A 57,671-nucleotide genomic window follows, 5' to 3' on the forward strand; every position below is an offset into this window, starting at 1 on the left:
GATAGTTGGCCTGGCCGGTGCGGGCCGCCTGCAACAGTGAGGCCACGATCCGGCCGGCCTCGGCAGCCCGGTACAGCCCGTTGGCCCGCGCTTCATGGGTGGCTCTGAGCAGTTCGGAACGCAGCACCGCGCCGGCACCGGCGACGCCGGCCGTCAGGATCGCCACGCCAGCCTGCCACAGCCCGCGAGCGGCGTCGCGCTGGCGGGAGGTGAGCTGCGGCGCCACGTCGGAACCGGTAGCCGGCACCGGGCCCGGATCGGACAGCGGGACGGTGGCCACCGTGGTTGGTTCCGCCAGCGGCGAAGCACCGTCGGTCGACGGCGGCGTTTCCGGGGTGGTGCCACCGGGACCCGTACGGTCGTCCACCGGAGCCAGGGAGAGCACGGCAGCACGGTGCAGACAGGCCGGGGCCAACAGACAACTACAGGTGGCCCCGGCGGAGTTCGTCACCGTACCGCCGGTCACCAGCAGCGTGACGGTGGTCGCGTCATCCACCCGTACCGTGAAGCCGTCCGATGTCGCCGTGACCGGCCATTCACCGGCCCGCTCCACCATCGCGTCCAGTTTCTTACGCAGCCGGTTGGGCAGCAGGTCGACGGCCTCGGCGACGAGCAGCGGTGCCACCGGAGGCAGGGCGGCGGTCATCGGTTGCTCACCTGGTCCGCGACCCAGCGGGCCAGCTCGAGCGGGCTCAGCGCGGCGACCGGCATCCCGGCGGCCACCAGTTGGCCGGCGACCCCGACGGAGTACCGGGGGCGACCGTCGTCGTCCAGGCTGGCGCAGCCCAGCAGCGTGCACCCGGACTCGACCAGGGCCCGCACCTCGTTGAGTAGACCGCTCACCGGATAGCCTTCCTCGAAGTCGCTGACCACCGCCACCAGCGTGCGGCTCGGGACCGTCACCAGCGACCGGGCGTGGCGTAGGCCGGCCGCGATGTGGGTGCCACCGCCGACCCGGACCTCCAGGAGCAGTCCGAGCGGATCGTGCACCCGGTCGGTCAGGTCCACCACCTCGGTGGAGAACGCCACGAAGTGGGTGGTGAGCGCGGGCACCCCGGCGAGTACGGCTCCGGTCAGGGCCGACCAGATCACCGATGCCTCCATCGAGCCGGACACGTCCACCACCAGGATCAGACGCCAGTCGACGCTACGTCGGGCCCGGGTGGCGAAGACCGGTCGTTCCGGCACCACGACCACCCGCCCGTCGCTGTCGCGGTGGATGTGCGACAGGTTGGCCCGCAGGGTGCGGGGCAGATCGAGCGGCCCGCCCGGACGATACGTCGGGCGGGGGTTGGTCAGCCCGGTCAACGCCGGCCGCAGCCGGGTGGCCAGTGCCCTGGTCAGTTCCGTCACGATCCGTGCCACCAGGGGTCGCAGCCGGGCCAGGGCGGTCTCCGACAGGCCGCCGGCGAGGGAGAGCACGTTGCGGAGCAGTTCCACCGAGGGGCGGACCGCATCCGGGTCCAGTTGGATCGCCGCCTCGAGCCGGCCAGCCTCCACCGCGCGGGCCAGCACCTCCTCCCGTACCCCGGGCCCGAAGAGCGCGTTGAGTTCCTCGGCCCACTCCCGTACGCCGGGGTAGGGCGCTTCCCGTCCGGCCCGGCCCACCCGCTCCGCCTGGGCTCCCTCACCCCGGCCAGCGCCGTAGAGTTCGTCCAACGCGGTGGCATAGCGGGCGGCGGTTCCGGTCAGGCACTCCGGCTGGCGTCCGAGCACGAGCCGCCAGCGGTCCGCCGGGCGCAGCTCGCGGACGCGGTCCGTGGTCCCCGCAGACACCGGTACGGGCGCATCGCCCGTCTTCTCGGCGGAGGGCGTCCCGCCCGGAGAGGCAATGGCCGAAGCCGTCGGCTCGACCGTAGTCGACGAGTCACTGTCGGCTACTGTCGGTTCGGTGCCTGTGGCCGTGCCGTCGATCACCCCGTCGAGACCGAACGCGGACAGTGCCCGGCGGCCGGCCCGATCGGCCAGCAGACGGGACAGCAGCAGGTCGGGATCATCGACCGTGCCGATCTCCGTCGGTGCGTCGCCGTCGTTCAGCCGTGCGTCGACGATCGTCAGCAGCCGTTCCCGAGCGGCCGGGCTGGCCGTGTGGAAACCGCCCCGCAGCGCCGGCAGTCGGGTAAGGAAGTCCTGGTCGGACAGGCTCTCGACCCGATCGAGCAGAGCGTCGAGGGCGGGGCCACCCGCATGCAGCAGTGGTTCGGCAGCGGCCAGCAGCCCGGTCAGGTACTCCTGAAGGTGCCGCCGACGTTCCGGATCGGTCGCGTTGTCCAGGCGGGAGGCGATCCGGGCGGCCAGGGTCGCCGGCTCCCAGCGGTCGAGCAGCACCTGGGCCGCGCCGGCAGCAGCCGAGATCAGCGGCGTGCCCTCGCTGGTGAGCCGGTCCAGGGCAGCGCCCAGCCGAAGACCTATCCGGGTCGTCTCGGCCCGCCGGGCCAGAACGGCGAGGGCCTCGGCATCGGCGACCTCGGTCGCCCCGGTCAGGCCGTCGAGCTGACGTACGGCCGACGACTCCAACAACTCCGCAACCGCACCCGCCCGGACGACCGGATGGGCTTCCGTGTCGGCCGACTCAGCGGGTGCCGTCCTTCCGTCCGACGGCACGGTGTCGAGTGAATCAGTGTCGGGTGAACCGTTGTCAGGTGAACCGTTGTCGGGCGCGGGGAGACCGGGAATGTGGCCGCTGCGCAGCCGGTCCAGAAGCCCGAGCGCGGTGACCGTCTCGGCCAGAGTGCCGCTGGCCGGCACCACCGTCGCAAGCTCGGCCAGCCGCTCGGCGGCCAGGGTTTCCAGCCCGCACTCGGCGGCCGTGGCCAGGCCCTTGATCACCTCACCGGCGGTCGGCCCGCCGTCGGCTGACGAACGTCGACGACGCTCCCGTAGCACCCCCTCGGTGGCCTGCGGCAGGGTCACCCCGTGCAGGCCGACGATGTCCAGCATGGCGTCGGTCTCCGGCGACCAACGCAACCGCCAGCGGGAGGTCAACGCGTCCACCCCGCCGACCCCCTCGGTGGCGACGTACTCGCCGTACCCCACCTCACAGGCGGCCAGCTGGTGCAACGCGGTCTCGCGCCGCCGGTCCAGTTCGGAGCGCAGTGGATCGAGGCGTACCTCCCGGGCGGGCTGCCCTGGTCCCGGTAGCCGCAGGTCAGCAACCAGGTGTGCCACCGCCGGGCCGAGTCCGGAGCGCGGCGTTCCCGGGGCGAGGGCACCGCGTCGGTCACCCACCAGGATGCGTTCCATCGCCCGGGCCACCATCCGGCCCCGACCCAGTACCTCCCCGTGGGCGAGGACGGTCTGCAACGCTTCGACCAGCTCGCCCCGGCCAGGGGCGGGCAGCCCGCGCAGCCGGGCCAGGTCGGTGGCCAGCCGGGTCGCCTCCCGGGCCTCCGCCGGTCCGGCCGGGTGACCGGCGGACCGCACCTCCGCGCAGATCCGTACGACGGACTCCAGCGCCGCCGACTCCACGCGGGTGGGGTCGCCGTCGGCCGTGAACACCGCCTGCTGCCACTGTGGGTCCCGGATGCCGGCGGGATAACCGGAGCGGGCATCGAGCAGCGCGAAGCCGTACGGGACCAGGGAGGTGGCCACCTCGTCGCCAGTGCCGACCGGAGCCGGCGAGGGCTCGTCGGCCACGGACAGCAGCGCGGGAGCGTGGAACGCGCCGACCACCGCCGCCACCCGCCGATCGCCCGCCTCACGGAGCCGGAGCCGCATCCACGCCTCGCGCCGCAGGTCACGGGGCTCAACCCCGCCATCCTCCTCGGCATCGCGGCGCAGCGCCCAGCCGACGAGCAACGCCGCCCGGCGTACCGCCTCAGGATCGGAGCCGGGGGCCCGGGCCTCGACCATCCGGTCCCACATGTCCTCATTGGACCGACCGGTCCCGGCCGCCCGCAGGGCCCCGCCGAACGACACGGCGGCGGGGCCACGTCCGACACCGGACGGCCCGGGAGCAGCGGCCGACCAACCCGGGGCGGCCAACGGCATGTCGCAGGGCACCACCGGTACACCTGCGCGGGCCGCCCAACGTACGGCAGCCAGCTCCGGTGAGAAGTCGGCGAACGGATAGAAGGCCGGGCCGTTCCCACCCGGTAACACACCGGCCAGGGCGACGGGTGCCACGGTCGCCGGGTCGGCCAGCCAGGGGAGCCAGCGGTCGAACTCCGCCGGCAGCTCCAGCAGCAGCACCTCGGGCGCGAACTCGTCGAGCAGGCGCGGCAGCACTGCGGCCAGCGCGGGGGAGTGGTGCCGTACCCCGATCAGGTACGGCACCCGCCTGCTGGCCAACTCCTCGACTGCGCGGCTCGGATCCGCGAGGTCAGCCGGTGAGGACATCGCGCAACTCCCAGAGGCGTCGCCACGTCCGTGCGCCGTCCTCCGCCCGCCGACGTACCGAACTGTCCCAGTAGCCGAGCAGCTTCGCCCCGTCAGCCGGATCGTCCTTGCGTACCACTCCAAGCAGGTGACCCGGCACGAGCGAGAGCACGTCCCGGTCACCCGGGAAGTAGGTGGCGGCCAGACCGAGGGAGGTGGCCACCGCCACCGCCTCCGCAGTGCTCATCACCGTTGACGGACGCTCGACGTCCCAGCCCTCCACCGACCGTCCCTCGCGCAGGTCACGAAACGCGGTGACCAGCACCTCCAGCACCGCGTCGTCCACCTCGAACGGCCGTTGCACCCGGGCCAGGGCGGCATTGGCCTGCCGTTTCACCAACGCGGTCTCGGCGTCGATGTCGGGGATCGGCCCGACCGTCTCGAAGTTGAACCGCCGTTTGAGGGCGGCCGACATCTCCGACACCCCACGGTCCCGCAGGTTCGCGGTAGCGATCACGGTGAAGCCCGGCGCGGCGGGTACGGTCGCATCCGGTGTCCCGGCCAGCTCCGGTACGGCTATCCGCCGGTCGGACAGGATCGACACCAGCGCGTCCTGCACCTCCGGCAGACAGCGGGTGATCTCCTCGACCCGGGCAACCGCCCCGGTGCGCATCGCGGTCAGCACCGGCGACGGCACCAGGGCTGCCGGACCAGGGCCCTGGGCCAGCAGCATGGCGTAGTTCCAGCCGTACTTGAGCTGGTCCTCGGTGGTGCCGGCGGTGCCCTGCACGACCAGTTCACTGGTACCGCAGACCGCGGCCGACAGCAGCTCGGAGAGCATCGACTTGGCGGTACCGGGCTCGCCGACGAGCAGGAGCCCCCGCTCGCCGGCGAGAGTGACCACACACCGCTCGACCAGGGCCCGTTCGCCGACGAACTTGCCGGGGATCACCCGCCGGTCGGGCAGCCCGTCCTGACGGGCCGCCTTGGGCAGGCGGAGTTCCTGGCCGTCGCTACCGGTGATGAAGGTGACCACCGCGCGGGGCGTGAGCCGCCAACCGGGTGGCCGTGGGCCGTCGTCGTACGCGGCGAGGAAGGCCAGTTCCTCGGCGTAGGCGTGTTCGGCCGGGTCGACCTGCCGACGGGGGGCGGGTACGGCCGCCGGGGTGGTGGCCTGATGGGTGGTGCTCATCGGCGCCTCTCTGTGACGAGTTCATCGAACCGGGGTGCGTCACCGTTGCGGACCCGGTCCCAGGCCATGACGAACAGCCGTGGTGCCGGGGCGATCGGCAGGACGATGTCGAGGGCGGTGCCGCCGTCGGCATCGAGGGTAAGCAGCGGGATCTTCCAGCGTTCCACCGGCAGGTGCGGGCTCTTCAGCGCCAACCACCCGCCGGGAAGGAACAGCGACCGGCCGGCCCGGCTGCGTTTCGCCTCGACCACCAGGTCGGTGGCGGCCAGTGCCGCCCGGGCGGCCTTGAGCCGGGCGGGTTTCCACCCGGTCCAGCCGGCCACGTTGCGGTCGGTGGGATTGGGCAGGGCCAGCAGTTGCAGGTAGAGGGTGGCAGCGTCGGCGGTCAGGCCGTGTGTCGTGGCGACCTCCGTGACCAGTTCCGGCACCGACCGGGACGGGTCGTGCGGTGCTTCGACGGCCCCTTCCGTCGTCGGGTCGGCGTCCAGCATGGTGTCGATCCGGTTGCCGAGTACGAGCCGCAGTGCTTCGACGGTTCTGGGGTTGGCGCTGCTCAGCCGGGAGGTCACGACGCCGAGAAGCGGATCCTCGGCCCCGGTCAACGCCGCCGGCCGCAGGTCGACCACTCGCCAACCCGTGTCCGGCGGGAAGAACAGCGGGCCGACGGTGATGCTGCCGGACGGGTCGGTCACCGCCGTGACACCGAGCAGGGCGGCCAATTTCTCGATCTTGCCCTGATCGAGGTACCCGACCCGGAGCCTCAGCTCGGGGTCGGCCAGTCGCTGCCGGAGCAGTGAGACCGCCTTCGGTAGTCCGGCCCGGAGTGCGTGGTTGGCCGGGAGGTGGTAGGCCAGCCATGGCACCGCCCGGGCGATTGCGATCATCATGGATTCCGCCCCGACGCCGTCCTCGTCGGCACGCTGCGTGTGGTTGAGCCACCGGCACGTCTCCGGGGCGGCGATCCCGTGCAGGAACTCGGAGCTGCCCATCGGCGCGGCTGCGCCGGCCCGGTCCAGGGCGACGATCAGCTCGTCGGCGACCGGTGTGCGGTGGCCGTACCGTTCGATCCAGTGGGCGCGCAGCTGGTCCAGGCACGGGCCATCGGTCCACAGCGTCTGGACTTCGGCCGGCAGCAGCATGCCGAGGAACCTCCGCCGTGCCGCGCGGGAGTGCTGTCCCCACGTCTGCCGGGCCGTGTTCAGCTCGGTCGACGTGATTCCCAGCTCAGCCAGCGGGGTGGAGTCCGGCCCGGCATCCTCGTCGGAGGTCGACTGACCGGTGGGTAGACCGGAGATCAGGTGCACTGCCTCGGCACGGCTCATCCCGACCTCGACGGAGAGCTTCCCGACCAGCTCGGGACGCCATGGGACGGGCCCGTTCGTGCGGATCGCACTGACGAAGGCCGCCAGCAGCTCGGGTGACACCGTGCCGAGTTCCAGTACGGTCTCGCCCGTGATCCGAGCGTGGGGTACCGGACCGAACACGCCATCCGGGGCGTAGTCCAGGGCGTAGACCTCGTTGTCGCGGACGTCCACGCGCAGGATGAACAGGCGACGCTGCCCGACCTCGACCACGTCTCCGCGCTGGACGGTGGGTACGGCGTCCGCGATGAGTGTGAGCCGTCTCGCCCGGGCCCCCGGGGTGAACAGGCCACTGTCGACACAGATGTCGAGCAGCTCCAGCAGCGCGTCCCGGTGGACGCGGGTGAGCTGCGGAGATGCGGCCCGGTAGAGCACCGCCGGCAGCATGCCGAGCAGATCGAGCCAGTCCCGGTCCACCCTGTCGAGCACCTCGTCGCTCTCCGGTGTCTCGGTCGGGTGGGATGGATCCTCCGGGGCCAGGATCGAGGTGCGCAGCCGCCAACCCCGGTCCGCCGTCGACGAATCGGGTGCGCAGCTGACTGCCCTGCCGAGGAGGAGGAAGAGCCGCGCCGCGCTGTCCCGCCGGTTCCAGCAGCTGTTCAGCAGGTCACCGACCGCAGCATTGATCAATTCGTCGGCGACCAGTTGCGGTCCCTGCTCGACCGTCGCTGGCACGACCACGGCCTGACCGTCGAGTGCCGAGGCGAAGGACCGCAGCCGGCGAGCGTGTCCGGCCGCCAGCCGCACCACTCCGGCGACCCCCGCGATCAGGGCCGGGTCGGTGAGCTGCGGCAGCGTCCGGGCGACCAGTTCCCGGACGTCGGACTCCTCGGCCAGGCCGTCGGTCGGTCCGGTCAGTTCGGTCGCTTCCGTCAGCAACTCGTCGGCCTGAGCATCGGTGAGGGCGCGCAGCGCTGTCGAGCCCGGCAGGTCACGCGGACGCAGGTAGTGCCAGAAGCTCACGGGCGGAACCAGGCTGGTACCCGCCGCGAACGGGCCGGTGTGCACCCCGACGTCGTACTTCCCGGTCGCCAGGCCGTCCGGTGTGATGACCGTGGCTTCGGAGCTGCGCCACTGCGAGCGCCAGATCACCCCGTGGTCCAGGTCGGAGCCAGGGAAGCGGATCGCCCCGACCAGATTCCGGTGGGAGCCGTCCTTCCGGCTCAGCCGGAATGCCCGGCCGTCCACCGACTGGCCGTACTCGACGTCCTGTGGGGTGACCCGCAACCGCCAGCCGACCAGCCTGTCCCGGATGCCCAGCGGGCTGTCCGCCAGCCCGTCCGGCGCGGTCCGCAGGCTGCTGGCCTCGTTCGCCAGCCAGCTGCCGTCGACCGCACCGTCCTCGAAGAACGACGGCAGGCTCGCCCGCCCCCGCTCACCGGTGGCCGGGTCGTACTCGTGCCAGACCTGACGGTCGTCGACCCTGGTGAGCACCCAGTACGACCGCCCGTCGGTGACGACCCGTCCCACGTGCTGCTCGGAGTGGTCACCGACCAGGAACGGCCGCCCACCGGAGGTCCGTCCACCACCGGGTAGTGCCAGCGACTGGCCGGGGTTCTGGAAGGCACCGTCACCCAGTTGGAACGGGTCGTCCGGGTTGCCGCTCCAGTAGGCCCAGGAATCGGATCCCCAGCCGTAGCCGACCAGCAGTTGGTCGTCGACGTAACGCAGCCGCAGGTTCCAGTAGTACTGCAGATACTTGGCCGGCACCCGCAACAGGTGCTCCATGACGATGCCGTCGTGCCCGACGACCAGGACCAGCCGGCCACGCTGGACGATCAGGTACGGCCACTGTGGGATGAGGTGGGTGCTGTCCTCGTCCTTCGCCGAAGCGATCTCGTCGAGGCGCGCGGCGGCCTGCTCCAGTGCCGGCCAGCCGTACTCGTCGAGTAGACCGGCGCGCAGCGTACGACCGAGCAGCGGAGTCAGGCTGTGGTCGGCGATGCGCCGGGCCGCGTCCGGGTTCACCGCGAACGTCTCCGGGTAGCTCACCGGCGCCAGCCGGCCCAACTGGTGGTGGATCTCGGGCAGTCCCGCCCCGGTTACCCGGTCGGCGAGCCGGGACCACCAGCCCCGCAGGGCCTCGGTCAGACCGGGTACGGCGGTGACGTCCCGCAGGAGCTGCGCATCGGGCTGCTGGCCGTACCGCGACCTGGAGGCCAGCACCTCCTCGACGGCGTCGCCCAGCCGTGTGGCGAAGCGGGGATCCGCGGCGAGTGCCAGGAGGTCACGTCGGCCCGGGATCTGGTCCTTCAACCAGGACCCGACCGGCAGGTTGATGCTGCCGTGCTCGGGAAGCGCGACCTGGACACCCCGGGCCAGACAGAGGTCGACCAGGTCCAGGTCGAGGTCGTGTCTGGTCAGGGTCAGCGGAGCGCCGTCGGCGACCAGGCGGTCCACCATCTGCTCAACCAACGCCAGCAGCGCCGGTAGGCGGGGCTCGTCCCGTCGGTAGCGGCGGGCCCGCTGGTTGGCGAACCGACTGAGCCAGCCGGCGGGCCCGTCCGGGGAGGCGGTCTCCTCGGCAACCGTGTCGGCCGGTGCGTAGAGCGCCTCGGTGGCCCCAGCCTCGGTCAGGACGGTCAGCCAGGCCTCTGACGAGCAGTTCTCGGGCAGCATCCCGAGCAGCCGGCCCCGCAGCTGGGGTTGGCGACGGGCGAGCCCGGCCAGCGGCGCGCGGTAGGCGGTCCAGAACGACTCCGGTGCCAGCAGCAGGGCCGGTGCGGCGACGATGTCCGCGATCAGTCGCTCGTCGGCCTCGGTCTGGTCGAGCTTGGCCTTCTTGGCCAGCCGACGCAGGTCGGTGGGCATCGCCGCGTACGGCGGCAGCCCGCCCAGGGTCCGTTCCACGCAGAGGCGGCGGAACCGTTCGTAGGCGACGTCAGGTGCACACCGGGTGGCCAGGTCCCGGGCATGTGCGCTGAGCGCCTTGGCGCTGAGCGCCCCGGCCAGGGCGAACTCCAGGAACACCGCGTGCTGGCGTTCCGGGTCCACGTCGAGCCCGTAGACCTGTTCGGCCTCGCGGGCCTTGCCGAACATCATCGCCGCGTAGCTGCTGCTGTCGGCAGCCAGGAAGGCTCGCCCCGCCTGCTCGTAGTAGGTGGGGAGGAAGTGCGGAACCGCCCTGGCCAGTTGCTCGCCCAGTGCGTCGAAGCCTTCCTTCGCCGGTCCGATGCGGGACTTCGCCTTCCGGGCGAGCCGTTCCATCTCCTTGACCAGGGCCAGCGCGTGGTGACCGTTGGCCGGGTCGTTGACCAGTGCCCAGGCGGGGAAGCCCAGTGCCTGCTGCCGGACCTGGCCGACCTCGACCACCCGCTCGGGGCGGGCGAAACCCAGGAAGTCCATGGTCAGGTCGTCGGCTTCACCGAGTGCCCGGGGCACCAGCCGGACCACGGTCCGTTCACCCAGTACCGGATGCCGGTAGGCCCGGGCGGTCAGGACGTCCACGGTGTCGTCGTCGCCGGACGAAACGTGGGTGGGCAGTACGGCTCCCGCGTCGAGCAGGGCGTTCGCCAGATCGGTCGTCATGCCGTCCACAGTCTGCTGGCTCACTTTTCCTCCTCGTTCGTCGGTACGACCCGCCCGGCGTAGAGCACAGCCGCCATACGCATGCCCTCGGACCACGCCACCGGACCCACCTGGGCCAGGGGCAGCGTCCGCCCCTCCGGGTTGGTGAAGACCAGGTCTCCGGTTTCGGTCTCGTAGCTGGGATCGTCGGCACCGACCCAGTAGCGTGCCTCGATCTGCTGGCCGGCCTCGAAGATCCGGCAGACGGCGTAGCCACCGCGTACCGGATAACCGAGCGAGGTGGCCCGGCCCAGCAGGTGGCGCAGCTGCTCGAACTTGCCGTCGGAGTACTCGCTGATGTTGGTGCGCTCCGGGGGCAGGTCGGCCGGGCGGACCCAGGTCTCCCGGAACAGCTGCCCGACGGACTGGCGTACGTCGAGGTCCGCCGCGAACTCGCGGAGGTCGTCGAGGTCGGCCAGGAGTACGGGGTGCGGGATGAGCACACGGTCGGCGGTCAGCCGGACACTTTCGCCATCGAGGTTGACCACACCGATGCCGTCCGGTCCGGCGTCACGCAGCAGCCCGACCTCGTCCGGGTCCCAGTGGCCGGCGTCGTCCAACGGTGCGACCACCAGGTCGGCGAGGGTGGTGCGCCAGGCTTCGTCCGGCCACAGCTCGGCCAGCAACGTGGCGGGCACCGGCAGCGAGCGCACCATCCACCGTTCGACCTCGATCCGGCACTGTGTTTCGTGTCGACCGAGCCACTCGGCAAGCTGGCGCAGCCCGAGCGTGACCGAATGGTCCCGAATGCGGGGTGGCAGCGAGCGGAGCACCTTGCCCGAGGCGTTGCGACACAACACTTTTCCGGAGTCCAGGGTGACCTCGTAGCCGTCGGTCACCGCAAGCCAGCTCATCGCAGACATCACCTTCCTGGTTGAGTGCGCACGGAGCGTAGACCAACCGGGCGACACTTCCCCCTTTCCGGGGTCTGATCTGGGGCGACGTCGGTGACGGTCGGTTCATGCCACGGTCGTTGGGGGCGCGCTGATGGTGCGGCGACCCTTCGTGCCCCTAGCATCAGGAGGGTGGACGGTCCGTTACCACAGTGGAGTGAGGACACGTGCGCGGTGTGCCCGGCGCAGGTGCTCGGTCCGGGCGGGTTCGACGTGGTCGGCCGACCACATCGTCGCTACGCCTACCGACCGGGCCGGAACAGCCGGGTCGACGTGACGACCGGCGTTCCGGTGTGCGTGCACCCGTACCGGGTGGGTATGCCACCCGGCCGGTACGCCTCCGCCGGTACGCCGTTGCCGGAGCTGGACGGGCCGCCACCGGCTCCGCCGGCGGACCCGGACCTGCCCGAGGAGCTGGTCGACCTGGAGGGGTGGCTGGTCGCGGTGCTACGCGGCACACCGTCGGAGCAGATGTTCACCGCCGTGGCCCGCGTCGAGCGGGTCGCCTCGCAGCGGTTCCCACCCGGTGAGGTCGTCGCCGCGTTGCGGCGGGTGTTGTCGACGGAGCTGGCCAGGCGGTAGGCCAGTTCCTCCCACCACCCTGCCCGGCTCGGCTCGGCTGAGTGAACTGCCAGGCCATGCCGGCCGTACCCAGCAGGGTCACGGGCAGGATGATCCACCGGTCCGTGGCCGTCCGGAGTACCCGGGTGGGGCGGTCCTGATCCACCGAAATCCCTCTGTCCACTTCGGTCCGGCCCGGGATGCCGATCGGCGGTTCCCGGGCTGAGTCAGCCGGGGCGGCACGTCGTGTGGTTGGAGGATCGTGACATGCGGACCGTACGGCTCACCGTCGGATGGGCCTCCACCAGCCGCCGGGGGAGTGTCGACCAGCCGTTCGGGCGGTGTTCTGCCCGCGCCATGTCCGGAGCGCGGCCGGTAACGCACCAATGTCCCTGCCTGTAATCGTTCCTAACGTGATCAGACTCACGGGCTGGGTATGCCCGAATCGCGGCGGTGTGGTGGCGTCCCTACCCGGCCGGTCGGGTGGCCTCGCCGCATCCGTGGTCGTCGTTTGATTGGTCGTGGCCACCTGCGGATCGGATGGCTGTGGTCGTCGGTCCGTGCTTCCTGCGAGGTGGGACGGGGGATCGGCTGACGGGACATTGTCAGCCAACTTCCAGCAATGCGATTCGAAACCAGGTCTTGACGGGGCCTCAGGTTTGACATTTGATAAATCCCGCTCTCGCAGGAGGTTTCATGTCAGGTCGTAACCGTCTCGTCGCGGCCCTCGCCGCGACTGCTCTTGCTGTCACTGCCGCCGGTTGCACGTCTGAGCCGGAAGAACCGTCCAACGCCACCGCCGTCACCTACCTGACCTCCTTCGGGACGTTCGGTCGGGACGCGTACGCATACGTCGCCCTGGAGAAGGGCTTCTTCGAAGAGGCCGGATTCAAGGTCACCATCAAGCCCGGCACCGGCACCGTCGACGTCATGAAGCTCATCGCGTCGGGGCAGGCCGACTACGGCACGGGCGACCTCGCCGGGGTGATCACGACCCAGGCCAACGAGAACTTCCCGGTCCGCGCCGTGGCCGCCGTACACCAGAAGTCCATGGCCGGCCTCGCCTCGCTCGACAAGAAGATCGATTCGCCGGAGAAGCTGCCCGGCAGCAGCATCGCGGACGCCGCGGGTTCGACGAACATGGTCATCTTCCCGGCGTACGCCAAGGCGGCCGGCATCGACCCGAACTCGGTTAAGTTCGTGCCGTCGTCGCCGCAGTCGTTGCCGCAGTTGCTGGCGGCCGGATCGGTCGACGCGATCGGCCAGTTCGTGGCCGGTAAGCCGCTGCTGGAGAAGGCGGCCGGTGGCAAGACGGTCACCATGCTGCCGTACGCCGACAAGTTGCCCGACCTCTACGGCAACGCCCTGCTCGTTTCCGCCTCCAAGCTCGAAGGTGACCGGGCGCAGGTCGAGAAGTTCACGGCGGCGCTGCTCAAGGGGCTGGTCTACGCGGTCGAACACCCCGAGGAGGCGGCCCAGATGCTCAAGAAGCACGAGCGGACCGCCGACGAGAAGGTCGCGGCGGCGGAGCTGACCGCGATGCGCCCCCACGTCATCGTCGACGGTGCCAAGGTGGGCCACCTCGACCAGGCCCGGGTGGAGCGGATGGTGAACCTGCTGGCCGGCACCGGAACGCTCAAGTCGACGCCCAAGGTCGCAGATCTCGGTGTGTACGACGTCGTCAAGTAATTCGTGACCCTTCTTCGACTCCGCGGTGTGTACGGCCCGGCTGTGCACACCGCGAGGGAGCGATACCATGATCGGAATTCGTAACGTCTCACAGATCTACCGCACCCGGGCCGGTGACGTGGAGGCCCTGCGCGACGTGTCGCTCGAGGTCGCCGACGGGGAGTTCGTGGCGATCGTCGGTCGGTCCGGTTGCGGCAAGTCGACGCTGCTCCGACTCGTTGCCGGCCTGCAGTCGGCAACCTCGGGTGAGATCACCGTCGGCGGTACGCCCATCCACTCGCCCCGGCGGGACATCGGCTTCATGTTCCAGCGGCCGGCACTGCTGCCGTGGCGCTCGGTACTCGACAACGTCCTGCTACCCACCGAGGTGTTCGGGCTGGACCGCCGCGAGGCCCGCCAGCGGGCGCACGAACTGCTCGAACTGGTCGGCCTGACCGGCTTCGAGAAGCGCCTGCCGCACGAGCTGTCCGGCGGTATGCAGCAGCGCGTGTCGCTGTGCCGGGCACTGATCCAGCAACCCCGGGTGCTGCTGATGGACGAGCCCTTCTCGGCGCTCGACGCGCTGACCCGTGCCGACCTGTCGGTCGAACTGCAACGCCTGCAGATGAAGCACGCGGCGACCGTCCTGTTCGTCACCCACTCGGTCGACGAGGCCGTACTGCTGGCGGACCGGGTGGTCGTGCTCAGCCCACGGCCCGGCCGGCTGCACAAGATCATCAACATCGACGTCGCCCGACCCCGTTCGCTGGGGCACGACGGGCACTCCGCCGAGATCGGCGAACTCCGCGCCCAACTGCACGATCTGCTCATGACGCCCGAGGAGGTGGCACCGTGACGGCTACCGCACCCGCAGCAACACCCGCGCGCGCCCGCCGCGACCGTACCCGCCGCCCGCAGCGGAAGGCGGCGCAGAGTGTCCTGCCCGTCCTCGGTGTGATCGGCGCGGTCGTCCTGTGGTGGGCGATCACCGTCGTCTTCGACGTCGAGAGCTTCATCCTGCCGTCGCCGGTGCTGGTGGCGCAGGCCATGAGCGACCAGGCCGGCCCGCTGTGGGACAGCACCCTGGTCACGCTCTGGGAAACGGTCCAGGGCTTCGTGTTGGCGATCCTGGTCGGGGTGCCGCTGGCCCTGATCGTCAGTGTCTCCCGGGTCCTGGAGCGCACGGTCTTCCCGCTGCTGGTGATGCTCAACGCGGTTCCCAAGGTCGCGGTGGCACCGCTGCTGGTGGTCTGGATGGGCTTCGGCCAACTGCCGAAGGTCTTCATGGTCTTCCTGGTCTGCTTCTTCCCGATCGTCATCTCCACCGCCGCCGGGCTGAGCGCCACCCCACCCGACCTGGTCGAACTGGCCCGGTCCCTGAAGGTCAACTGGTGGCAGATGTTCCGCATGATCCGGATGCCGGCGGCGATCCCGCAGCTCTTCGTCGGTCTCAAGCTGGCCATCACCCTCGCCGTGATCGGCGCGGTGATCGCCGAGTTCCAGGGGGCCACCGAGGGACTGGGCTACCTCATCGTCGCGTCCGGGGCCAGCGCCGACACCGCACTGGCGTTCGCCGCGATCGCGTTGCTCGGCGTGATGAGCGTGGCGCTGTTCTACGTCATCTCCGGTGTCGAGCGCTTCTTCGTACCGTGGGCGGAGCGGAAATGAGCACTGAGACAGGTCGGAACACTGTTCCCGTACGTTGGCTCACCGACGCGGTGGCCTCGGTCTTCGGTGCCCTGGGGTTCTCCGACCCGGCCGCCCACGTCGTCGCCGAATCCCTTGTGGACGCCGACATGCGGGGAATCCCCTCGCACGGCGTGATGCTCGTGCCGATGTACGTCGAGCGTATCCAGGCCGGCTCGGTGACCCGGGCCGAAGAGGCCGACGTCATTCGCGACAAGGGGGCCGTCGCGGTCCTCGACGCGGGGCACGCGCTGGGCCAGCTCACCGGCGACCAGGCCATGCGCCTGGCCGTGGAGAAGGCCCAGGCGTACGGGATCGGCGCGGTCACGGTCCGCCGGGCGTTCCACTTCGGCGGCGCCTTCCGCTATGTGGGTCTCGCGGCGACCAGCGGCTGCATCGGTATCGCCGCTGCCAACACCCGGCCGCTCATGCCCGCCCCGGGCGGCGCCTCGGCCGTGGTCGGCAACAACCCGTTGGCGATCGGGGTGCCCCGACCGGACGGCGAGCCGGTGATCCTCGACATCGCCCTCTCCGAGGCGGCCCTCGGCAAGATCCGGCTGGCGGCCGGTGAGGGACGGGAGATCCCGGCGACCTGGGCGACCGACGTCGACGGTCGACCCACGACCGACCCGGCCGCCGCCATCAAGGGCCTGCTGCTGCCCTCGGGCGGTCACAAGGGCTACGGCCTCGCCCTCATGATCGATGTGCTCACCGGGGTCCTCTCCGGCGGCGCGTACGGGCGGCACGTCAACGGGCTGTACGCGGACACCACCGTGCCCAACGACTGCGCGCACTTCTTCCTGGCGCTCGACGTGACGGCGTTCGACGACGCCGACGAGGTGGCCCGTCGGGTGACCGACCTGGCCGACCAGGTGCTGTCGTCGAACCGGGCACCCGGGGTCGAGCAGGTCTATCTGCCCGGTGACATCGAGGCGGCCCGGTACGCCCGCGCGCTGCGCTACGGCGTCGCCCTCGAGCCGTCGGTCTTCACCGGGTTGACCAGGGTGGCGGCCGGGCTGGGCGTATCACTCTCCGAGCCCGACACCGCCGACTGATTCGGCATTCCCGACGACTGACAGGAAGGATCAGGCATGCAGGCCAGTTTTGACGCCACCGGCGACGTTCTCATCGTCACCGGCGGTGCGAACGGCATTGGTGCCGCTCTCGCCCACGCGTACGCGGACGCCGGTGGAACGGCGGCGGTGTTCGACGTGGTGGCGGGGCAGGAACACCCCAGTGGACGGGTGGTCCACCACCTGGTGGACGTCTCCGACCGTGACGCGGTCCTCGCCGCGGTCGAGCGGGTCCGGGCCGAACACGGCCGGATCGACGCCCTGGTCGCCGGCGCGGCGGTCCAGCCCCGCTCCGACGTGGTCGACATGGATCCGCAGCAGTGGCGGCACACCCTGGCGGTCAACCTCGATGGTGTCGTCTGGTGTGCCCAGGCGGTGCTGCCGGAAATGATCGCCCGCCGGTCGGGCACGATCCTGGTCTTCGCCTCCGGGCTGGCCACCGCCGGCCGGGCCCAGGCCTCCGCCTACGCGGCCAGCAAGGGTGCGTTGATCGCCTTCGCCAAGTCACTGGCGGCGGAGGTGGCCGAGCACCGTATCCGGGTGAACACGGTCTTCCCCGGTGTGGTGGACACCCCGCAGTTCCGTCAGGCCAACCCCGCCGGCGGCGAACGTGAGCACTGGGAACGCGCAACCGGCATCGGCCAGCCCGCCGATGTGGTCGGGCCGCTGCTCTTCCTGCTCTCACCAGCCGCGACCATGACCGGGTCGACCCTCACCCGTGACCGGGCATACACGAAGAGCGAGGCGAAATGAGCAGCACGCAGTTGCCGGTGGGCATCGTCGGAGCCGGGCCGGTCGGCCTGGTGACGGCCCTCGGGCTCGCCCACTACGGCGTTCCCGTGGTCATCTTCGAGGAGGACGAGCGGCTGTCCCTGGACACCAAGGCCGGTACGGTCCTCACCCGTACGCTGGAGGTCCTGCACCGCTACGGCGCGCTGGACGACGTCCTCGCCGGGGCCCTGCGCATCGACGAGATCGGCGAGCTGGACCGGGCCACGAACACCCAGACGCTCAGCGTCCGGACCGGCGAGCTGACCGAGGACACCCGCTTCCCGTTCGTCATCAACATCCCGCAGCACGAGCTGGAGCCGATCCTGCGCCAGCGGCTCGACGAGACCGCCCCGGACGCCCTGCACATGGGGCACCGGCTGCTCGACTTCACCCAGCACGCCGACCGGGTCGACCTGCGGCTGGCCACGGCCGACGGGGAGCGGACCGTGCCGGTGAGCTACCTGCTGGCCTGCGACGGTGGCCGGTCGTCCGTACGGGACCAGATCGGGGCCGTCGTCGAGGGGGAGACGTACCAGGAGCGGTACATGCTCGTCGACCTGAAGGTCGACCTGGACGTGGAGAACCCGCGCGACTACCCGTACCTGGCCTACTTCGGCGACCCGCAGGAGTGGATGATCCTCGTCCGTCAGCCGCACTGCTGGCGGTTCCTCTACCCGCTGCCGGCCGGTCAGGCCGAGCCGACGCGGGAGGAGCTGGCGGAGAAGGCCCGCCGGTTCATCGGTGACGTCAAGGTGCTGGAGATCATCGGCACCAACGTCTACAACGTCCACCAGCGGGTGGCCGACCGGTGGCAGGACGGCCGGGTGTTCCTGCTCGGCGACGCCGCGCACCTGATCACCCCGATGTGGGCGCTGGGCCTCAACACCGGCGTGCTCGACGCGTCCAACCTGCCCTGGCGGATGGCCTGGGTGCTGCGCGGCTGGGCGGAGCCGAGCCTGCTCGACGCGTACCAGGCGGAACAGGAGCCAGTGGCCACGAAGGGGTCGGCGGCGATGGCCGCGGCGGCCCGGGCGTACATGGCCCGGCGGGCCGACGACCCGGGGGTGATGACCGACGGCAACTGGGGGAACGCGTTCACCCGAGCCATGCTGGGCGTACGCCTCGACGTCGAGGGTACGGGTGACTGGTCCATGGTCGCCGCCGGCGACGAGCCACTGCCGGTGCTCGCCGGTGCCCGTTGCCCCGACCTGCCGATGTTCGGTCCCCGGGGACAGGTGTACCTGCACGACCTGGTCGCCGACGCCTTCGTCGCGCTCTACTTCACCGACCCGCGTCGGGTTCCGGCGTTGCCGCCGCAGGACTCGCCTGCCCTGCGGCACTACGTGGTGAGCCGGTGGGATGCGCCGCACGACTCGGGACTGCGCGACCGGGCCCTGTTCGACCCGGGTGAGCGGGTGCGTCGCCGGTTCGGCGTCAAGGACGACACTCTGGTGCTGGTCCGGCCGGATGGCCACGTCGCCGCGATCGTCCCGTTCGATCCCACCGCCGGCACCGACCTGGCGGCCGAACTCTACGCCCGGATCACCGGCTGCCAGCCGCCCCGCGACGCGGCCTGAGTCGCCCTGTCGTCACGACACTCGGAAAGGAACCATCCACGATGGACAACTACGGTCACGCGATCGCTCCGGACGGGTCCGAGGTCAAGCTCGGTGCCATCGGCCAGTCGGTGGTCTTCGAGAACGACCAGGTACGCGTCTGGGAGATCACCCTGAGCCCCGGTGAGCAGCAGCCCTGGCACCATCACCTCAACCCGTACCTGGTGATCGCCCTGGAGGCCGCCGACAACCGGATCGACGCACTCAAGGGAGGCGACCCGCGCCTGGTGCACGAGGCGGTGGGTGGTGTGGTCTACCGCGAGCCGGGTGAGATCCACATGCTGACCAACAACGGCACGACCCGGTACCGTTGCCGGCTCATCGAACTCAAGTGCCTCGGCGAGAACCTGGTCGGGGAAGAGGGCCACTGATGGCGGAGCAACCGGTGGTCGTACCGACCCCGCCAGTGCCGGACGGAATCGATCCGCAGGAATGGGCCAACAACCTCTCCGAGCCGTCCAACTACGGCGCTGAGGCGGCGGACCGGGCCCGTGAGCAGCTCGTGCCCGGACCGGACGGGGTCGTGTTGGCCCGGTTCCGGGAGATCCTGCTCCAGACCGACGAGCTGGACTGGGCCGACAAGACGCTGGCCGGCCTCTCCCACAAGGCGCTCTGGCGCAACGAGGAGACCGAGGCGTCCATCTCACTGGTCCGGTTCCAGCAGGGGTCCGGTATTCCGCTGCGGCATTCGCACGCATCCAACCAGTTCATGTTCTGCCTCAGCGGCCGGTACACGTACCTGCCCACCGGGCTGACCCTCACCCCGGGCTCGTTCTACTGGAATCCGAAGGGCAGCCTGCACGGACCCACACTGGCGGAGGAGGAGAGCGTCCTGCTCGAGATCTACGACGGGCCGCACTACCCGACCCAGCCCGAGTGGTACACCGACCCGCAGGATGCCCGCTGACTCGCTCCACCCTTTAAGCAGTAAGGAAATGTCATGCCCAAGCAACAGGTTGTCTCTCCCGAGTTGGCTGCCCCCAACGGCCACTTCGCCCAGGCCACGATGGTGCGTGCCCAGGGGCGGTTGGTCTTCGTGTCCGGGATGACCGCCCGCAACCGTGAGGGCGGCGTCACCGGGGTCGGCGACATCACCGCCCAGACCCACCAGGTCTGCCAGAACCTGCGGGCGGCGATGGAGGCAGCCGGCGGAACGCTGGACGACATCGTGCGGGTGGACGTCTTCGTCCGCAACATGGAGGACTTCCAGGCGATCCACGCGGTACGCCGGCAGTACTTCACCGGGGAGCCGCCGGCCTCGACGATGGTCGAGGTGTCCAAGTTCGTGAACAAGGACTACCTCATCGAGATCAACGCGATCGCCGTGCTCGACGACGGGCAGGACAGCTGATGAGGCTCGCCAGCGTTCTCGATCCATCCGGTACGCGGATCGGCTTGGTGAACGACGACGACACCGTCGCACTGTTGCCCGCGACCATGGGCACCGTCGACGATGTCGTACGGGGTGGTGCGGCCGCGCTCGACGCGGTCCGCGCCGCCTCGGCGCAGGCTGAGGTCGTACCGCTGGGGCAGGTCCGGCTCGGTGCGCCGTTGCAGCGGTTCAACCGGGACGTTCTGTGCACCGGCTGGAACTACTGGGACCATTTCGAGGAGTCGCGCGGTAAGCGCGAAGGCCAGGATCCGGCGGAGCGCCCGAAGCACCCGACCTTCTTCACGAAGGGGCCGGACACCGTCGTCGGCCCGTACGACGACATCGCCTACGACCCGGAGATCTCCGGCAAGTGGGACTACGAGGCGGAGGTCGCGCTCGTCATCGGTACGGACTGTCGTTCGGTGAGCGAGGCGGACGCACTGTCCCATGTGGCGGCGTTCTGCGTGGCCAACGACGTGTCGCAGCGGGATCTGCAACGGGCCCACGGCGGCCAGTGGCTCAAGGGCAAGAGCATCGACGCCACCATGCCACTCGGTCCGTGGCTGACCACCCTGGACGATGTGCCGGATCCGGCCAACATGCGGATCCAGTGCGAGGTAAACGGGGTCGTCCTACAGGACGCGTCGACCGCGCAGATGGCGTTCCCGTTCGCCCGTATCATCGCCGAACTCAGCTGGGGGATGACCCTGCGGGCCGGCGACGTGGTGCTGACCGGGACCCCGAGCGGTATCGGGAACGCCCGCGACCCGCAGGTGTTCCTCGCCGACGGCGATCTGGTGGTGACCCGGGTACAGGGACTGGGCGAGCTACGTAACAGGGTCAGGCTCACCAGGCTGCACTGAGTCGATCAGAGTGGGGTGTGTCCGTTCAGCGCATCGCCGTGGGCATTTGGACATTGGATAAAATGATGTCGTTACGTGGGCCGCGCGGTGGGGAATCGACGGACATGCACATTATCCAGGAGTAGGTCGCGCATGTCTCGCCGTCTAGGACACCGACAGAACCCGCCAGCAGCTCTATCCGGAGGCACACATTGGCAGTGACACATCGTAGAACGGTCCTGAGCGACGTCAGCGATGGCAGCCGAGTGACCCCCGGCGGAGCTAACGGACAACACCGCACGCTCGTCGATTCGGCGACGGCGACCCTGCACGAAGCGATCCTGACTGGACGACTGCCGGCCGGTACCCCGCTCCGGCTCAACGAGATGGCCGACCTGCTGGGCATGAGCATGAGCCCGGTCCGGGAGTCGATCAGGAGACTGGCCGCCATCGGGCTGGTCGAGGTCGTGCAGCACAAGGGTGCCTGGGTCATGCCGTTGACCGTGGAGGACGCGATCGACACCCACGAGACGCGGATCGCGATGGAGTCGGTGCTGATCGAACGGGCGGCTGCCCGGTTCACCCCGGACGATGCCCGGCGGGCTCAGGCGGCCCTGGACGAGCACGTGGCCGCGTCCGAACGCGGGGACGCCACGGCCGCCCGCCGGGCACACACCGAGTACCACTTCACGATCTACCGGGCGGCCGGGTCGCGTTGGTTGCTGCGCGGACTGGAACCGGTCTGGGAGAACAGCGAGCGGTACCGGTTCGCCACCGTCACTCCGACCAGCCAGAGCGAGGACCGGGTTCGGGAGCACATGGCCATCCTCGAAGCGTGCATAGCGCACGACGTGGAGGCTGCGGTGGCCGCCGTGCGGATCCACATCCAGCATGCGGCGGATCGCGTGGTGGCCAAGATGACGGCCGACGCCGCGCCTGGTAAACCCGTACCCAGCAAGCCTGCTGCCAGGTCCCGACTCACCCGATGAAGTCGGGCTGGACCACGCCCGGGAGGCCCTGTGCCGGCCGTGGTCCAGCCCGCTGTTCTCCCGGGTTCTTCTCCCGTTCGGTGAACGTCCCGATGGGCGGCGGCGAGCGAGCCCGATTTATCCAGCTTTAACGCCATTGTCTCCTCGTCGGTGCCGCCACCGACGGGGCTTCGACGGCGAACAATCAACTCTCTAAGGACAGCACGTGCCTGGCATCGACATCCATACCCACCTCGCCCCCGACCTGCGTACGGTCGACCTGCCCCAGGTCGAGATCGACGACAACGCGGTGGCCGTACTCGACGGTGGTCGGGTCGGACCCGTCGATCTCTACCACCCCGAGCGACTCGAGCGGTACCTCGACTCGGCCGGGCTGGACGAGGCCGTGGTGAGCGTGCCGCCGCCGTTCTACCGCCAGCACCTGTCCGCCCCGGACGCGATGGCGTGGACCCGTGCCGTCAACGAAGGCCTGCTGACCGCGGTGGCCGACCGACCCCGGCTCACCCCCCTGGCCTACCTCCCGCTCGAACACCCGGAGGTGGCCGCCGTCGAATACGAACGCATCGCCACCGACGCCCGCTGGGCGGGTGTGGTCGGTGCCGCAGGCGGTAGGTCGACGTCCCTGGACGCCGTGGAACTGCAACCGCTGTGGCGGCGGCTCGACGAGGACGGGCGGACCGTGCAACTGCACCCGGCCCACTCGCCGGATCGCCGGTTGGAGCCGTACTACCTGGCCAATCTGCTCGGCAACCCGGTCGAGACGACCGTAGCCGCCGGCCAACTGGTCTTCGGGGAGGTGCTGAGCACCTACCGGCGCATCCGGATCGTCCTGGTCCACTGCGGCGGTTGCCTGCCGACGGTGGTGGGGCGCTGGGAACGGGGACACGCGACGTCCCGGCCGGGCGTACCGCGGCTCTCCGTCACTCCGGCAGAGGCGGTACGGGCCATCTACGTCGACTCGCTGGCCCACGACCCGGCCGTGGTCGACCTCGCCGTGTCGGTCTTCGGGGCTGACCGGTTGGTGCTGGGCAGCGACTGGCCGTTCCCGATGGGCACCGACGACCCGACGGCGGCGGTCGCCCATCGGGGTGCGGAGTTCGCCCGGCAGGTGGCCACCGAAAACGCGTCCGCCGCGCTGGGGCGTCGACTCTGATCGTCGGGTGTCATCCCGCCCCGGTGCCGCGTACCTGGTGGTCCGGTCAGCAGCACCGGGGTGGGGACTGCGTTCAGCCGCTCTTCGCGTTCAGCCGCTCGGCGCGGCGTACGCCGTACCAGACGAGCAGCACCAGCAGCACAGCCTCGACGACCAGTACGGTAACCGCCCAACCGGCGCCGATCCACTCCCGCATCGAGGCGTACCAGAACCGGGCCAGCAGGGTGCAGATCACCACCGCGAAGGCGACGTTCGCGAAGCCGTACACCGCGTAGGCGATCCGGTCCCGGACCTGGTAGCCGGCCACCGTCTTCGGACCGCCCCGGACCAGCCGGCGGTAGAACTGGTAGGTCTCCGACCGCAGGTCACTGAGGTTCAGTGCGTGGGTGAGCATGTAGTAGCCGTCCAGACGCAGGAACGGCACCAGATTGAGCAGTGCGGTGACCGTGCCGAAGAGCAGCACCGCACCGGAGAGACGGTGAGCCGTACCGCCGTCGGCGGCCAGCGCCCAGACCGCCGCGAACGGCAGCAGGGCGAGCAGGCTGACGAAGACCCCGGCGAACGCGGTGGCCACCCGCTGGGCCGGGGGCAGCAGCACCACGTCGTCCACCTTGCAGTACGGGGCCAACATCGGGAACCGCCACATCACCCCGATCTCCTTGACCCGGCCGCCGAAGTGCCAGCAGGTCAGACCGTGGGCGCATTCGTGCAGGAAGATGATCGCCCAGGCGATCACGATCGCCGCCAGGAAGGGCAGCCAGCCCTGCCGGCTCTCGCCGACGGCCTCGGTCAGCCGCCGCCAGTCGTACGCCACGTAGCCGTCCAGGGCCAGCACCGCCAGCAGGGCGGGGGCCACGAACCACTGGCTGAACAACGGTGCCAGCCACGGATGCACCCGGCCGAACAACCGGCCCGGGTCGAACAGCGGGAACCGGGCCTGCAACGGACCCCGTTTGGCCCTGGCCGCGCCGGCGGCGGCGGTTTCGGCGAGCTTCGCCAGGGACCGCTCGTCGGTGGCTCCGTCGAGCAGTTGCCGTCGGTGCAGCATGGTGAAGAGCTGCTGCCAGTTCTGCGGGCCGAGCCGGCGGTCGAAGACGGCGAGGTACTCCTCGGCGATCTCGTCCAACCCGTGCTGGCCATCCAACCGGGACATCAGGAAGTGCTCGCGGGGACCGACCCGGTAGAACCACCCGGTCACCGGATCCAGCACGTGGTGGATCACCACGTCACCCTTGCGTTGACCGGGCCCGAGGACGATCTCCGGCCGGAGCCGAGGACGGGACCAGACCGTGGCCGGCAGTTCGGCGGGCGGGTCCGGGGTGGGCTCTGCCGTGGTGGCTTCCGTGGCGGTCACTACGCGCCGGCCGGCTTGAGCTCGTCGAGCAGGGCGTTGCGCATCAGGTACGACAGGTAGATCTCGTCCAGGATGCTGACGCCGAGCCGGTTGTTGGTCATGTGGATGTACGAGCTGAGCAGCACCGACATGGCCGCGTCGAGGTCCGTGGCGGGAGTCGGCTCGCCACCGCCGCGCTGGAACCACACCTGTCCGGACTCGACCAGTTCCACCACCCGCTGGCGCAGTTCCCGGCAGTGGGCCAACCAGCGTCCCTCGATGCCGAGGGTCGAGGTGACGGTGTCGTCCGCCGCGCTGCGGCGCAGCGCCGCCAGCCGGTCCCGCAGCGAACTGCTCATCCGGCGGTAGCTGTTGTCGAAGCTGCCGTGGTACTCGTCGCTGGGCTCCTGGTAGGAGACCTCCCAGAACCTGCGGTAGTCGTCCAGGAAGTCCGAGATACGGTGCTCGTCCCGGAAGAAGACCGCGCACATCATCATCGACAGTTGGGCGGACAGGCCGAGCAGGACCGGCCGGACGTGCACGTTGGTGGTGGCCAACAGGTCGAGCACGACGTCACTGGACTTCTCGAAGTGCCACTCGGCGACCTCGATGCCGGCCGGTCCGCCGTACCGGCCGAACTCCCGCTCGTACGGGATGTGGGCGAAGCTGTTGTTCGGACGGAACGGCATGACGCCGTCGCCGTACTCGGCGTCCCAGCGTTCCTGGCCGTACTCGGCGAGGTACATCTGCTTGTACAGGTCACCGAGGCCCTCGGTGTCGGTCTCGTACAGCGCCGGCCGGCGACGAAGGAACTCGGCGACGGCCGTGTCGACCTCGGTCCGGACCAGCTCCGGGTTGACGCCGGGAGCGGGCAGCACCCGCAGCCGTACGTGTGGCCCCTCCATCCAGTACTTGATGAAGAAGTATCGCGTGATCAGGCCATCGGCGCGGAGCCGGTCGACCAGGGGCTGTACACATTCGACGAGCATCGGGTTGGCGTTGCTGGCGTAGAAGACGTGGACACTGAGCCACTGGTGGTCGACCGGCGACGGTACGTCAGCCATGTTCGCCCCTTTCGATGCGCATGCCGTTGAGTTCGACGGTCAGTTCGGTGACGTAGGAGCCGGCCCCGCCACGGAGCACCTGCTCGTCCCGGTCGGGCAGCATCTCGTTGAGCACCAACCGGCTGCCGGCCCGCCGCGCCAGGGCGTCGAGCAGGTAGAGCGAGAACGGGCTGTCGAAGTCGACGTAGAGCGGCTTGTGCTCGGGCCGTCCGGCGGGGTCGCCCGCACCGCCCCCACCGGCGCCGTCGACGGCGTCGCCGTCGCTGCGCCGGCCCCCCTCGGCGGTGGCGAACACCCGCCGGGGGAGGTCGTTGTCCCTGCGCCAACGGGCCCAGCTCAGCACCCAGTCCGCCTCGGACTGGTCCGGGGTACGCGCCGGCGGCAGGTAGTCCGGATGCAGCTTCCACATGCGACGTTGCAGCACCAGGTCGCGGTGTCGGATCCGGGGATACGTGGCGATCCCCCGCCCAGGCAGCGGCACCGTGGTTCCGGCCCAGAGGTCCGGCTGGGCCATTCCGACGTAGGCGAAGTTGAGCAGTACCTGTTGCACCTCGGGCAGCGCCATCGGCAACAGGAAGCCCAGGTAGACCGGGATGACCTCGGCGTCCAGTCGGCGGGACCGCAGGACCAGTCGGTCGGCCCCGGCATCGTGGGTGATCACCAGGTCGTCCATGTGGATCTGCTCGGCCTCCGGTCGGAAGCTGATCTCACCGGGACAGACCAGTTCGTACGGCGTCACCGCCGGGTGCAGGTTGAGGTTGGTCGCGTCGTACCCACCCTTGAGTTCCGCCAGTACCGCGCCGGCCGGTTGCAGCTGGGCCAGTTCGGCCCGCAGCCGGCCGGTCAGGTCCTCGTCCTGGAACAGGTAGGCGAACCGGGAGAAGAGCAGCGTCATGCCGGAGTAGATCCGGTTGACCACCACCCGGGTGCCGGCCGCCCCCTCGGCGATCTGCAGGAAGAACGAGCGCGGGTCGAGTTCCCCGAGCCGGTCCGGCACCATGGCGGCGACCTCGGTCATGAAGGCGTCGTCGAGGACCAGTTCGGTGGCGTCGGTGGGCAGGGCGTGGTACGCATCGTTGATGCGCTGGGCGACCTCCATCCGGGCGTCGTCCAACGCGGTGATCTCGTCGAGGCGGAACCAGTTCTCCTGCCGGACGTACCGGTTCTGTTCGTCGAAGGCACGCCGACGCATCGAGCGCCCGCTGTAGTGCTCGAAGAAGTCCTGCTGGAACTCGTGGGCGAAGGTGAGCAGGTCGTCGCAGCGGCCACCGACCCCGTACCGGGCCCGGAAGAAACCCTTGGTCACCAGCCGGCGGGGCAGGTTGATGTCGAAGACCGGCATCAGTCGGGCGAGCGCCCGCAGGCCGGGTAGGACCTCCCGCTCCCAGCGGCCCCGGTCGGCGGTGACCGGGTGTCGGGTGACCAGGGCGGCGTCCTCGTAGACCAGCGTGCGCGGGGCCGGGATCTCCGGCCGGGAGAGGTCGGTGTGGGCGGCGGTGAGTTCGGCCCGGATCCCGGCCAGCGTCTGTCGCCGTCCGGCGATGTCCTCGTCCGGGTAGGCGCTGGCCAGCTGGTTAACCGTGTGCACCCGGTCGGCCAGCCGGTCGGCCCAACCGGTGCCGATCTCCCGCAGCGACGCCTGGTAGTGGGCGACCGGGTCGTCGGCGTGGATGTCCAGCTGCAGGTTGGGTACGACCAGCAGGCCGACCCGCAGCAGGTGGTGCAGGTACTGTGCGACCTCGGCCGCCGGCCGTCGCTCGCTGGTCAGGCGCTCGACCACGGTCGCCAGTCGCAGTACCTGTCCACCTTCGAAGACCGCCAGGATGTCGGCCAGCAACTGACCGGTGGGCAGAACGAACAGCGACTCGTGGATCGACTCCATGGTGATCGCCGCGTCGCCGTCCTCGTTGCTGATCCGGCGGCGGCGCAGGTAGCGGAGCCGGCCGTGCTGGATGCGCCAGCCCGTGGTCAGGGTGACCGGCAGATCGGGGCGCAGCGTCTCGTCGGCCAGCACGATCGCGGACAGCCGGCCGATGGTGGCGAGGTTGAGTCGGGAACCGGCCCGCTTCGGAGTCGGACCGTCTGCGTCACGGATGTCGGCCGCCAGTAGAACGTCGGTGCCGTCGTCCCGGAAGGTGCCCACGTTGACCGTGGTGAGCCGGCTGAACGGGCTGGTCTTGCAGGCGGTACGGAAGGCGTACTCGAGCAGCGAACGCTCCACCCGGCGGGCCCGCTTGCTGGGCGTACCGGTGTCGCGCAGATAGGTGGAGAGGTACTGGTCCAGTGACGGGGAGGAGAGCAGGATGCCGCCGCGCAGGTCGGGGTCGTCGGCCAGCTGCCGGAGGATCGTGCGCCGGTCGGTGAGGTCCCGGTCCAGGATCTGCGCGCCGTCGGCCAGCTCCGCCCGGTACGTGGCGAAGGTCGTCAGCCAGTCACACAGTCGCTCGTGGGTGTCGACGCCGAGCTGGTCGACCGGCCAGGCGGCTGGGTCGGCCTGGCGCGGGGCCCGCAGGTTGTAGACGTCCCGCCGGAGCCGGATCAGCCGTTGGCGCAGTTGGCCGTCGTCCAGGTTGCGGGCCACCGCGTCCTGCAACGCGTCGGCCAGTTCCTGACCGGTGCGGCGCAGTCGGCCCTCCAGGTCGAGCACACGGCGGGTCCAGGCCGAGGTGTCGTCGAACGCCAGCGCGTCGGCGACCTCGATCGGCAGTCCTGCGGTGCGCAGCATGAAAACGTCAGGCATCCGCCAGTGCACTTCGCTGGCCGCTGCCCCGGACCGCATCGCCGTCACCGTCACGGCAGCCTCCTTGTTCGTCTCACTGGCCTGGGTCGCCGGAGTCACCACAGCTGGTGGGACAGGTCGGCGGCGGTTTCCGGCTGTCGACCGAGGAGCAGGAAGAGCACGGTCCGCTCGTCGGTACCGTCGAAGCCGAGCGCTTCGTCCATCGACACGTTGTCGAATCCGAGCACCGCTCCGCACCCGATGCCCTGCGCAGTGGTGGCACAGTAGGCCTGCTGCGCCACGGTTCCCACCTCGGTGTTGAGGATCCGGTAGCCGCGTGGCCCGAAGGCGGTCAGTACCGCGTCGAACCGTCCGGAGATGGCCACCACGGCGCCGACCTGGCTCATCGTGTAGTTCGTCAGGAAGTACTGCTGCTGTAGGAAGGCGGACATGTCCGGCTCCGGAGCGGCCCGGGCGGACACCAGGGCGTGTCGCCGCCCGTCGTAGGCATAGGTTCCGGGGGCGATCCCCTCCACCTGGTTGGCGAAGACCCACAGCCGGGTCAGGCCACCCTCGGGTAGTTCGACGTCGGCCCGATAGCGGCGGCCGGCGTCGGCGAACGCCAGTGTGGTGCCCAGTTGGGCGGCGGTCAGCTCCGGGGGGCGCCGGAACCGACCGAAGCTGCTGCGGCGGTTGGCCAGCACCTGGGACAGCGGCCGGTCGAGTTGGTCGAGTTCCGGTGCGGGCAGCGGCATCGCCGGTCCGGGCAGGTCGGCCGGTGCGGCGGCCCGTAACGCCTCCGGGGCAGGGACGACGACCGGTGCCAGTGCGGCCCGGTGCACCTCGACGACCTGCGGGAAGTCGAGTCTGGTGCGGGACCGTTCGAACGGCTGGTAACCGACCCGGGGACCCGGCACGCCCGGGGCCAGCCGCACCGTACGGCCACCGGCCGCGCCCGGCACCGGGCCGGCGGCGTTGTCGCCATCCGCGCCCGGCCGGTCCGGACCCGGTCCGTCCCCGGCGTCGGCGGACCAGGACAGGGGTACGACCGCGAAGACGCTCTCCTGGTCGGTGTCCAACCCCAGCAGGTCGTCCAACGGTGCGTGGTCGAACGACAGCCGTCGCCGTAGCGGCGTACCGAGCGCCCGCCCGAGCAGGTCCCATGAGCCGAGCAGGGCACCCAGGTCCTGGGTCACCACGTGATAGCAGAAGCTGTTGTACTTGAACGAGTTCTTCCAGAACCTGATGCTGGTCAGCAGGAACTGGTCACCGGCCTGCTCGTCGCCGAGCGCCGCCCGGACGATCGGCGTGACGTCCCCGGTGAGCAGACGTTCGAAGCCGTGGTGACCGGTGGCGTAGTGGTAGATGCCGGGCAGCAGCGGGCCGGACGGGCCGGCCACCCAGTAGATCTCCACCGGGTACATTCCCCCGCCCGACGCGGTGCCCCGACCCCACACGGTGTGGGCGAAGTGCACCCGCTTGGCCATGTCCTGGTTCCAGTTGACCACCAACCGACGGTCGAGCACCCCGTACGACAGTCGCAGCAGGGTCGCCAGCCGGTCCAATGTCCAGCCGCCCTCGGTCGGCGGCAGGTTCCCGGTGAACAGGTCACGCAGGGTGGCCAGCCGGGGCAGGGCAGCGGGCAGCGGTATCCGCCGGGTGCCCGGATAGGTCTTGTGCCGGGAGGGCTGGTCGTCCCAGTCGACCTCGAAGTTGAGGGGTTCCATCGGCGCGCGGCCCCGGCGGAACACCGCTTCGGCGTACGCGCGGACGACGGTTTCGGCGTCGTGTCGCATGACGATGCTCCTAGGGGAAGGGGTGCGGATGGGGGTTGAGGCCGGTTGCGCCGAGCTGGTCCGGGCCGTGCTGCCCACGGGCGATGAACGCCGCCAGGCGCTCGCTGTACAGCACCCGTTGCCGTTGCCAGCCGAAGTCGATCGGTACCAGCGCGGGAGCGACCATGGCCATGGTGTGCACGCCGGCCAGGCTCTGTTCGGGGCAGGTCTGGTCCACGGCCAGCACGTCGCCACCGAGGTCGGCCAACAGGCCGGCGAGGTACTCGACGTCGGCCAGCAGGTCGGTACCGGCCGGGCGGATCGCCAGCCAGTCGTCGTACAGCTCCGACATGGACCTGAGCGGCGGGTCGTCGAAGAGGAAGTCGGCGAACCGCGTCATCTCCGGCAGGCCGTAGAGCAGGGCGTGGTGGCTCAGCTCGAGGACCCTGTCGTAGTCGGTCACCATGGCCCGTACCGCCGGCTCGTTGGCCATCACCCGCTCGTCGAAGCCGGGTACGTAGGACGCCGTCTCGCAGAGCGCGGCGCGGACCGCGTCGTCCGGGTCGAAACTGGCCCCGGCGGCGAAGCAGAGCTGGCCCAGCCCACCGTCGCGGCGGACCGCGACCGCGGTAACCACCGGAACCGGCAGGTCCACCCGGGTGTCGAAGAGGCGTACGTCGTAGCCGAGCCGATCCACCCGGTCGAGCATGAAGTGCACCCGTTCGTCGCGACAGGTGCTCGGGTCGATCTCGGCCAGCCGGGCGGAGCCGTACCAGGAGAGCAGGAACGCGTCCCGTTCGACGAGTTCGAGCATGCCGTGCAGCAGCGCCTCTTCCGGGCAACTGCCGCTGGCGCATCCGTTGGAGCACTCCTGGACGAACTTGCGCTGGTCGGGCCGGCGGTCCAGGTAGTAGACGAGTTGTTCGGGCACCAGCCGGGGGGTCCGGTCCCGCAGTGAGTAGCCCCAGACCCAGTGCATCGGGTCGGTGGGCGAGTAGGGGGCGTAGTAGACGTTGTGCCCCTCGTAGAAGGCAGGGTGGTATCCCAGGCCGGCCGGATCCATGGCGTGTGGCGCCAGGTTGGCGTAGCTGTCGTGGATCTCGGAACGCCTGGCACGGGCGAACTGCCCGGCATATCGTTCGAGTCCCTCCAGCAGGGCGTACGTCTCGCTGCTGCCGTAGCTGTTGGCGTGTCCGCTCCACCACATCTCGTGCAGGTCGTACCGGCTGCGTACCCGGAAGTAGCCGGACACCGGGGCGGTCGCGGTGGCGTTGTAGGCCCGTAGGGCGTTGCCGCCGAGGGCACCGGCGATCGGGTTGCTCAGCGCGGCGACCGGCAGGGCCAGGTCCTCGGCCCGGCGGATCCGGTACGTCGTCGGGGTGGCCTTGGTGCGGGAGGTGAGTGCGATGGCTGCCGTGTCAGCGGTGTCCGGCCGGGGGGCGGCGCAGTCCGGGCACTCCGAATCGACCATCACCTCGACCGTGGTGACCTCGAGGGTGTCCAGCCGTAGCTGGTGCAGCCGACCGATGCCGGGACGGACCGGGGGTGTGGCGCAGGCACGGACGAATAGCTGCCAGAGGGCTTCGAGGGCGAACGGGGTGAGGTAGGGCAGTGGCCCGGCCACGATGACCTTCGCCCCGTGTTCCAGGGCATGGCGTTCCTCGCGGGGGCGGATCGCCTGCCAGCGTCGCTCGACACAGATCGGACAGGGGGTGTCGCGACCGACGCCGGGTGCCGTGCCGGACGGGGTGACACCCGGGGCCCTGGTGGAGACCGGACCGACCAGCGCGGTGACGCCGGACAACCAGATCGGGACGACGGCGCCCCCGGGTCCACCGGTGCCCTCCGGCCCGGTGACCGTCCGGGTGGCGTACGCGTCGGTGAGCCCCAGGGCCGCGATGCGTACGGTGACGTCGCCCGCCCCCGGCGTCGCCCGGCCCGACGAGGGGCCCGACGGACGCGGGTCGTGGGTGCGCAGTCGCTGGTGGAAGACCTCCCCGAGGTGCTTGAGACTGCTGTCCCAGCCGGTGGAGGTGGTACGGACGTCGACGATCATCTTCTGCTCACCTGTCTGGACAGTCGGCCACCGGGTTCCCCGCCGGTCAGGTGACCGGCGGGGACGGTTACGGCGCTGGCTCAGTTACCGCCGCCGCATCCGGTGCTGGTGCTGCTGCTGCAGCAACTCGACGTGCTGCAGCTGCAGCAGCTGGAGCACGAGCAGCTGGAGCTCGACCACGCCATGACCATGGCGTCGATCGCGTCGACCTCCTCGATCTCGAAGGTCTCGGACTCCAGTGCGCGGAGTTCTTCGATGATTTCTGGCATATCGCCCTACCTCCCCTCAGGGGTCTCGTGGTGGCGACGGTGGGTACGATCCGGCCTGGTGTGTCCGGATAGTTCCACCACCATGCTCCGGCCGGAGTCGACCGTCATCCGCTGCCGGAGCTGCGGTGGTTGGTGCGACGGCTGCAGCAGTTGGGGTGCTGCAGCCGTCGTATCCGCCCACGACGGTCGTCCCGGATTCGACCGGACCGGCCCGGGGATGTCCGTTGGTGCCACACCACCACTGGTGGTGCAGTCGAGGCACGCGCGTTACCCGCCGACCAGCGCATCCTGGCCGGCGGTTCCTGTCTTCGCTGCGGCACCACGCCCCATGGCTGTCCCGCCCCGGAGCTACCGGATGGTCCTCCGGTAGATCAGCCGCAGCTCGAGGTGCTGGTGCTGGTGCTGCAGCAGCTCGACGTGCTGCAGCTGCAGCAGCTGGAGCACGAGCAGCTCGAGCTGGTCGCGGCGGCCAGAGCGTCGCCGCCGTCCTCGATCTCCTCGATCTCGAAGGTCTCGGTCTCGAGCTGACGCAGTTCGTCGTTCAGCATGATCGGCATTGTCATTCCTCCTTCACTGGTGATTCGCGTGCCTCCCCGGCACCAATCCGGGGTGGTGGTCACTCGATCGCCGCGCCGCGGCGCCAGAGCAGTACGACGCCGGCGCGTAGCGCCTGGGTCGTGCCGATGTCCGGGGTGGTGGTGTCGACGAGCAACGCGGTGAGGCCCTGGTCGGCCAGGGCGGCGAGGATCTCGTCACTGGTCGTGTCAGCGCCGGACGGCGGGCCGTCGGTCTCCGCCGCCGCGTCGGCCGACGACCCGATGGTGCGTGGGTCGAAGTCGGCCAGCAGCGGATCGCCGAGGTCGGCTTCGGCATGCTCGAAGTGCCGTACCTGCACCAGGCCGACCAGATCCCGTACCGCCGTGAGCTGGGCCTGTCGGGCGGTCAGACCCGCGCCGACCGTCCACAGGGGCGGCGAGTCGGTGGAGCCCCCGGTCGTGGCCAGCACCGCGTGCGCCGGCCGGGCACCGGTGAGCGCGTACACCTGGATGGTCTCCCCGAAGCGGCGGCCAGCCTTGACCGCCAGAGCGAGGTCGTCGTCAGCGGCCAGTGCGGACTCGGCGATGGGGGAGATCTCCGCCCGCCCCCGGGTCACGTCGACCAACGCCCGGTAGGCCAGCGCACTGGTCAGTCCGGCGGCCACCAGTTCCGCCCCGGTCACGCCGACGACGGCCCCGGCCGGGGTGCGTTCGGCATAGCGGTCGCGGTTGGCCGGTGACAGTGGGAGTGCGACGGCGGCGGGCACCCAGACCGGTTCGTCGGTGCCGAGCACCCGGGCCGGCAGCCAGCTGATCCGCCGCCCGGTCCGGTAGGGCACCGCTGCGGTGGTGGTCACCAGCTCCGACCACGGTACGGGCCGGCGACCGGACCGGATGAGCTCGTCAGCCGATGCGGTCACGGCCTCGCGTCGGTCGGCGATCCGACCGACGTAGTCGCGGATCGCCGACCGGTAGGCACCCAGCCGGGCACCCATCACGGTGTCCACGTCGAAGGCGGTGATCTCCCGTGGGCCCGCTACCCCGGGGACCCGGAGCCGGGCGACCTTCAACGGTGCCTGTTCGAGCGGATCGTCGACGAACCGGGTGAAGAGGCCGGCGTTCGGGGAGACCAGTACCTCCGCCTGCTGGTAGACCTCCTCATCGGTCAGCTTGGCCTCATCGGTCAGCTCGGCCTCGGCGGGCAGCGACGCTGACCGGGATCCGGCCTGGTCGTTCGTCGGGTACGGGCCCGGCCCGTCGGTGGCCACCGACGTGGGAGCGTCGCGGCAGACCGGGCAGCCGGGGTGCGGCAGCACCCGCTCCCGGGTGGACTCCAGGGTGGCCGTGTCCAGCAGGACCACCGACGAGACGGTCTCCGGCGGCAGCGCGCCGGTCAGCACGCGGAACACCTCGAAGGCGGCGGCGTTGCCGACCATCTGGGCGGACACCTCGTCGACCGGATCGGACGCGCCGTCCATCGGTCCGATCGCCAGCTGTCGCCACGCTTCGGCGGCTGCGGTCGGGTCGGCGTTGGCGGTGATGCGCAGTTGGGCGCAGAGCCAGCACGGGGCCGCGCCGCCGGCCGTGGTGGGGCCGAGCACGGCACGGCCGTGCTGCCACACGACGGGGATCAGGGGCGTCCCGGCCGAGTGGCAACGGCGGGTGACCGCCAGGACCGGGGCCAGCTGGTCCGGTTCCGCGCAGTAGACGACGGCAGCGGCATCGGAGATGTCCAACGGCTGGTCGCTGATCTTCACGGTGGTTTCGACCCCGTCGGCGCTCAGCCGCTCCGACTCCGGACGGAGGGCGTCACGGTAGGGCGCGGGTTCGTCCTGTGGGTGCAGGGTGATCGTGGCGCAGCCGTTGCGCAGTAGGTTGGTGGCGGTGGCCAGCAGGGTCTGCCCGGAACCGCCGAGCACCACGTGTGCGTCGCGGAGCAGTTGGAACCGGCCGGCGGGGTCGTCGACGAAATGGTCGATGAACTCGATCTGTCCGGCGAAGGCGCGGGCGACGGCCTCGGGGAGCTGGGTGCGGTGGCGGGCGTCCTTGGCGACGCCCCGGGCGGTGAGCGCCCGGATGAGCGTGGCGACCGTCTGTCGCTGCCCGGGATCGAGGCTCGCGCAGATCTGTTCGACGGTGTGTCGACCGTCGAGGTACGGCCCGAGCGTGGAGAGCCAGCGGAACGCCGTCCGTCCCTTGAGGACGAATGCGGTATCGGGACCGCGCAGATAGGCGCCGGCGGGCGCGTCGAGGAAGACCACGTCGTGGCGGAGCTTCGGGCGCATACCCCAGATGTCGGCAAGCTCCGGCGGCGGAATCATCGCAGCTCCTATGCGGACGACCATCGAGTTTCGTAAAGTGCCTACATGGTCCACATGGCAGTCTGGGCCGTCAAGAATATCTTTTTGATTGAACGGCAGTTGACCGTAGAGCGTCCTGATGCTTGCCCTATAGGGCCGAAGATTTTCCAGAACGCAGTGGTGGAGGTCTACAGATTTCACCCCGACACCGCTACCCTGTCCATGCCGTACCGGCGGGCGCGGGGGCTGCCCGGTCGGCCGCATCCTGCCCGAAATAGTGGGATCCTGTAGGTGGCCCGGGTCGTGGTACGACGCGGGGCGTCCGCCGACAGTCGTCGGCTGTCCGGAGCGGGTGGTGGCGGCCGACGCAGGCCGTTGACCAGCTGACGCAGCAGTCAGTTCGCAGTACGAAAGGGCCGGTGAGCGCGGCATGGTCGGGCGATGAGCGTGGATTTCGCCATCCACACCGAACATCTCACGAAGCGGTACCCCGGTGGCGTGGTCGCGGTCGACGACCTCACCCTGCGGGTGCCGGCCGGAGAGGTATTCGGCTTCCTGGGCCGCAATGGCGCTGGAAAGACCACGATGATGCGGATGCTGGTCGGACTCATCCGGCCGACCTCCGGAAGTCTCAGGGTGCTGGGTGGTTCCCCGTACACGCCGTCGACGCTGGCCCGGGTCGGCGCGTTGATCGAGGGGCCGACCTTCTATCCACACCTGTCCGGGCTGGAGAACCTGCTGCTGGTCGCCCGTTACGCCGGTGTGGCGACGGACCGGGTGCACCAGGTCCTGGCGGAGGTGGGGCTGGCGGCACGGGCCGGATCCCGCTTCCGGTCGTACTCCCTGGGAATGAAGCAGCGTCTCGGCGTGGCCGCCGCTCTACTCAAGGATCCCGACCTGCTGATCCTGGACGAGCCGACCAACGGGTTGGACCCGTCCGGTGTGGCCGACATGCGTGAGCTGCTCCGCGCCATCGGGCAGGGCGGACGGACGGTGCTGCTCTCCAGCCACGTCCTGGCCGAGGTGGAGCAGATCTGTGACCAGGTGGCGGTGATCGACGCGGGCCGGCTGGTCGCGCAGGGATCACCCGCCGAGCTGCGTGCCGCGCTCGGCACCGGTGAACTGTTCATCGTTGCCGAGCCGCAGGAGCAGGCGGTTGCCTGTCTCAGGGGGCACCCGGCGGTGGAGGCGGTGACGCCGCAGGAGGGTGCGCTGCGGGTGACGGTCGACCCCACGCTCGCCGGTGACGTCAACCGGCGGTTGGTGGAGGCCGGCGTCGAGGTCCGCGAGTTGCGGCCGGTCCGACACTCGCTGGAGGAGGCGTTCCTCGAGTTGACCACTCCGCACCGGGCCGACCACGCCGCCCATGATTCGACGCTGGAGGGCGTACGATGATCGCCTCGATTCGGGCAGCCCTCTTCGCCGACCGCCGTCGGCCCGCGGTGTGGTCGATCACGGTGGCCTGGCTGGTTCTGGCCCTCGCCTTCGGCATCGGAATCCCGTACATCGTCTACAGCGTCCTCTCCGGTGGGGACGATCCGGCGGCTGCCCAGGCGATCCTGGAGGCCCTGCTGCCGGCCCAGTTGGTACCGACCGGCATCGCCCTCTTTCCGCTCTTCGGTGGGGCGATCGTGGTGATCCTCGGCGCGCTGGTGGTGGGTAACGAGTACCGCTGGGGGACCCTGAACCTGATCTTCACCCAACGTCCCCGACGGGTGCAGGTGCTCGGTGGGCACGCGGTCGCGCTGGCGTTGCTGACGCTCATCCTGTCGGTCGCCACCTTCGTGGTGGTCGCGATCGCCACCGCGGTCCTGGCGGCGGTGGAGGGCCAGGCGGCGAACTGGCCGTCGGTCGGGGCGATCGTGCGGGCGGTGGCCGCCGCCTGGTTGATCTGTACCGCGCACGCCTGCCTCGGTTACTTTCTCGCGATCGTCTTCCGTAACACGGCGACTGCGATCGCCATCGGGCTGCTCTGGACCCTGGTGATCGAGAACGCGGTCAGCGGCATGGCCCTGGTGCTGACCCCCTTCGAGTACGTGCAGAAGCTGCTGTTGGCGCCGAGTTCCGGGGCCCTGGCCGGTGCGCTCGGAGCACCGTCCCAGTTCGAGGGGGGCACTCCCGGGGTGGTCGCGTCGTCGAACGGCTGGCTGCCGATGCTGGTGCTGATCGGTTACATCGTTGTCACGCTTGGTGCCGCACTCTGGGTGGCCGACCGTCGCGACGTCAGCTGAGCGGCGAGGGAGGAGACGACGATGGATTTCCTACTGGCGTTTGTCGTTGCCGGGTTGGCAGCCACCGGGGGCTGGCTGGTCTGGGGGGCCGGGCGTTTCCTGTCGACCTGGCGTCGTCGGCGTCACGAGCTGCGTCTGGCCCGGATCCGTGCAACAGCGGAAATACAGCAAAAAGAGAGGGAGCTCGATCTGCGCGAGCGCGAGTTGGCCAATGAGACCTATCAGGACTTTGTTCGGCGGCATCCGGAAGTGTGCTGATTGATTCGGCATCGCCGTCGATGTGTCGCTTTTTGTGGACTTGTTGGTAGGTGTTCGTTGCCTATCTGGGTTGCCCTGGAGGAGTGTCGCTTGTGGTGACTAAGATGGTGCGCGGCGTGCTGGCAGCGTTCAGCCCTTGTGTATGACTTGCCGTGTGACTGGTCGAACAGGCAAGATCCTTCGGGCAAACGGATGATCCTCCGTAAGATTTTCGGCTCAACCTGGCTTTCTGTGATCCCGGTCACATAGTTGAAGCCTTACGCTTCCTTCCACTTTAGAAAGCCTGGGGGAACTTCATGACTGCGCGTCTTCGCGATGGATGTCGCACGCCCGTGGACAGTCGGGTGACGTTTTAGTACTGAAATGACGCAGCCGACCACGATTCACCGTTTCATCGAGATCGCTGACCGTCTTCCAGGCGCCCCGGCGATCATCAGCGACGACGCCACGTTGACCTACGCCGAGCTGGAGGCAAAGGCCGGTGGCTATGCCGCGCAGCTAACCAACATGGACGTTCGCCGAGGTACGCGGATCGCCCTGCTCACCCGGCATGGCGCGCAGACCGTCGCGGGAATCCTCGGCGTGCTGGCCGCAGGCGGGGTCTACGTGCCGTTGGACCCGAGCTTCCCGGTCGCGCGACTGTCCCACATGGTCGACGCGGCTGAGGTCACCGTCATCCTCGCCAGCCCCGAGAACCTCGACCTCGCCCGTCAGCTCGGCGGCACCGACCTTCGGGTGCTCGTCGTAGCTGACGAACTGCCGCCCGCCCGGATCCGGCCACCGTCGGTGGACCTCGACGATCACGCGTACGTGCTGTTCACCTCGGGCTCCACCGGACTGCCCAAGGCGGTGGCGCAGACGCACCGCAACCTGCTGCGGGCGGTCGAGAACCAGATCAGCACCCTGGAGATCACCCCGGCCGACCGGCTCAGCCTGCTGGCCTCGTTCAGCTTCGACGCGGCCATACCCGACCTCTATCCGGCGCTGCTGACCGGAGCCGCGATCGTCCCGGTCGACCTCCGGCGGCACGGCGTACCCCACGCCGTGGAAGTGCTGGCCCGGTACGGGGTGACCATCTACCACTCGACGCCCACCGTCTACCGGTTCCTGCTCGACGCGCTGGGGTCGGTCCGCCTCGACCGGGTCCGTGTCGTGCTGCTGGGCGGAGAGCAGTCCACCTACGCCGACGTGCTGCGGGGGCGGGACCGGTTCAGCCGGGACTGTGTCTTCGTCAATGGCTACGGCGCGACCGAGGTGACCTTCGCGGCGCAGTACCGGATTCCGGCCGCCGAGGTGGGGCCGGAACACACCGGGCCGTTGCCGATCGGGGTCGCGCTGCCAGGCTACGAGCTCACGGTACTGGCGGACACGGGTGAGATCGCCATCCACAGCCGGTACCTGATCTCCGGCTACCTGCACCAGGAGAGCGACCGGTTCTCGGTCGGGCCCGATGGACGAGGTCGGTACCGGACCGGAGATCTGGGGCAGCTGCGTTCCGACGGCAACCTGGTCTGCCTCGGTCGACTCGACCGGCAGGTCAAGATCCGTGGGTACCGGGTGGAACTGACCGAGATCGAGTCGATCCTCGGTCACCGGTCCGAAGTGGCCGGCGTACGGGCGATCGCCCGGGACGGCCAGTTGCTGGCCTACGTCCGGCTGAAACCGGGAACCAGCGATGCCGACCCGGCGCGACTACGCCAGGCGCTGGCCGAGCGGCTTCCGGACTACGCCCTGCCCCGGGCGGTGGTCGTGGTCGACGAGTTCCCGCTGACCGTCACCGGCAAGATCGACGAGCGGGCCCTGCCGGACCCGTCGACCGCCACGCCACAGCCGGCCGAGTCGCCGATGACCGGCACCGAGCAGAAGGTGCACGACGTCTGGTGCGCCGTGCTCGGCGTCGATCGGGTCAGGCACACCGACAGTTTCTTCGACCTCGGTGGGCACTCGTTGCAGCTCGGTCAGGTCCAGCAGCGACTGGTCACCGAGTTCGGGACACCGGTGCCGATCCTGCGGCTGTTCGAGCACCCGACCGTCGCCGCGCAGGCCGGATTCCTCGACGGTCTGGTCGCCCCCGGATCGCCGACGGGGTCGACGATGCCAGCGGGGTCGACGACGCCGGCCGGACCATCCATCAGCCCGGCCGGTGCGTCCGTCCGGCCGACCAGCGTTCCGGCGTCCCTGTCCGGATCGTCGGGGGGAGGACCGGAGCCGGTGCGCGAATACACGGGCGACGAGATCGCCGTGATCGGTCTTGCCGGCCGGTTCCCCGGGGCGGCGGACGTGTCCACGCTGTGGCAGAACCTCTGCGCGGGCGTGGACTCCATCCACGACTACACCGACAGCGAACTCGCCGAACTCGGGATCGGGCCGAAGCTACGCGCCGACCCGCGACACGTACGGGCTGGCGGCCACCTGGCCGGTGTCGCCGACTTCGACGCCGGGTTCTTCTCCTTCCAGGCGGAGGAGGCCAGGCGTACCGACCCGCAGCACCGGCTGTTCCTGGAGGCGTCCTGGGAGGCGCTCGAGGACGCCGGGCACGACCCGACCCGGTTCTCCGGAGAGGTCGGTGTCTTCGCGGCCACCTCGGTGAACCGGTACTTCCTCTTTCATCTGATGGACAATCCGGCCGTCGTGGGTGAGGTCGACCCGGACGACTGGGAGGCCCGGATTCTGGCCCGCCAGTTCACCGACCACCTGCCGGGGCAGGTCGCCTACCGGCTCGGTCTGTCCGGTCCGGCGGTCGCGGTGCAGAGCGCCTGTTCCAGCTCGCTGGTCGCGGTCTGCTCGGCCGCGCAGAGCCTGCTCGACTACCAGTGCGACATCGCGCTGGCCGGTGGAGTCAGCGTCACCTCGCCGCGCTACCGGTACACCGCCGGTGGGATGGCGTCGGCGGACGGCCGGTGCCGCGCCTTCGACGAGGCCGCGGACGGTTCGGGATTCAGCTCCGGGGTCGGCGTGGTCGTGCTACGCCGGCTGGCCGACGCCATCGCCGACCAGGACCGGATCTACGCCATCCTGCCGGGGTGGGCGATCACCAACGACGGTGCCACCCGGGCCGGCTTCGCCGTGCCCAGTCCCGCCGGTCAGGCCTCGGCGGTTGCCGGGGCACTGGCCGCCGCCGACATCGCCGCGGACGAGGTGTGCCTGATAGAAGCCCACGGCAGCGGTACGCCGCTGGGCGATGCGATCGAGGTGTCCGCACTCAACGAGGTGTACGGCGACGTCGGGCGAGGCGATCTCTGCGCGCTCGGATCGATCAAGACCAACATCGGCCACCTCGACGCGGGTGCCGGGGTGGCCGGGCTGATCAAGGCCGTCCTCGCGGTACACCACGGCGTGATCCCGCCGAACCTGCACTTCAACCGGGCACATCCGGAGGTCGATCTCGCGGCCGGCCCGTTCTACGTACCGACCAAGGTGCACGACTGGCCGGACGTCGACCGGCGGGTGGCCGGGGTCAGCTCCTTCGGCATGGGCGGCACCAATGCGCACGTGCTCGTGGAACAACCGCCAGCTGTCGAGCCGGCCACTGCTCCATCGGCTGCCAGCGGTGCCGCAGCGGACGGCTATCCGCTGCCTATCTCCGCCCGTACCCCGGCCGCACTGCGGGCCGCCATCGGGCGGCTCCGGCAGCATCTGGTGACCGAGTCGCCCGCGCTGGCCGATGTCGCCCACACCCTGGTCACCGGACGGCACGCCTTCGACTGCCGGGCGGTGGTCGTCTGCGGCAACCTCACCGACGCCGTCGCCGGACTGGACGCGCTGCTCGACTCGGACAGCCGGCTGGCGGGTACCCCCGGGGAACTGCTCGACCTCGGTGCACGTTGGGTGGCTGGCGGCGACGTCGACTGGCCCGCATCCGCCGACGGATCAGCTCGACGGATCCGGCTTCCCACGTACCCCTTCCAACGCAGCAGGTATTGGATCGACCCTCCCACTAAGGAACTTCCATAATGAACTGGTTCGTCTCCACGGACCCTGGACCCACCGCTGCGACACAACTGTTCTGCCTTCCGTACGCCGGGGCAGGGGCCAGTGTGTTCCGTGGCTGGCAGGCCGAGATCGGCAACGACGTCGAGGTGCTGCCCGTCCAGTTGCCCGGGCGGGAACACCGGATCATGGAAGATCCGGAGTTCGCCGTCGCCGATGTCGCGGCCGCCATCGCCGAGCGTGCCGACCGCCCGTACGCCATCTACGGACACTCGATGGGGGGCCGCGTCGGCTTCGAGGTGATCCGCGAGTTGCGGCGTACCGGAGCTGCACTGCCCGTCCGGCTCTACGTCGGCGGGGCCAGGGCACCGCACGTGAACTCCACCAGCCTCTTCGACGGGCTGTCCAAGGTGGACGACGATGAGCTGCTCCGGCGGCTGGCCGACAGCGGCTCGCTGCCGCCCGAGGTGCTGGCCAACTCCGAGCTGGTGGAGCTGCTGCTGCCCCTGCTGCGGGCCGACTTCGGTCGGGTCGACAGCTACACCTACCAGCCGGAGGAGCCGCTGCCGATGCCGATCGTGGCGTTCTCCGGCCGGCAGGACCGGGCGGTGTCGCTGGCCGAGAGCCAGGCCTGGGCCGAGCACACCGCCGGCGGTTTCACCCTGTACGAGCTGGACGCCGGCCACTTCTTCCTGCACGACGTCAAGGCCGAGCTGATCGGCCTGCTGCGGGCCGACCTGGTCGGTCAGCGTACGGCCGACCGAGGCGCGGCCGGTCAGCGTACGGTCGGCCAGCACCGGGTTCCGCTGGGCGACACCGGTTGGTCGGTGTGGCGGGACGCCATCCTGCGTAGCACCGGGTTCCCGGCCGACGGACTGAACCTGCTGTCCGCCCCGCAGGCCGCGGCGGCTGCCGACGAGTTCATCAACACCGGCGCCGGGGGCGACCTGTTCGACAAGGAGTTCACCGAGGCGCTGGGCGCCGGCGGCCGACGGCTGCGGGCCATCGCGGCGGACCCGCTGGTCCGTGAAGCGATCACCTGGCAGAACCCGGGTGCGCTGGTGGCGCTCGACGGGTTGGTCAACGGCGGAGACAACGCCCCCCGCAACGTCCGCCGCCGAGACCGGGAGCGGGCGCTGCTGATGTACTGGCAGCGCTACTGCGGTAAGAACGAAACGGTCGGGTTCTTCGGTCCGAGCTGCTGGGTGACCATCGACCCGGAGACACCGCAGCCGGTGGTCGCCACCCCCGGGACCGGCCTGGTCCGGCGTCGCTGGGTGCCGTTCGAGTCCTGGGCGCTGTCCGCGTACGCGGACACGCTCAACGCCGACCTGGCTGTCCGGCGCTGGTGGCCGCCGATGCTGTGCCCGCAGTTGAGCCTGGCGGGCCGCGAGGTCCTGCGTCCCGGTCGGCCCCCGGTGGTGGTCTCCACGGTGGAGGCGGCGCTGCTGGCCGCCTGCGACGGCAGGAAGCCGGCCGTCACCGTCGTGTCCGACCCGAAGCTGGGCCTGCGTCGGCCCGAGGACGGCTACACCCTGCTCGACCGGCTCGTCGAACGGGAGCTGCTGACCTGGGACGCGGCGCTGCCGGTCAGTCCGGCCGCCGAGGGCGTACTTCGGGAGCGGATCGCGGCGATCGGCGACGAATCCGTCCGGTCGGTCGCCCTCGCCGGACTCGATCGGTTGAGTGCCGCCCGCGACCGGGTTGCTGCCGCAGCCGGCGACCCCGATGCGTTGCGGCTGGCGCTGTCCGCCCTCGACGGGACGTTCACCGAACTGACCGGCCTGCCGCCCCGTCGGCGCGGCGGTCAGATGTACGCCGGGCGTACGCTCTGCTACGAGGACACCAGCCGTGACCTCGACGCGGTGTTCGGTGCCGGCCTGCTCGACGACCTGGCTGCCCCGCTCGGAATCATGTTGCAGGCCGCCCGCTGGATGGTGGGCGCGCTGCACGACGCGTACGGCGCGGTACTCCGCCAGCTCTACGACGAGCTGCGGCTGGACGCCGGTGACGGCCCGGTGGCCCTGTCCGACCTGTGGTTCCTCACCCAGGGGATGTTCTGGGGGACCGAGGAACGGCCGGTCGACGCGGTGGCCGCCGAGTTCTCCCGCCGGTGGGCCGGCCTGTTCGGCCTGGACACCATGCCGGCCGGTGCCACCAGGATCGACGTAGCCAGTGCGGACATCGCGGCCCGGGTGGCCGAGGCCTTCCCCGCACCCAGGCCCTCCTGGACGACGGGCTGGATGCACAGCCCGGACCTGCAGATCTGCGCCACCGACGTGGAGGCACTGGCCCGGGGCGACTACTTCGTCGTCCTCGGTGAGTTGCATGCCGGCTGGGCGTCGTTCGACTGCGAGGTGTTCACCCCCTCCCATCCCGATCCCGAGCGTCTGCGTACCGCGCTGGCCGAGGACCTGGGCGAGCGGCGGATCCGGTTGTTGTTCCCCAGCGACTGGCCCCGGCGGACCAGCCGGGTCGCCGAGAGCCTGGTCGGCCCGACGGACCGGCAACTGGCGTTCGCGGCGGCCTCCGGCGCCGAGCCGGACCGGATACTGCCCACCGTCGAGGTCACCGTCTCCGAGGTGGATGGAGAGTTGGTGGCGACGGCCCGGGACGGACAGCGGTGGCCGCTGATCGAGATGTTCGCGACCCTGCTGAGCGCACACGCGGTCGACGGGTTCAAACTCGTCGCCGATGCGCCGCACACCCCGCGCGTCACCATCGACCGGATGGTCGTGTCCCGGCGGACCTGGCGTACCACGGTCGGCGAGACCGGCCTTGCCGACGTCGTCGGTGAGCGGGAGCGGTTCCTGGCGGTACGACGGTGGCGGCGGCAGCTCGACCTGCCGGACCAGGTGTATCTCAAGGTGGGAACCGAGACCAAGCCCTGCTATGCCGACCTGACCAGCCCGTTCTACGCCTCCAACCTGTGCTCGATGCTGCGTTCCGCCCGCCGCGACGCTGGCGACGACGTGTCGGTCGTGCTCAGCGAGATGCTGCCGACGCCGGACCAGGCCTGGGTGCCCGACGCCGAGGGCCGTCGGTACTTCAGTGAGCTGCGGATGCAGATCTTCGACGTGCCGGCAGGTGAGCGATGAGCCACCGCTTTCCGCTCGGGGACACCGGCTGGTCGGTGTGGCGTGACGTGCTGCTGCGTACGGCGGGTTTCCCCGTCGCCGGCCTGAGCCGGTTCGCTGCACCGGAGGCGGCGGCTGCCGCCGACGCGATGCTGGCCGGCGACGGCGATCCGGCACTCCTGGACCAGGCCTTCACTGCGGCCATCCGGGACAGCGCGATCGCCGCCAGCGAGATCGCTGCCGACCCGCTGTTGCGCGAGGCGGTCACCTGGCAGAACCCCGGTGCGCTCGTGGCACTCGACGGGTTGGTCTCCGGGGGACCCGACGCCAGTCGTAACAACCGGCGTCGCGAACGGGAGAAGGCGCTGCTGCTCTACTGGCAGCGCTACTGCGGCAAGAGCGAGACGATCGGCTTCTTCGGACCGGTGTGCTGGGCGTCGGCCGCCGAGACGAGCCAGTCGACCGAACTGCGGCCCGGCCCGGCGGTGGTCGCCCACCGTAAGGTGATCTTCGAGGCGTGGGCGCTGACCGCCTACGCCGATCGGCTCGGCGAGGAGCTTTCCGTACGCCGCTGGTGGGCTCCGGTGCTGTCCCCACCTCTGCTGGTCGACGGCCGGGAGCTGATCCGGCCGCTGCAGCCGTCGACCCGTCTGTCGCCACCGGACGCGGCGGCGCTGGCGGCCTGCGATGGACGGACACCGGCGTGGCAGGTGGTCCGGGCGTTGCTGGCCGACCCGGCCCTCGGGATCCGGTCCGAGCAGGACGGCTATCTACTGCTCGACCGTCTGGTGCAACGTGGACTGCTGTCCTGGGGTGCCGGCCTGCCGTTGAGCCCGGACGCCGAGCAGGTGCTGCGGACCCGGATCGCCGCCATCGGCGACGAATCGGTCCGGCTGCGTGTCGTCGAGGGCTTCGACCGACTCTGCGCCGGGCGGGACGCTGTGGCTGCCGCAGCCGGCGACCCGGAGAAGCTCGGCGTGGCGGTGGCCGCGTTGAACCGGGAGTTCACCGAAGCCACCGGACAGGCTGCCCAGCGGCACGGTGGCCAGATGTACGCCGGCCGGACCGTGGTCTACGAGGAGACCACCCGCGACGTCGAACTGGTGCTGGGGCGGGCGGTGCTCGACGAACTCGCCGCCCCGCTGGCGATCGTGTTGCAGGCCGCCCGGTGGCTCACCGCCGAGTTCGGTGCGGCGTGTGAACGGGTGCTGGCCGACCTATACGACGAGCTGCGCGGGCCCACGCCGCTGTCCCTGTCGGATCTGTGGCGACTCGCTCAGGGGCTGCTGTTCAGTGTCGAGGACAGTCCGACACGGACGGTGGCGGCGGAGTTCACCGCCCGGTGGTCCAAGCTGTTCGGCCTCGACTCGCTGCCGGACGGCCTGGCGGAGCTCCAGCTCAGCAGCGCTGACCTTGCCGACCGGGCAGCGGAGGTGTTCGCCGCGTCCGGTCCGGGCTGGCCCTCGGCCCGGGTGCACAGTCCGGACATCCAGATCTGCGCCAGCAGCGTCGAGGCGATCAATCGCGGGGACTTCCTGCTGGTGCTCGGCGAACTCCACCCGGCCTCGACGCCCTTCGACAGCGTGGTGTTCACGCCCTGGCACCACGATCCGGCCACGCTGCGGGCAGCACTGGACGTCGACCTCGGGCCGGGGCGGGTCCGGCTGCTCTATCCGGAGGGATTCCCCCGGCAGACCACCCGCACCAGGTACGGACTCGACTCGCCACGGGACTGCCAGCTGGGTGTCGACCACGCCCGAGGGGCGGACCTCGACCGTCTGGTGTCGATGACGGCAGTGGTGGTGGACGAGGTCGACGGTGAGCTGACGGCCATCCTTCCCGATGGCCGTACCTGGCCGCTGATCGAGGTGTTCGGCCACCTGCTGGGCGTACTGCTGCTGGACAGCTTCAAGCTGCTGGCACCGGCACCGCACACCCCGAGGATCACCATCGACCGACTGGTCGTCGCGCGCCGCACCTGGCGTACCACGGTCGGCGACACCGGTCTGACCAGAGTCCTCGGCGAACAGGAGCGGTTCCTCGCGGTCCGCCGTTGGCGACAGCAGCTCGGTCTCCCGGAACGGGTCTTCCTGAAGATCGGGACCGAGACCAAGCCCTGCTACCTGGACCTGCGCGGCCCGTTCTACGCCTCGGCGCTCTGCACCATGCTGCGTACCGCCGCCAAGTCCGGCGACGACGTGAGCGTGGTGGTCGGGGAACTGCTGCCGGGACCCGAGGATGCCTGGCTGACCGACGCCCAGGGCCGGGGCTACGTCAGTGAACTCCGGTTCCAGATCACCGATTCCGAAACCCACCGGACCAGTGGAGAACCCACGTGACCGAAACCCTGCCAACCGTTGCCGTCAGCGGTGCCGTGCTCGCGTATCCGGACGCAACCGTGCCGGATCTGATCCTGGAGCAGGCCGCCCGCCGCCCCGACCAGGTCGCGGTACGTCAATGGGACGACCAGCTCACCTACCGCCAACTCGTGGAGCAGGCCGCTGGGATCGCCGCTGCCCTGCGCGAGCACGGCGTCGGCCCGGAGACCCGGGTCGGGATCTGTAGTGACCGGCGGCCGACGTACGTCGCCACCGTGCTCGGCGTCCTGATGTCCGGTGGCTGCTACGTGCCGCTGGAGCCGGGCGGTCCCCGCCAACGTGCGCTGGAGATCATCGCCGACGCCGAGATCTCGGTGGTGGTCGGCGACGCGGCGGAAGCGGAGTTCGGCGACGTGCCGGGCATCCGGACCGTCGGACCGATGCCCGCGACCACGCCCACGGCCTGTCCCGCCACCCCCGGCAACACGGCGCACGTGCTGTTCACCTCCGGCTCCACCGGGCGTCCCAAGGGGGTGCTCACCACCCACCGCAACATCATGGCGTTCGTCACCGGATACGCGGCGGCGATGGACGCGGACGAGTCGACCCGGGCCCTGGGCATCTCCTCCCTCGGGTTCGATGCCACCACGATCGACCTGTTCGTCCCGCTCATCCAGGGCGGATCGGTCCAACTCGTCGGGACGCGGGACCGTAGCGACCCCACCCGTCTACAGCGGTTCATCGCCGAGCACGAGGTCAACTGGGGCTTCATCACCCCGACGATGCTGTCCGTGCTCGACCCGGAGGCACTGCCCGGATGGCAGATGGTGATGTGCGGCGGTGAGGCGGTGCCGGCCGCGCTGGCCACCCGCTGGGCAGCGGGACGTCGGTTCGTCGACGCGTACGGTCCGACCGAGTCGACGGTTCTCGTCGTCTCCGACGAGGTGACCGGTACGCCGGAGGACCCGCTGCCGATCGGCCTGCCGTTGCCCAACCACCGGGCGTACGTAATGGATGCCGACCTGCGTCCGGTCGCGCCGGGTGAGGTGGGCGAGCTGCTGATCGGTGGGCCCGGCCTGGCCCCCGGCTACCTCAACCGTCCCGGCCTGACCGCCGAGCGGTTCGTGCCGGACGCCTACTCCGGCCTTCCCGGGCAGCGGCTCTACCGCACCGGTGACCTGGTCCGCCAGCTACCCGACGGCCGGATCGTCTACCTGGGACGTGGCGACCGCCAGGTCAAGATCCGCGGGCAGCGGATCGAGCTGGGGGAGATCGAGACGGTGCTCAGCGAGCACCCGCAGGTGCAGCAGGCAGTCGTGGAGGCGGTGCCGGGCGCGTTCGGGGCGGAGCTGGTCGCGTTCCTCACCCCGGAGACCGCCCCGGACGAGCCGGAGATCCGCGCCTACACCCAGGCCCGGTTGACCAGCGGCATGCAGCCCGCGCGGGTGCTGCGGCTGGCGGAACTGCCCACCAGCCTGATCAGCGGAAAGCTGGATCGGGCCGTGCTGCGGGCGCTGGCCATGGAGACCACCGCACCGGCCGACGACTGGGACGACCCGGATGCCAGCCCGGTCCAGCGGGCCGTGGTCCGGCTCTGGCGACAGTTGCTGGGCTCGACCCCCGGTCCCGACACCGACTTCTTCCTGGCCGGCGGCAACTCGATCGCGGTGATGCGACTGGTCGCCGCCCTCCGGGCCGAGCTGGGCCGGGAGATCAGCGCCGACGACGTCTTCGCCGGGCGGCGGCTGGCTGAGCTGGTCGACCGGATCACCAACGCCGCCCCGCTGGCGACCGCACAGGAGTTCACCACCGGCAACCCGCCGACGCTCTCCCCACCCCAACGCCGACTGTGGTTCATGGACCAGCTCGCCCCGTCGAGCGCGCCCTACAACATCGCCCTCGCCACCCGGCTGCGTGGTGACCTGGACATCGCCGCACTCGGCCGCGCGCTGCGGTCGGTGGCGGAGCGGCACGACGTCCTGCGGTGGCGGGTGCCACAGACCGCCGGGGTGCCGTACGCGGTGTGCGAGGAGCCCAGCGACATCCCCGTACCGGTCGTCGACCTCACCGGCAGTGAAGACCAGGCCGTCGAACTGCGCAACATGCTGGCGGCCGGTGCCGAACACACCTTCGACCTGGCCACCGGACCGGCCTGGCAGGTGACCGTGTACCGGCTCGGACAGCAGGAGCACGTCCTGGCGATCACCCTGCACCACGCGGTCTTCGACGGCTGGTCGCAGGCCATCCTCTACACCGACCTCGCCGAGGCGTACCGGGCCGCCATCTCCGACGAAGCCGTGGAACTGCCCGCGCTGCGCGCCTCGTACGCCGACTATGCGGTCTGGCGGGCCGACCGTGACCAGCGCCAGGGACAGGCCGACCTCGACTGGTGGGTGGCGCACCTGGCGGACGCGCCGACCGTACTCGACCTGCCCCGGGACCGGCCCAGGCCGGCGGTGCAGACCTACGCCGGTGCGGAGACCAGCGCCATGCTGCCCGCGACGACCGACCAGGCCGTACGGCAGCTCGCAGCCCGACTGGGGGCGACCCCCGCCGGGGTGCTGCTGGCCGGTTTCGGGCAGCTGCTCAACCGGTTGACCGGGGTCGACGACCACGTCATCGGTGCGATCGTGGCCGACCGTCAGTTGGCTGCGTTCGACGATGTGATCGGGTTCTTCATCGACACGGTGCCGGTGCGGCTGCGTACCGGTGACGCCAGCTTCGAGGAGTTGGTCCGGCGGGCCGCCGTCGAGCTGCGGGACTCCACCGCGCACCCCGGCGCGCCGCTGGAACGGGTGGTGGACGCCCTCGGTGTGGGCCGGGACACCTCGCGTGCCCCGCTGGTCCAGGTCCTGTTCAACGTCCTCAACTTCACCGACCCGCAACTGCATCTGTCCGGTCTGGACAGCGAGACGGTGGTGGTCGACAAGCCCGGCTCGCCGTTCGACATCACGCTCTACGTGGTGGAGCGGAACGGCCACATCGGCTTCGACGTCGTCTACAACCCCGACCTGTTCGACGCGGACCGGATCGACGGGCTGCTCGGCGACCTCGTCGAGCTGACCGGGGCACTGACGGCGGCACCGGGGGAGCCGGCCGCCGCTGTCGCCACCCACCTGCCGGGCGCCGCGGTGCGGCAGGCCCGGCCGGAGGCGATGACCACCATCGTCGCGGTCGAGCCGCTCCGACCGGTCGTGGCCACCGGCTCGGACGAGCTGACCCGGACCGAGGAGCTCATCAGCGCGGTCTGGCGCGACGTCCTGGAACACTCCCGGTTCGGGGTCACCGACAACTTCTTCGACATCGGTGGCCACTCGTTGGCTCTCGCCGCCGTACACGCTCGGCTCACCGCCGAAACCGGCCGCACCATCGTGATGCTCGACCTGTTCCGGTATCCGACCATCCGTACGCTCGCCGCCCACCTCGACGGGGCGGCGGAGCGGCCGGAACTGACCAGAGCCGTCGAGCGGGCCGCCGCCCGCCGTGGCCGTACCCGTCGTAACCCACCCCGCCGCGCCAGCGGCATCGCGGAATAAGAGGGAACTGAGGATGGAACAGCAGCAGCAGCCGACCGGGGACGCGGACCTGGGCGTCGAGCCGATCGCGATCGTCGGACTGGCCGCGCGTGTGCCCGGGGCGAACGACGTGCGTCAGTTCTGGCGCAACCTGGTCGACGGGGTCGAGTCGCTCACCCACTTCACCCGCGAGGAGCAACTCGCCCAGGGTGCCAAGCCCGCCGAACTGGACGACCCGGGCTGGGTCAACTGCGCGCCGATCGTCGACGGCTTCGACGAGTTCGACGCCGGCCTGTTCGGGATGACGGCTCGGGAAGCGGAGGTGATGGACCCGCAGCACCGGCTGTTCCTGGAGTCGTGCTTCACCGCACTACAGGACGCCGGCTACGACCCGGCCCGCTACTCGGGCGCGATCGGGGTGTACGCGGGCACCGGCGGCAACACCTATCTCCGGGACAACGTGCTGCGCAACCGCCGGATCAGCGGCTCCCCGCACACGGCGGTGTCGATCGCCACCGGTAACTCACCCAACTACGTGGCCACCACCCCGTCGTACCGGCTCGACCTGCGTGGCCCGAGCATGACCGTGCACACCGCCTGTTCGACCTCGCTGGTCGCGTTCCACCTCGCCTGCGAGGCCCTGCGCAACGGCGAGTGCGACATGGCCCTGGCCGGCGGTGTCAACGTCGAGCCGGCCACCGGCTATCTCGGCATGGACGGGTTCACCTCGCCCGACGGACACTGCCGCCCGTTTGACGCGGACGCCAGCGGCACCGTCTGGGGCAGTGGTGTGGGCGTGACGCTACTCAAGCGGCTCTCCGACGCGATCGCCGACGGTGACACGATCCGGGCGCTCGTCCTCGGCAACGCGATCAACAACGACGGCGCCAGCAAGGTCGGGTTCACCGCGCCGAGCATCGACGGGCAGATGGAGGCCATCGCCCAGGCCGTCGCGGTGGCCGACATCGACCCCCGCACCATCACCTACGTCGAGGCGCACGGCACCGGTACCGCGATGGGCGACCCGATCGAGATCGCCGCGCTGTCCGCGGTGTACGGCAAGGACACCAGCGACCGGGGCTGGTGCGGGATCGGCTCGGTCAAGTCCAACATCGGTCACCTGAGCCAGCCGTCCGGCATCGTCAGCGTGATCAAGGCCGTTCTCGCGATGGAACACGGGATGATCCCACCCACCATCAACTACGAGCGGCCCAACCCCGCCATCGACTTTGCCGACACCCCGTTCTACGTGGCGAACACCCTGACCAAGTGGGACACCGACGGGGTGCCCCGCCGGGCCGGGGTCAGTTCGTTCGGCATCGGTGGCACCAACGCGCACGTCGTGCTGGAGCAGGCCCCGGAGTCCGACCGGGTCGGTGCGGACCGGGCGCGTCCCGTACAGCTGCTCCAGGTCTCCGCCAAGACGGAGACGGCGCTCGACCGGGCGGTGACGCAACTCGCCGACCACCTCGCGGACACCTCCGAGGCGGCCCCCGAGTATCTCGCCGACGTCGCGGCCACCCTGCGGGGCGGCCGTCAGGAGTACGAACACCGGGCGGTCGTGGTGGCCAGCGACCTGCCGGACGCGGTTGCCGCCCTGCGGAGCCGGACCCGCCGGCAGACCGGAACAGCCGACGGGTCAGCGCCGAAGGTCGCCTTCCTCTTCTCCGGCCAGGGCGCCCAGTACGCGGGTATGGGGGCCGAGCTCTACCGGCAGGAGCCGGTCTTCGCCGCCGCCGTCGACGAGTGCGCGGCGCTGCTGACCCCCGACCTCGGCCTCGACATCCGCGACCTGGTCCTGGGCCGGGTCGACGACGCCGGGGAGCAGCTCACCCAGACCCGCTACACCCAGCCCGCCCTGTTCGTCGTCGAGTACGCGCTGGCCACCCTGTGGCGCAGCCGTGGCGTGCGCCCGGCGGCGATGATCGGCCACTCCATCGGCGAGTACGTCGCGGCGACCGTGGCCGGGGTGTTCAGCCTGTCCGACGCCCTACGGGTGGTCGTCGCCCGGGGCCGGCTCATGCAGTCGTTGCCGGCCGGTTCGATGTTCGCCGTGTCGCTCGACGAGTCGGTGGTGGTCGACTGGTTGCCCGAGGGCGTCACCATCGCGACGGTCAACGGACCGGGAACCTGCGTCATCGCGGGGGAGAGCGAGCTGGTCGCCACCTTCGCCGAGAGCCTCAAGGGCAAGGGCAAGAAGGTCAGTGTCAAGGAGTTGCGTACCTCGCACGCCTTCCACTCGCCGATGATGGATCCCATCCTGGCCGAGTTCACCGCGGTCATGGCGGGTACGAAGCTCAACCGTCCGACCACGCCGTTCCTGTCCAACGTGTCCGGTACCTGGATCACCGACGAGCAGGCCACCGACCCGGCCTACTGGGCTGCGCACCTGCGTCAGCCGGTACGGTTCGGGGCGTGCGTCGCGACGCTGCTGGCCGAGGGACTCTGGGCGCTGGTGGAGTGCGGGCCGGGCAAGCAACTGGCCAGCCTGGCCCGGATGCAGGTTGCCAAGGGCAGCCCGGAGCAGCGTAGGTTCACGCCGCTGCCGAGCCTGCCCAGCCCCGGTGACTCGACCGGTGACCTGGCCACCTTCTATGCCGCGACCGGTGCGCTGTGGGTGCATGGCGTCGCCGTACGGCAGCCGGTCGACGACGGGACCCGGCGCGTGCCGCTGCCGGTGTACCCGTTCGAGCGCACCCGCTACTGGATCGACCCCGATCCGGAGGAGACCGCACCGGCGACCGTGACTGCACCGAGCGGCCCCCGGCCGCTGGCCGAGTGGTTCGCGGTACCGGTCTGGCGGCAGTTGGCCAGCGACGGGCAGACCGTCCCGCTCGGCCGCTGCCTCGTCTTCGTCGCCGGACCGCGGGGCGCGGCGCTGGCCGACGGGTTGCGGTCCGCCGGAGCCGACCTGGTCGAGGTACGCACGGGGGCACAGTTCGCGTCGACCGACACGGGTTTCCAGCTCCGGCCGGGAGCCCGCGAGGACTACGACGCGCTGGTTGCCGCGTTGGCGGAGACCGGCCTGCCGCAGCGACTGGTCCACGCGTTCGCGCTCGACGGGGCGGCGACCGGGAGCGACATCGACGCCACCTGGCTGGCGCAGGACCTCGGCTTCTTCAGCGTGCTGAACCTGACCCAGGCGCTGGCCGGTGCCGGGCTGACCGCGGAGGCGGCGGAGACCGGTCTGCGGTTGGACCTGGTGGCGTCCGGCATCGGTGACGTCCAGGGTGGTGACCTGACCCGTCCGGAGCACGCCACGCTGGTGGGTCTGGCCCGGGTGCTGCCGGTCGAGTTGCCGGGTATGGCGGTCCGGTTGATCGACGCGGATCCGAGCAGCGACGCGGTCGCTCCGGTCGTCGCGGAACTACGGCGCCCCGACGGCCCGGACCGGGCCGAGGTCGCGCTGCGCGGTGGCCGTCGCTGGGTCACCGGCTATGAGCAGGTCACCCTGGCCGGGGAGGCGTCCCCGGGGGCCCTGCGGCCGGGCGGCCGGTACGTCATCACCGGTGGCCTCGGTGGAATCGGTATCACCCTCGCCGAGGACTTCGCCCAGCGGGTGCAGGCGAAGCTGGTGCTGCTGGCCCGGTCCGGTCTGCCCGCCCGGGAGGAGTGGGACAACCACCTCGCCCTGCACGGCAGTGACCCGGCCGATCGGGTCGGCCGCGCCATCACCGCGATCCGCCGGATGGAAGGCGCGGGCGCCGAGGTCCTCGTGCTGTCCGCCGACGTAACCGACCCGGCCGACCTGCGGCGGGTACGGCAGGCCGCGGAGGAGGCCTTCGGCGGTGTCGACGGTATCGTGCACGCGGCCGGTCTGCCCGGTGGCGGCATGGCCGAGATCAAGGAGCGGGCCGAGGCCGAGCGGGTGCTGGCACCGAAGCTGGCGGGCACCCTGGCCCTGGCCCAGGTCTTCGGCGACCTGCCGATGGACTTCGTGGTGCTCTGCTCGTCGATCACCGCCGTGGCCGGTGGCTTCGGACAGGTCGACTACTGCGCGGCCAACAACTTCCTGGACGCGTACGCCCGCAGTGGGCACGGCTGGAGTGCCCCGGTGCTCTCGCAGAACTGGGGTGGCTGGGCCGAGGTCGGCATGGCGGTCGAGACCAAGGCACCGGCCGGGTTCTCCGGCGTCAGCCGGGACAGCGTCACCACCTCCGTGTCGCACCCGGTGCTCTCCACCCGGGTCAGCTCGGCCGAGCACACCGTCGTGCACGGACTCGTCTCGGCCAGCACCCACTGGCTGCTCGACGAGCACCGTATCGGTGGGGTGCCGGTGGTGCCGGGCACCGCGCACCTGGAGTGCACCCGGGCCGCCGTCGCGGCCAGCATCCCCGCGCCCGCCCCGGGACACGTCGTCGAGCTGCGTGACGTGGCGTTCCTGGAGCCGTTCTCGGTTCCCGACGGTGGGGTGGCCCAGTACCGGGTGGAGCTGTCCAGTGACGACGATGCCACGGAGTTCCAGATCCAGAGCCTGTCCGGGGGGAGCAGCAGGACCCACGTACGGGGATCGGCCGGCTGGACCGCGGAGGAGCCGGGCCCGTCGGTGGACATCCCGGCGGTGGTCGGCCGCTGCCGCCGCATCGACGACGACAACTCGTTCGGTCGGGGCCGGACCAGCATGCTGACCTTCGGCCCGCGCTGGAACTCGCTGCGTGAGCACTACCTGGGTGAGGCGGAGGAACTGGCCCGGATCGAGGCGCCGGAGGTGGCGTTCGACGATCTGGGCAGCTGGGGCCTACAGCCGGCGTTGCTGGACGTGGCCACCGCGTTCGGTCGGGGCCGGGGAGAAGGCACCTACCTTCCGCTCTCCTACGGGCGCATCGTGGTACGCGGGCCGTTGCCCCGGGTCTTCTACAGCTACCTGCGCTACCGGGACAGCTCGACCGACGACGTCGTCGCCGCCGACCTGTCACTGGTCGACGTCGAGGGCCGGGAGATCGTCGCGATCAGCGAGTTCGTGTTGCGCAAGGTCGACCAGGACGCGGTGACCGGCGGACTCGCGGCGGCAGCCGGGGAGACCCCGGCCGCCGACCAGCGGCCCGTCGCACCGTCGGACGACATCCGACCGGTCGACGGTGCCGAGGCGTTCCGGCGGACCGTGGCGGCCGACCTCGGCCCGCAGGTGGTGATCGTGACCCATGCGGTGGCCGACGTCCTGGCCCGGGCCAGCCGGGTCACCACCGACACGATCGAGACCGATCTCGACGCGACACCGACGTCGACGGCCGGGGCGGTTGGCGGGACGACCGCACCGACCACCGAACTGGAGGCGACCCTCGTCGCTGTGTGGCAGGACGCTCTCGGCGTACCGGCCGTCGGCATCGACGACGACTTCTTCGCGCTCGGCGGTAACTCGCTGGTCGCGGTCCAGTTGATCGCCGCGATGCGGAAGGCGGTCGGCGTCCGGTTGCCGATGCGCAGCATGTTCGAGACGCCGACCGTGGCCGGACTGGCCGCCCGGATCGAGGAACTGCGGGCCGCCACGGCCGAGGAGCCGGCCCCGCAACCGCAGACCGATGCCATTCCGCGGCTGCCCCGCGCGTGACCAGTACTCCGCGTGACCAGTACTCCGCGTGACCAGGACTCAAGGAGACGAGTGAGCGACATGACCGCTACCCCGTTGCCGTTGACCATCAAGTCTGACGGCACACCCATCACCGAGTTGATCGCCAGCCGTCGCGCGGAGTTCCGCGCGGCGCTGGTGGAGCACGGCGCTGTCCTGTTCCGAGGGTTCGAAGTTGGTGGCGTCGACGGTTTCGACCAGGTGGTACGGGCCCTGTCCGGTGCCCCGCTGACCTACACCGAGCGTTCGTCGCCCCGCAGCACGATCAAGGGGCAGGTCTACACCTCGACGGACTACCCGCCGGACGAGGAGATCTTCCTGCACAACGAGAACTCGTACCAGGCGGCCTGGCCGTTGACGTTGTACTTCTACTGCATCACTCCGCCGACGACGCTCGGTGCCACTCCGCTGGCCGACGTCCGTCGTGTGTACGAGGAGATCGACCCGGCCGTACGGGAGGAGTTCGCCCGGCGGCGCTGGATGGTCGTACGCAACTTCCACCCGGACTTCGGCACGCCGTGGCAGCACGTGTTCAACACCGATGACCGGGACGAGATCGAGGCCTACGGCGAGAAGAACGGCATCAGGATCGACTGGATCGGCAAGAACGGCATGCGTACCACGTCGGTCCGGGACGCCATCCACTACCGGCCCGGCAGCGACGTGCCCCGCTGGTTCAACCACGCCACCTTCTTCCACGTGAGCACGCTCGCCAAGGACCTGCAGGAAGGTCTCCTGGCGATGTTCGGCGAGGAGGGTCTGCCGACCAACACCTACTACGGTGACGGCGGGCAGATCCCGGCCGACGTGATGGACCACCTCCGGTCGGCGTACCGGGCCGCGTCGACCCGCTTCGACTACCACCGGGACGACGTGCTGGTCGTCGACAACATGACCGCCGCGCACGCCCGCGAGCCGTTCACCGGGCCACGCAAGATCGCAGTCGCGATGGCCGAGCCCTACACCCCCAACACCCAGCAGGAGAAGTGATGAGCGAGCCCCGATTCGTCGTCGTCCGCAACGACGAGGAGCAGTACTCGATCTGGTCGGCCGACCAGGAGATTCCCGCGGGCTGGCACGACGCCGGCTTCACCGGCACCCGGGCCGAGTGCCTGGCACACGTGGACGAGGTGTGGACGGACATGCGGCCCCGGTCGGTACGCGAGGTGGCCCGATGACGCAGGCGTCGCAGCGGGAGTGGACCTTTCCCGCCTCCGCCGCTCAGGAACGGGTGTGGATCGCCAACCAGTTCGATGTCGACTCGCCGGTCTACAACGTGTCGGCGTTCTGGAAGGCCCCGAAGGGGTTCACCAGCGATCAGGTGACGAGCCTGCTCAATGCGGTCGTCGCCCGGCACGAGGCGTTGCGGACCCATCTGCGTACCGAGAACGGTGCCCTGGTGCAGGTGGTCCGCCCCGCCGAACCCGTAACCGACCTGCCGATCGTGGACTTCGGCGGGGTGGCCAAGGAAGAACGCAGCGAGAAGGTCTACACGTTCAGCGAGGAGTTGGCGCGTACCCCGATTCCGCTCGACCAGGCGCCGTTGTGGCGGGCACAGTTGCTGCGCTACGCCGACGACGAGTGGGTGCTGATGGTCGTCGTGCACCACGCGGTGTTCGACAGCCGCTCACAGGTGGTGTTCACCACCGAACTGAACACGCTG

General features: G+C 70.4%; 36 protein-coding genes and 1 pseudogene (2 of these 37 only partly in view). 25 read left to right on the plus strand and 12 right to left on the minus strand.

What is annotated here, in order from left to right:
- The 5 genes in view from ACFQ4H_RS06065 to ACFQ4H_RS06085 are tightly spaced (each overlapping or abutting the next) and all read right to left on the minus strand, a layout consistent with a single transcriptional unit that may run on beyond the window.
- Nucleotides 1–646, minus strand: the beginning of a protein-coding gene (locus tag ACFQ4H_RS06065) for a hypothetical protein (RefSeq protein WP_377567861.1). The gene continues 1,289 nt to the left of window position 1, outside the view; only the first 646 of its 1,935 coding nucleotides appear in the window; it begins with the start codon at nt 644–646; its stop codon lies beyond the left edge, outside the window.
- The gene (locus tag ACFQ4H_RS06070) at nt 643–4,338 is read right to left on the minus strand and encodes a DUF5682 family protein (protein WP_377567863.1); all 3,696 of its coding nucleotides are present in this window, start codon (nt 4,336–4,338) and stop codon (nt 643–645) included. Before ACFQ4H_RS06070 ends, ACFQ4H_RS06065 begins: the two co-directional genes overlap by 4 nt.
- On the minus strand, nt 4,322–5,509 hold the full coding sequence (locus ACFQ4H_RS06075; protein WP_377567865.1) for an ATP-binding protein: 1,188 nt from the start codon (nt 5,507–5,509) through the stop codon (nt 4,322–4,324). Before ACFQ4H_RS06075 ends, ACFQ4H_RS06070 begins: the two co-directional genes overlap by 17 nt.
- Nucleotides 5,506–10,422, minus strand: a complete 4,917-nt coding sequence (locus tag ACFQ4H_RS06080; protein ID WP_377567867.1) for a hypothetical protein — start codon at nt 10,420–10,422, stop codon at nt 5,506–5,508. Before ACFQ4H_RS06080 ends, ACFQ4H_RS06075 begins: the two co-directional genes overlap by 4 nt.
- Nucleotides 10,419–11,291 (minus strand): DUF4132 domain-containing protein, encoded by an 873-nt coding sequence (locus tag ACFQ4H_RS06085; protein WP_377567869.1) that lies wholly within the window; start codon nt 11,289–11,291, stop codon nt 10,419–10,421. Before ACFQ4H_RS06085 ends, ACFQ4H_RS06080 begins: the two co-directional genes overlap by 4 nt.
- Before the next feature lie 171 nt (nt 11,292–11,462).
- Between ACFQ4H_RS06085 and ACFQ4H_RS06090 the strand changes: the two genes are divergently transcribed.
- From ACFQ4H_RS06090 to ACFQ4H_RS06150, 13 genes are all read left to right on the plus strand, one after another.
- Entirely contained in the window at nt 11,463–11,912 is a 450-nt protein-coding gene (locus ACFQ4H_RS06090) for a hypothetical protein (RefSeq protein ID WP_377567871.1), read from the plus strand.
- A 675-nt stretch (nt 11,913–12,587) separates the two neighbouring features.
- Nucleotides 12,588–13,580, plus strand: coding sequence for an ABC transporter substrate-binding protein (locus ACFQ4H_RS06095; protein WP_377567873.1), 993 nt, complete (start codon nt 12,588–12,590; stop codon nt 13,578–13,580).
- Nucleotides 13,581–13,647: 67 nt separating this feature from the next.
- Nucleotides 13,648–14,415, plus strand: coding sequence for an ABC transporter ATP-binding protein (locus tag ACFQ4H_RS06100; protein WP_377567875.1), 768 nt, complete (start codon nt 13,648–13,650; stop codon nt 14,413–14,415).
- Nucleotides 14,412–15,227, plus strand: a complete 816-nt coding sequence (locus ACFQ4H_RS06105; protein WP_377567877.1) for an ABC transporter permease — start codon at nt 14,412–14,414, stop codon at nt 15,225–15,227. The genes ACFQ4H_RS06100 and ACFQ4H_RS06105 overlap by 4 nt, the downstream gene beginning before the upstream one ends.
- Nucleotides 15,224–16,300 carry an Ldh family oxidoreductase gene (locus tag ACFQ4H_RS06110; RefSeq protein WP_377567879.1) on the plus strand — a complete coding sequence of 359 codons (1,077 nt, stop codon included), beginning with the start codon at nt 15,224–15,226 and terminating at the stop codon, nt 16,298–16,300. Before ACFQ4H_RS06105 ends, ACFQ4H_RS06110 begins: the two co-directional genes overlap by 4 nt.
- A 36-nt stretch (nt 16,301–16,336) precedes the next feature.
- Nucleotides 16,337–17,071, plus strand: coding sequence for an SDR family NAD(P)-dependent oxidoreductase (locus tag ACFQ4H_RS06115; RefSeq protein WP_377567881.1), 735 nt, complete (start codon nt 16,337–16,339; stop codon nt 17,069–17,071).
- On the plus strand, nt 17,068–18,666 hold the full coding sequence (locus ACFQ4H_RS06120) for an FAD-dependent monooxygenase (protein WP_377567883.1): 1,599 nt from the start codon (nt 17,068–17,070) through the stop codon (nt 18,664–18,666). Before ACFQ4H_RS06115 ends, ACFQ4H_RS06120 begins: the two co-directional genes overlap by 4 nt.
- A gap of 41 nt (nt 18,667–18,707) precedes the next feature.
- Nucleotides 18,708–19,076, plus strand: a complete 369-nt coding sequence (locus ACFQ4H_RS06125) for a cupin domain-containing protein (RefSeq protein WP_377567885.1) — start codon at nt 18,708–18,710, stop codon at nt 19,074–19,076.
- Nucleotides 19,076–19,612 (plus strand): cupin domain-containing protein, encoded by a 537-nt coding sequence (locus tag ACFQ4H_RS06130; protein ID WP_377567887.1) that lies wholly within the window; start codon nt 19,076–19,078, stop codon nt 19,610–19,612. Before ACFQ4H_RS06125 ends, ACFQ4H_RS06130 begins: the two co-directional genes overlap by 1 nt.
- A 33-nt stretch (nt 19,613–19,645) precedes the next feature.
- Entirely contained in the window at nt 19,646–20,056 is a 411-nt protein-coding gene (locus ACFQ4H_RS06135) for a RidA family protein (RefSeq protein WP_377567889.1), read from the plus strand.
- Nucleotides 20,056–20,940: a fumarylacetoacetate hydrolase family protein gene (locus ACFQ4H_RS06140; protein WP_377567891.1), complete on the plus strand. Its 885-nt coding sequence runs from the start codon at nt 20,056–20,058 to the stop codon at nt 20,938–20,940. Before ACFQ4H_RS06135 ends, ACFQ4H_RS06140 begins: the two co-directional genes overlap by 1 nt.
- Before the next feature lie 197 nt (nt 20,941–21,137).
- On the plus strand, nt 21,138–21,908 hold the full coding sequence (locus ACFQ4H_RS06145; protein WP_377567893.1) for a GntR family transcriptional regulator: 771 nt from the start codon (nt 21,138–21,140) through the stop codon (nt 21,906–21,908).
- A gap of 205 nt (nt 21,909–22,113) precedes the next feature.
- On the plus strand, nt 22,114–23,061 hold the full coding sequence (locus ACFQ4H_RS06150) for an amidohydrolase family protein (RefSeq protein ID WP_377567895.1): 948 nt from the start codon (nt 22,114–22,116) through the stop codon (nt 23,059–23,061).
- Between the two features lie 73 nt (nt 23,062–23,134).
- Here ACFQ4H_RS06150 and ACFQ4H_RS06155 read toward each other — a convergent pair whose 3' ends face one another.
- From ACFQ4H_RS06155 to ACFQ4H_RS06180, 6 genes and pseudogenes are all read right to left on the minus strand, one after another.
- The gene (locus ACFQ4H_RS06155) at nt 23,135–24,415 is read right to left on the minus strand and encodes a hypothetical protein (protein WP_377567896.1); all 1,281 of its coding nucleotides are present in this window, start codon (nt 24,413–24,415) and stop codon (nt 23,135–23,137) included.
- Entirely contained in the window at nt 24,415–25,458 is a 1,044-nt protein-coding gene (locus ACFQ4H_RS06160; RefSeq protein ID WP_377567898.1) for a lantibiotic dehydratase C-terminal domain-containing protein, read from the minus strand. Before ACFQ4H_RS06160 ends, ACFQ4H_RS06155 begins: the two co-directional genes overlap by 1 nt.
- Nucleotides 25,451–28,252 (minus strand): lantibiotic dehydratase, encoded by a 2,802-nt coding sequence (locus ACFQ4H_RS06165; protein ID WP_377567900.1) that lies wholly within the window; start codon nt 28,250–28,252, stop codon nt 25,451–25,453. The genes ACFQ4H_RS06160 and ACFQ4H_RS06165 overlap by 8 nt, the downstream gene beginning before the upstream one ends.
- A 41-nt stretch (nt 28,253–28,293) precedes the next feature.
- Nucleotides 28,294–29,973 carry a SagB family peptide dehydrogenase gene (locus ACFQ4H_RS06170; RefSeq protein ID WP_377567902.1) on the minus strand — a complete coding sequence of 560 codons (1,680 nt, stop codon included), beginning with the start codon at nt 29,971–29,973 and terminating at the stop codon, nt 28,294–28,296.
- 10 nt (nt 29,974–29,983) lie between these two features.
- Nucleotides 29,984–32,008, minus strand: a complete 2,025-nt coding sequence (locus tag ACFQ4H_RS06175; RefSeq protein ID WP_377567904.1) for a TOMM precursor leader peptide-binding protein — start codon at nt 32,006–32,008, stop codon at nt 29,984–29,986.
- Nucleotides 32,009–32,196: 188 nt separating this feature from the next.
- A pseudogene (locus ACFQ4H_RS06180) lies at nt 32,197–32,277 on the minus strand (hypothetical protein); the annotation flags it as partial.
- Between the two features lie 387 nt (nt 32,278–32,664).
- Between ACFQ4H_RS06180 and ACFQ4H_RS06185 the strand changes: the two are divergent.
- On the plus strand, nt 32,665–32,805 hold the full coding sequence (locus ACFQ4H_RS06185) for a hypothetical protein (RefSeq protein WP_377567906.1): 141 nt from the start codon (nt 32,665–32,667) through the stop codon (nt 32,803–32,805).
- Nucleotides 32,806–32,893: 88 nt separating this feature from the next.
- Here the strand turns inward: ACFQ4H_RS06185 and ACFQ4H_RS06190 are convergent, their stop codons facing one another.
- The gene (locus ACFQ4H_RS06190) at nt 32,894–35,134 is read right to left on the minus strand and encodes a TOMM precursor leader peptide-binding protein (RefSeq protein ID WP_377567908.1); all 2,241 of its coding nucleotides are present in this window, start codon (nt 35,132–35,134) and stop codon (nt 32,894–32,896) included.
- 420 nt (nt 35,135–35,554) lie between these two features.
- Between ACFQ4H_RS06190 and ACFQ4H_RS06195 the strand changes: the two genes are divergently transcribed.
- The 11 genes from ACFQ4H_RS06195 to ACFQ4H_RS06245 form a co-directional block, all read left to right on the plus strand.
- A complete protein-coding gene (locus tag ACFQ4H_RS06195) occupies nt 35,555–36,508 on the plus strand; it encodes an ABC transporter ATP-binding protein (protein WP_377567910.1) in 954 nt (317 codons plus the stop codon).
- Nucleotides 36,505–37,344, plus strand: a complete 840-nt coding sequence (locus ACFQ4H_RS06200; RefSeq protein WP_377567912.1) for an ABC transporter permease — start codon at nt 36,505–36,507, stop codon at nt 37,342–37,344. The genes ACFQ4H_RS06195 and ACFQ4H_RS06200 overlap by 4 nt, the downstream gene beginning before the upstream one ends.
- A gap of 21 nt (nt 37,345–37,365) precedes the next feature.
- Nucleotides 37,366–37,602, plus strand: a complete 237-nt coding sequence (locus ACFQ4H_RS06205; protein WP_377567914.1) for a hypothetical protein — start codon at nt 37,366–37,368, stop codon at nt 37,600–37,602.
- Between the two features lie 363 nt (nt 37,603–37,965).
- Nucleotides 37,966–41,556 (plus strand): beta-ketoacyl synthase N-terminal-like domain-containing protein, encoded by a 3,591-nt coding sequence (locus ACFQ4H_RS06210; RefSeq protein ID WP_377567916.1) that lies wholly within the window; start codon nt 37,966–37,968, stop codon nt 41,554–41,556.
- Entirely contained in the window at nt 41,556–44,630 is a 3,075-nt protein-coding gene (locus tag ACFQ4H_RS06215; RefSeq protein WP_377567918.1) for a thioesterase domain-containing protein, read from the plus strand. Before ACFQ4H_RS06210 ends, ACFQ4H_RS06215 begins: the two co-directional genes overlap by 1 nt.
- Nucleotides 44,627–46,948, plus strand: coding sequence for a lantibiotic dehydratase (locus ACFQ4H_RS06220; protein WP_377567920.1), 2,322 nt, complete (start codon nt 44,627–44,629; stop codon nt 46,946–46,948). Before ACFQ4H_RS06215 ends, ACFQ4H_RS06220 begins: the two co-directional genes overlap by 4 nt.
- Entirely contained in the window at nt 46,945–50,463 is a 3,519-nt protein-coding gene (locus tag ACFQ4H_RS06225; RefSeq protein WP_377567922.1) for an amino acid adenylation domain-containing protein, read from the plus strand. The genes ACFQ4H_RS06220 and ACFQ4H_RS06225 overlap by 4 nt, the downstream gene beginning before the upstream one ends.
- A 13-nt stretch (nt 50,464–50,476) precedes the next feature.
- Nucleotides 50,477–55,990 (plus strand): type I polyketide synthase, encoded by a 5,514-nt coding sequence (locus ACFQ4H_RS06230; RefSeq protein WP_377567924.1) that lies wholly within the window; start codon nt 50,477–50,479, stop codon nt 55,988–55,990.
- A gap of 60 nt (nt 55,991–56,050) precedes the next feature.
- Nucleotides 56,051–56,998 (plus strand): TauD/TfdA family dioxygenase, encoded by a 948-nt coding sequence (locus ACFQ4H_RS06235; protein WP_377567960.1) that lies wholly within the window; start codon nt 56,051–56,053, stop codon nt 56,996–56,998.
- Nucleotides 56,998–57,186, plus strand: a complete 189-nt coding sequence (locus ACFQ4H_RS06240; protein WP_377567926.1) for an MbtH family protein — start codon at nt 56,998–57,000, stop codon at nt 57,184–57,186. Before ACFQ4H_RS06235 ends, ACFQ4H_RS06240 begins: the two co-directional genes overlap by 1 nt.
- A protein-coding gene (locus ACFQ4H_RS06245; protein ID WP_377567928.1) for a non-ribosomal peptide synthetase crosses the window boundary here: on the plus strand, nt 57,183–57,671 show its 5' portion. It continues 2,643 nt past the right edge of the window; only the first 489 of its 3,132 coding nucleotides appear in the window; the start codon lies at nt 57,183–57,185; the stop codon falls past the right edge of the window. The genes ACFQ4H_RS06240 and ACFQ4H_RS06245 overlap by 4 nt, the downstream gene beginning before the upstream one ends.

Origin of the sequence: Micromonospora sonneratiae (assembly GCF_042679305.1) — a bacterium.
GTDB lineage: Bacteria > Actinomycetota > Actinomycetes > Mycobacteriales > Micromonosporaceae > Micromonospora_H > Micromonospora_H sonneratiae.

What these genes read in the sequence shown, in the direction of transcription:
- ACFQ4H_RS06160 (WP_377567898.1), bottom strand. Translation starts at nt 25,458, where the DNA reads ATGGCTGACGTACCGTCGCCGGTCGACCACCAGTGGCTCAGTGTCCAC.
- ACFQ4H_RS06095 (WP_377567873.1), top strand. Translation starts at nt 12,588, where the DNA reads ATGTCAGGTCGTAACCGTCTCGTCGCGGCCCTCGCCGCGACTGCTCTT.
- ACFQ4H_RS06190 (WP_377567908.1), bottom strand. Translation starts at nt 35,134, where the DNA reads ATGATTCCGCCGCCGGAGCTTGCCGACATCTGGGGTATGCGCCCGAAG.
- ACFQ4H_RS06110 (WP_377567879.1), top strand. Translation starts at nt 15,224, where the DNA reads ATGAGCACTGAGACAGGTCGGAACACTGTTCCCGTACGTTGGCTCACC.
- ACFQ4H_RS06085 (WP_377567869.1), bottom strand. Translation starts at nt 11,291, where the DNA reads ATGAGCTGGCTTGCGGTGACCGACGGCTACGAGGTCACCCTGGACTCC.
- ACFQ4H_RS06210 (WP_377567916.1), top strand. Translation starts at nt 37,966, where the DNA reads ATGACGCAGCCGACCACGATTCACCGTTTCATCGAGATCGCTGACCGT.
- ACFQ4H_RS06235 (WP_377567960.1), top strand. Translation starts at nt 56,051, where the DNA reads ATGACCGCTACCCCGTTGCCGTTGACCATCAAGTCTGACGGCACACCC.
- ACFQ4H_RS06220 (WP_377567920.1), top strand. Translation starts at nt 44,627, where the DNA reads ATGAGCCACCGCTTTCCGCTCGGGGACACCGGCTGGTCGGTGTGGCGT.
- ACFQ4H_RS06240 (WP_377567926.1), top strand. Translation starts at nt 56,998, where the DNA reads ATGAGCGAGCCCCGATTCGTCGTCGTCCGCAACGACGAGGAGCAGTAC.
- ACFQ4H_RS06135 (WP_377567889.1), top strand. Translation starts at nt 19,646, where the DNA reads ATGCCCAAGCAACAGGTTGTCTCTCCCGAGTTGGCTGCCCCCAACGGC.
- ACFQ4H_RS06070 (WP_377567863.1), bottom strand. Translation starts at nt 4,338, where the DNA reads ATGTCCTCACCGGCTGACCTCGCGGATCCGAGCCGCGCAGTCGAGGAG.
- ACFQ4H_RS06230 (WP_377567924.1), top strand. Translation starts at nt 50,477, where the DNA reads ATGGAACAGCAGCAGCAGCCGACCGGGGACGCGGACCTGGGCGTCGAG.
- ACFQ4H_RS06125 (WP_377567885.1), top strand. Translation starts at nt 18,708, where the DNA reads ATGGACAACTACGGTCACGCGATCGCTCCGGACGGGTCCGAGGTCAAG.
- ACFQ4H_RS06215 (WP_377567918.1), top strand. Translation starts at nt 41,556, where the DNA reads ATGAACTGGTTCGTCTCCACGGACCCTGGACCCACCGCTGCGACACAA.
- ACFQ4H_RS06120 (WP_377567883.1), top strand. Translation starts at nt 17,068, where the DNA reads ATGAGCAGCACGCAGTTGCCGGTGGGCATCGTCGGAGCCGGGCCGGTC.
- ACFQ4H_RS06175 (WP_377567904.1), bottom strand. Translation starts at nt 32,008, where the DNA reads ATGATCGTCGACGTCCGTACCACCTCCACCGGCTGGGACAGCAGTCTC.
- ACFQ4H_RS06100 (WP_377567875.1), top strand. Translation starts at nt 13,648, where the DNA reads ATGATCGGAATTCGTAACGTCTCACAGATCTACCGCACCCGGGCCGGT.
- ACFQ4H_RS06075 (WP_377567865.1), bottom strand. Translation starts at nt 5,509, where the DNA reads ATGAGCACCACCCATCAGGCCACCACCCCGGCGGCCGTACCCGCCCCC.
- ACFQ4H_RS06200 (WP_377567912.1), top strand. Translation starts at nt 36,505, where the DNA reads ATGATCGCCTCGATTCGGGCAGCCCTCTTCGCCGACCGCCGTCGGCCC.
- ACFQ4H_RS06170 (WP_377567902.1), bottom strand. Translation starts at nt 29,973, where the DNA reads ATGCGACACGACGCCGAAACCGTCGTCCGCGCGTACGCCGAAGCGGTG.
- ACFQ4H_RS06195 (WP_377567910.1), top strand. Translation starts at nt 35,555, where the DNA reads ATGAGCGTGGATTTCGCCATCCACACCGAACATCTCACGAAGCGGTAC.
- ACFQ4H_RS06140 (WP_377567891.1), top strand. Translation starts at nt 20,056, where the DNA reads ATGAGGCTCGCCAGCGTTCTCGATCCATCCGGTACGCGGATCGGCTTG.
- ACFQ4H_RS06130 (WP_377567887.1), top strand. Translation starts at nt 19,076, where the DNA reads ATGGCGGAGCAACCGGTGGTCGTACCGACCCCGCCAGTGCCGGACGGA.
- ACFQ4H_RS06115 (WP_377567881.1), top strand. Translation starts at nt 16,337, where the DNA reads ATGCAGGCCAGTTTTGACGCCACCGGCGACGTTCTCATCGTCACCGGC.
- ACFQ4H_RS06205 (WP_377567914.1), top strand. Translation starts at nt 37,366, where the DNA reads ATGGATTTCCTACTGGCGTTTGTCGTTGCCGGGTTGGCAGCCACCGGG.